39 protein-coding genes and 1 tRNA gene (2 of these 40 only partly in view) are annotated in these 57,671 nt (G+C 60.1%); 22 read left to right on the forward strand and 18 right to left on the reverse strand.

The window, feature by feature from the left end; all coding sequences use genetic code 11:
- From PW792_05220 to PW792_05245, 6 genes are all read left to right on the forward strand, one after another.
- Positions 1–764 carry the 3' end of a hypothetical protein gene (locus PW792_05220; protein MDE1161332.1) on the forward strand. 826 nt of this gene lie to the left of the window's left edge, so the window shows 764 of its 1,590 coding nt (coding positions 827–1,590); the start codon falls outside the window, past its left edge; the stop codon is at positions 762–764.
- Between the two features lie 53 nt (positions 765–817).
- On the forward strand, positions 818–2,458 hold the full coding sequence (locus PW792_05225; GenBank protein MDE1161333.1) for a cellulase family glycosylhydrolase: 1,641 nt from the start codon (positions 818–820) through the stop codon (positions 2,456–2,458).
- Positions 2,458–3,906 (forward strand): GH1 family beta-glucosidase, encoded by a 1,449-nt coding sequence (locus PW792_05230; GenBank protein MDE1161334.1) that lies wholly within the window; start codon positions 2,458–2,460, stop codon positions 3,904–3,906. The genes PW792_05225 and PW792_05230 overlap by 1 nt, the downstream gene beginning before the upstream one ends.
- Before the next feature lie 13 nt (positions 3,907–3,919).
- The gene (locus tag PW792_05235) at positions 3,920–5,050 is read left to right on the forward strand and encodes a glycoside hydrolase family 5 protein (GenBank protein MDE1161335.1); all 1,131 of its coding nucleotides are present in this window, start codon (positions 3,920–3,922) and stop codon (positions 5,048–5,050) included.
- A gap of 116 nt (positions 5,051–5,166) precedes the next feature.
- Entirely contained in the window at positions 5,167–6,654 is a 1,488-nt protein-coding gene (locus PW792_05240; GenBank protein ID MDE1161336.1) for a sialate O-acetylesterase, read from the forward strand.
- A 27-nt stretch (positions 6,655–6,681) separates the two neighbouring features.
- On the forward strand, positions 6,682–8,766 hold the full coding sequence (locus PW792_05245) for a polysaccharide deacetylase family protein (protein ID MDE1161337.1): 2,085 nt from the start codon (positions 6,682–6,684) through the stop codon (positions 8,764–8,766).
- On the opposite strand, the gene PW792_05250 is transcribed toward PW792_05245, so the two are convergent.
- Positions 8,763–8,933, reverse strand: a complete 171-nt coding sequence (locus tag PW792_05250; protein MDE1161338.1) for a hypothetical protein — start codon at positions 8,931–8,933, stop codon at positions 8,763–8,765. The two genes, PW792_05245 and PW792_05250, sit on opposite strands and share 4 nt — an antisense overlap.
- A gap of 592 nt (positions 8,934–9,525) precedes the next feature.
- Entirely contained in the window at positions 9,526–11,853 is a 2,328-nt protein-coding gene (locus PW792_05255; GenBank protein MDE1161339.1) for a hypothetical protein, read from the reverse strand.
- A 503-nt stretch (positions 11,854–12,356) separates the two neighbouring features.
- On the opposite strand from PW792_05255, the gene PW792_05260 reads away from it, so the two are divergent.
- Entirely contained in the window at positions 12,357–13,652 is a 1,296-nt protein-coding gene (locus PW792_05260) for a hypothetical protein (protein ID MDE1161340.1), read from the forward strand.
- Between the two features lie 83 nt (positions 13,653–13,735).
- Here the strand turns inward: PW792_05260 and PW792_05265 are convergent, their stop codons facing one another.
- The 5 genes from PW792_05265 to PW792_05285 all read right to left on the reverse strand — a co-directional run bounded on the left by PW792_05265 (position 13,736) and on the right by PW792_05285 (position 23,198).
- Complete coding sequence (locus tag PW792_05265) at positions 13,736–15,178, reverse strand: TolC family protein (protein MDE1161341.1); 1,443 nt, start codon at positions 15,176–15,178, stop codon at positions 13,736–13,738.
- Complete coding sequence (locus tag PW792_05270) at positions 15,178–18,375, reverse strand: efflux RND transporter permease subunit (protein ID MDE1161342.1); 3,198 nt, start codon at positions 18,373–18,375, stop codon at positions 15,178–15,180. Before PW792_05270 ends, PW792_05265 begins: the two co-directional genes overlap by 1 nt.
- A complete protein-coding gene (locus tag PW792_05275) occupies positions 18,376–19,620 on the reverse strand; it encodes an efflux RND transporter periplasmic adaptor subunit (protein ID MDE1161343.1) in 1,245 nt (414 codons plus the stop codon). It abuts the gene before it with no gap.
- A gap of 192 nt (positions 19,621–19,812) precedes the next feature.
- Complete coding sequence (locus tag PW792_05280) at positions 19,813–20,169, reverse strand: hypothetical protein (GenBank protein ID MDE1161344.1); 357 nt, start codon at positions 20,167–20,169, stop codon at positions 19,813–19,815.
- Between the two features lie 101 nt (positions 20,170–20,270).
- Positions 20,271–23,198: an LssY C-terminal domain-containing protein gene (locus PW792_05285; GenBank protein MDE1161345.1), complete on the reverse strand. Its 2,928-nt coding sequence runs from the start codon at positions 23,196–23,198 to the stop codon at positions 20,271–20,273.
- A 340-nt stretch (positions 23,199–23,538) separates the two neighbouring features.
- Between PW792_05285 and PW792_05290 the strand changes: the two genes are divergently transcribed.
- Positions 23,539–25,011 carry a glycoside hydrolase family 28 protein gene (locus PW792_05290; GenBank protein MDE1161346.1) on the forward strand — a complete coding sequence of 491 codons (1,473 nt, stop codon included), beginning with the start codon at positions 23,539–23,541 and terminating at the stop codon, positions 25,009–25,011.
- A 35-nt stretch (positions 25,012–25,046) separates the two neighbouring features.
- The gene (locus PW792_05295) at positions 25,047–26,456 is read left to right on the forward strand and encodes an alpha/beta hydrolase family protein (GenBank protein MDE1161347.1); all 1,410 of its coding nucleotides are present in this window, start codon (positions 25,047–25,049) and stop codon (positions 26,454–26,456) included.
- A gap of 72 nt (positions 26,457–26,528) precedes the next feature.
- Here the strand turns inward: PW792_05295 and PW792_05300 are convergent, their stop codons facing one another.
- Positions 26,529–28,457, reverse strand: coding sequence for a beta-galactosidase (locus PW792_05300; GenBank protein MDE1161348.1), 1,929 nt, complete (start codon positions 28,455–28,457; stop codon positions 26,529–26,531).
- 121 nt (positions 28,458–28,578) lie between these two features.
- Positions 28,579–29,829: a hypothetical protein gene (locus PW792_05305; GenBank protein ID MDE1161349.1), complete on the reverse strand. Its 1,251-nt coding sequence runs from the start codon at positions 29,827–29,829 to the stop codon at positions 28,579–28,581.
- A 190-nt stretch (positions 29,830–30,019) separates the two neighbouring features.
- Between PW792_05305 and PW792_05310 the strand changes: the two genes are divergently transcribed.
- The 3 genes from PW792_05310 to PW792_05320 all read left to right on the forward strand — a co-directional run bounded on the left by PW792_05310 (position 30,020) and on the right by PW792_05320 (position 38,127).
- Complete coding sequence (locus tag PW792_05310) at positions 30,020–31,546, forward strand: glycosyl hydrolase family 79 C-terminal domain-containing protein (GenBank protein MDE1161350.1); 1,527 nt, start codon at positions 30,020–30,022, stop codon at positions 31,544–31,546.
- A gap of 28 nt (positions 31,547–31,574) precedes the next feature.
- Positions 31,575–34,451, forward strand: a complete 2,877-nt coding sequence (locus PW792_05315) for a glycosyl hydrolase family 28-related protein (protein MDE1161351.1) — start codon at positions 31,575–31,577, stop codon at positions 34,449–34,451.
- A gap of 220 nt (positions 34,452–34,671) precedes the next feature.
- Entirely contained in the window at positions 34,672–38,127 is a 3,456-nt protein-coding gene (locus PW792_05320) for a carboxypeptidase regulatory-like domain-containing protein (GenBank protein MDE1161352.1), read from the forward strand.
- Between the two features lie 80 nt (positions 38,128–38,207).
- On the opposite strand, the gene PW792_05325 is transcribed toward PW792_05320, so the two are convergent.
- Genes PW792_05325 through PW792_05340 form a run of 4 tightly spaced genes read right to left on the reverse strand, consistent with a single transcriptional unit; the run spans position 38,208 to position 41,396 of the window.
- Positions 38,208–38,954: a glucose 1-dehydrogenase gene (locus PW792_05325; protein MDE1161353.1), complete on the reverse strand. Its 747-nt coding sequence runs from the start codon at positions 38,952–38,954 to the stop codon at positions 38,208–38,210.
- Positions 38,935–40,086: an alkene reductase gene (locus PW792_05330; protein MDE1161354.1), complete on the reverse strand. Its 1,152-nt coding sequence runs from the start codon at positions 40,084–40,086 to the stop codon at positions 38,935–38,937. The genes PW792_05325 and PW792_05330 overlap by 20 nt, the downstream gene beginning before the upstream one ends.
- Positions 40,083–40,775 (reverse strand): peroxiredoxin-like family protein, encoded by a 693-nt coding sequence (locus tag PW792_05335; GenBank protein ID MDE1161355.1) that lies wholly within the window; start codon positions 40,773–40,775, stop codon positions 40,083–40,085. The genes PW792_05330 and PW792_05335 overlap by 4 nt, the downstream gene beginning before the upstream one ends.
- 54 nt (positions 40,776–40,829) lie before the next feature.
- Positions 40,830–41,396, reverse strand: coding sequence for a carboxymuconolactone decarboxylase family protein (locus PW792_05340; protein MDE1161356.1), 567 nt, complete (start codon positions 41,394–41,396; stop codon positions 40,830–40,832).
- A gap of 112 nt (positions 41,397–41,508) precedes the next feature.
- Between PW792_05340 and PW792_05345 the strand changes: the two genes are divergently transcribed.
- Together PW792_05345 and PW792_05350 are read left to right on the forward strand one after the other, a co-directional pair.
- Positions 41,509–42,426 (forward strand): LysR substrate-binding domain-containing protein, encoded by a 918-nt coding sequence (locus tag PW792_05345; protein MDE1161357.1) that lies wholly within the window; start codon positions 41,509–41,511, stop codon positions 42,424–42,426.
- A 202-nt stretch (positions 42,427–42,628) separates the two neighbouring features.
- Positions 42,629–42,703, forward strand: a tRNA-Gly gene (locus tag PW792_05350).
- 28 nt (positions 42,704–42,731) lie between these two features.
- On the opposite strand, the gene PW792_05355 is transcribed toward PW792_05350, so the two are convergent.
- Both PW792_05355 and PW792_05360 read right to left on the reverse strand, forming a co-directional pair.
- The gene (locus PW792_05355) at positions 42,732–43,808 is read right to left on the reverse strand and encodes a hypothetical protein (GenBank protein ID MDE1161358.1); all 1,077 of its coding nucleotides are present in this window, start codon (positions 43,806–43,808) and stop codon (positions 42,732–42,734) included.
- A 334-nt stretch (positions 43,809–44,142) separates the two neighbouring features.
- Positions 44,143–45,756, reverse strand: a complete 1,614-nt coding sequence (locus PW792_05360) for a S41 family peptidase (GenBank protein MDE1161359.1) — start codon at positions 45,754–45,756, stop codon at positions 44,143–44,145.
- Positions 45,757–45,926: 170 nt separating this feature from the next.
- Between PW792_05360 and PW792_05365 the strand changes: the two genes are divergently transcribed.
- From PW792_05365 to PW792_05390, 6 genes are all read left to right on the forward strand, one after another.
- Entirely contained in the window at positions 45,927–47,918 is a 1,992-nt protein-coding gene (locus tag PW792_05365; protein ID MDE1161360.1) for a peptidylprolyl isomerase, read from the forward strand.
- Positions 47,919–48,082: 164 nt separating this feature from the next.
- Positions 48,083–49,186, forward strand: a complete 1,104-nt coding sequence (locus tag PW792_05370) for an OB-fold nucleic acid binding domain-containing protein (protein MDE1161361.1) — start codon at positions 48,083–48,085, stop codon at positions 49,184–49,186.
- A gap of 79 nt (positions 49,187–49,265) precedes the next feature.
- On the forward strand, positions 49,266–50,447 hold the full coding sequence (gene aroC, locus PW792_05375) for a chorismate synthase (GenBank protein ID MDE1161362.1): 1,182 nt from the start codon (positions 49,266–49,268) through the stop codon (positions 50,445–50,447).
- A 2-nt stretch (positions 50,448–50,449) separates the two neighbouring features.
- Entirely contained in the window at positions 50,450–50,998 is a 549-nt protein-coding gene (def, locus tag PW792_05380; protein ID MDE1161363.1) for a peptide deformylase, read from the forward strand.
- A gap of 12 nt (positions 50,999–51,010) precedes the next feature.
- The gene (gene fmt / locus PW792_05385) at positions 51,011–51,943 is read left to right on the forward strand and encodes a methionyl-tRNA formyltransferase (protein ID MDE1161364.1); all 933 of its coding nucleotides are present in this window, start codon (positions 51,011–51,013) and stop codon (positions 51,941–51,943) included.
- A 46-nt stretch (positions 51,944–51,989) separates the two neighbouring features.
- Positions 51,990–53,189, forward strand: coding sequence for a transcription antitermination factor NusB (locus PW792_05390; GenBank protein ID MDE1161365.1), 1,200 nt, complete (start codon positions 51,990–51,992; stop codon positions 53,187–53,189).
- On the opposite strand, the gene PW792_05395 is transcribed toward PW792_05390, so the two are convergent.
- Positions 53,186–53,794 carry a TetR/AcrR family transcriptional regulator gene (locus PW792_05395; protein ID MDE1161366.1) on the reverse strand — a complete coding sequence of 203 codons (609 nt, stop codon included), beginning with the start codon at positions 53,792–53,794 and terminating at the stop codon, positions 53,186–53,188. The two genes, PW792_05390 and PW792_05395, sit on opposite strands and share 4 nt — an antisense overlap.
- A gap of 62 nt (positions 53,795–53,856) precedes the next feature.
- Here PW792_05395 and PW792_05400 point away from each other — a divergent pair, with 62 nt between their 5' ends.
- Positions 53,857–54,417 carry an isochorismatase family protein gene (locus PW792_05400; protein ID MDE1161367.1) on the forward strand — a complete coding sequence of 187 codons (561 nt, stop codon included), beginning with the start codon at positions 53,857–53,859 and terminating at the stop codon, positions 54,415–54,417.
- On the forward strand, positions 54,401–55,825 hold the full coding sequence (locus PW792_05405; GenBank protein MDE1161368.1) for a DHA2 family efflux MFS transporter permease subunit: 1,425 nt from the start codon (positions 54,401–54,403) through the stop codon (positions 55,823–55,825). The genes PW792_05400 and PW792_05405 overlap by 17 nt, the downstream gene beginning before the upstream one ends.
- Positions 55,826–55,849: 24 nt before the next feature.
- Here PW792_05405 and PW792_05410 read toward each other — a convergent pair whose 3' ends face one another.
- Entirely contained in the window at positions 55,850–56,812 is a 963-nt protein-coding gene (locus PW792_05410) for a PASTA domain-containing protein (protein ID MDE1161369.1), read from the reverse strand.
- A 35-nt stretch (positions 56,813–56,847) separates the two neighbouring features.
- A protein-coding gene (locus PW792_05415) for a cation diffusion facilitator family transporter (protein ID MDE1161370.1) crosses the window boundary here: on the reverse strand, positions 56,848–57,671 show its 3' portion. The gene runs 622 nt beyond the window's last position; the window shows 824 of its 1,446 coding nt (coding positions 623–1,446); the start codon falls outside the window, past its right edge; its stop codon occupies positions 56,848–56,850.

The following is a 57,671-nucleotide window of genomic DNA, read 5'->3' on the forward strand; positions in this document are numbered from 1 at the left end:
CGACGCTGGCGACGCCGACGATCGACAAGTGGGCCGACGGATGGAACGAAGGCGTCCTCAAGGAATCGTGCAAGGCCATCGACTTTGTTTCCTTCGGCTGGCATCCGGGAGCGCTCCGTCCACCCGATTGGAAATCACTCGATGAGCCGAGCGTTGTGAACGCTGTGCAGCGCGAGTACCCGAACATTCTCAAAGAAGCTATCTATCAGGACCATCAGAACTGCCCAGCCGGTAAGGTCCCTCACATCGTCCTCTCGCAGGTCGCGCCACCACTTTGGTTGAAGCCGGACAATCCGGTGGTGAATGCGCTGTTTGCCGCCGATGTCTTTGCGACAACGACAGAGTCGGGATTGATTGCAGAGTGGGCGCAGTTGCGTCCGCAGGGCCTGATGCAGACGAACTATGATCCTCAGCCTGCGTTCTTCGGTCTGCAGATGCTGCATATCGTGGCGTTTCGTCCGGGGGATACGTACGTCGCCGTCAGCGGCGCACCAGAGTCCCTTGCAGTGCATGCGACGCATCGTCAAGACGGGCTTGTCGGAGTGATGCTTGTGAATAAAGACCCGAGCGCACCCCAGACGGTGAAGCTGCAACTGAAGTATGTGCACCTCGCCGAGAAGGGTGTCCGGTTTGAGTATGGCCCTGCGCAAGTGAAAGCCAACCAAGGGCTCGCAAGGTCAGACCTTGCGGGTGTGGCGGACAAGATGACCGTCGTCGTACCGCCGTACAGCATTGTTGATCTGCTCTTGCCGATTGCGAAGTAAAACCTGACCCCGCCGGTCGCGTACAAGCGACAGGCGAGAGAGAAAAGGAAAGCATGACTCGAAAACTTCCAGCGACAGCGGTTCTTTCGTCGCTCTTACTCTTGCCGCTCACACAAAGCGCTCAGTCGCAGGAGATGAAGCCTGCAGTCCCAGCCGCTCGCATCATCAACGCAGATGTCCGTGCAGCGAAGCAGCCCGTCGACCGCTTCTTCGCTCTCTCTGTTGGCTCGGATTATCCGGGCACGCTGCGCCGCGCCGAGGACCAGGAACAGCTGAAGCTCGTGGTGAAGGAGCTCGGCTTCCGTTACCTTCGCTTCCACGACATCTTCGATGACGTCCTCGGTACGGTTCACAAAACAGACCACGGGGTGACGTATGACTGGAAGGGCATTGATGCTCTCTATGATCAGCTTCTCGGCAAGGGAATCAAGCCATTCGTCGAGTTGGGATTCACGCCCTCAGCGTTGAAGACATCGGACCAGACGATCTTCTATTGGAAGGGCAATACCTCGCATCCGCAGCGCGATGGGTGGAACAGTCTCATCACTGCCTTCGTGACGCATCTCGAAGCGCGTTACGGCAAGGCTGAAGTGCGCTCGTGGTTCTTCGAGGTGTGGAATGAACCCAACCTTGCCGGATTCTGGGAGGGTGCGGACCAGGCGGCCTACTTTCAACTCTTCGACGATACGAGCAATGCGATCAAGGCCGTGGACCCTTCGCTACGCGTAGGCGGCCCCGCAACGGCAGGCGGAGCGTGGCCGGATGCGTTTCTCGCTCATGTCAAGAAGAGCGGCGCGAAGGTAGATTTTCTCTCGACCCATACTTATGGCGTGGATGGCGGTTTCCTCGACGAGAACGGTGTTGCGGACACGAAGCTGTCGACATCGCCTGATGCCGTCCTTGGGGATGTCCGCAACACGCGCAAACAGGTCGAAGCGTCCGCTTATCCGGGCCTGCCGATCTACTTCACGGAGTGGAGCACCAGTTACACCGATCGCGATCCGGTCCACGACGCATACGTCAGCGCTCCATACATCCTTACGAAGCTGAAGGGCGCGCAAGGCTACGTGCAGGGCATGAGCTACTGGACCTACACCGACCTTTTCGAAGAGCCAGGGCCGCCGCCATCCTCGTTCCACGGAGGCTTCGGTCTGCTCAATCGTGAGGGGATTCGCAAGCCTGCGTTCTTTGCATACAAGTACCTGAACGCCCTGCAGGGGCTCGCGGTTCCTGTGGCCGATAGCGCCGCAATGATTGCAAAAGAGGGTGACGATGTTCATGCCGTGATCTGGAGCTTTGAGTTGCCTGATCAACATGAGAGTGATCATCCGTACTACACGAGGGTGCATCCTTCGCACGCCGTCGCACCGGTGAGCGTGAACCTCGAGCACATGCAGCCCAAGGAAACGTACAGCGTGGAGATTCATCGCACGGGCTTCCACGCGAACGATGCGTACTCGGCCTACCTGGAAATGGGAGCTCCGAAGGACCTCTCTCCCGCTCAGGTGCAGAAGCTCAACGCGCTCACGGCAGACAAGCCTGAAAGCCGCAAGAGCCTCGTTGCCGACGCCGCAGGCACGCTGCACGTGGACTTCCCGATGAACTCGAACGACGTTGTGCAGCTCATTGTGACGCCGCTGCAGGAGGCATCGGCGAAGAACAAGATCGGCGCGGGAAGGCAGGTGAAGAACTAATGATTACAAGACGAACATTCAATAAGCTCGCGTCCTTCGCCTCTGTGCTCGCTTCGGCGAACCCGGCAAAGGCTCTGCTGACTCCGGAAGATTCGCGCGCCGCCCACGGCGCTTTGTTTCCGAAGGGCTTCTTGTGGGGAACAGCAACGGCCTCCTATCAGGTGGAGGGAGCGGTGAACGAAGATGGGCGCGGACCGTCGATCTGGGACACGTTTTCGCACACACCGGGTAAGGTGCATGGCGGCGATACAGGCGACATTGCGGATGACTTCTTCCATCGCTATGCAAGCGATATCGCGCTGATGCGTGAGCTTGGGCTGAAGACATTTCGCTTCTCGTTGTCGTGGTCGCGCATCTTTCCGACGGGATCTGGCAAGCCCAACCCCAAGGGGCTCGACTTCTACAACAAGTTGATTGATGCCTTGCTCGCGGCTGGCATTCAGCCATACTGCACGCTGTATCACTGGGACCTCCCACAGCCTCTACAGGACGCGGGCGGTTGGGAAAATCGCGACACGGCTCTCCACTTTGCGGACTACGCCAGCTATGTACTGCCGCGTCTCTCGGATCGCGTGAAGAACTTCATGACGATGAATGAGATCCGCACGTTCGTCGAACTCGGTTATGGCATCGGCACACACGCTCCGGGACTCACCGTCGGGAGCAAGCGGCTCGCGCAACTCAATCACCATGCGGTGTTGGGGCATGGCCTTGCCGTGCAGGCTGCCCGTGCCCATGCCAAGCCCGGAACAAAGGTAGGCATTGCCGACAACATCGAAGCTACCTGCCCGATCCTTTCGTCGCCGGAAGAGATCGCTGCTGCACGACGAGCCATGCGCGAGCAGAATGCGAGCTACCTCTCGGTGATTCTCGACGGGCGGTACAGCGATCTCTACCTGTCGAACCTGGGGCCGAACGCTCCGCATTTCACTGACGATGAGCTTCGCATCATCCATTCACCGATGGACTATGTGGGCCTGAATATCTATCAGCCCACCTGGGTGCGGGCCGCTGACAATCGCGCGGGGTATGACAAGGTACCGAACCCTGGCTCTTATCCGCACATGGAGAGCCCGTGGCTCACGTTCGGCCCTGAGGCGATCTATTGGGGGCCAAAGCTTGTGCATGATCTCTGGAAGCCGCGAGAGATGTTCATCACGGAGAACGGTGCATCCTCTGCCGATGTGGTTGCGCCCAACGGCGAAGTCTACGACACCGACCGCGCCATGTATCTCCGCGCTTATCTGCTTCGCCTCCAGCAGGCAATCGCTGAAGGCGTTCCTGTGCGCGGGTACTTCCTTTGGAGTCTGCTCGACAACTTTGAATGGGCCGATGGCTATGACAAGCGATTCGGTGTCACCTACGTCGACTTTGCAACGCAGAAGCGCACACCAAAGTTGAGTTCCAAGTTCTACAAACAGGTCGTCTCGACCAACGCTGTTGTTTGATCGGAGTGAATCGATGAAGAGATATCTCAAGTTCGGACTGGCGTGTGTTGGTCTTGCCGGAAGTCTTGCGGCAGCAGCGCAGACGCCGCAGAATGCGTTGGCGTTCGAGCGTGCCGCGCATCTGAAGCACGGCATCAACACCAGTATCTGGTTCGCACAGTCGCCGAACAACTACAGCGTAGACCGACTCCGCACCTTCACTACGGAGAAGGACCTGCAACTCATCGCGAAGCTGGGTTTCGACCACATTCGTCTCAGCATCGATGCAGTGCCACTGACGGCGTGGCAGCATGATGACCCTGCAGGAAAGGCCTTTGTCGCGGAGTTGGATCGTGTAGTCGATGCTGCGATCGCGGATAAGCTCGCGGTCATCATCGATGTACATCCGGAGGACCCTTACAAACACGATCTTCTGCAAGGCGATGCCTCTATCAAGGCGCTCGATGATCTGTGGCATACGCTTGCGCAGCACTATGCCTCAAAGGGCGCGAGCGAGGTGTACTTCGAGCTGATGAATGAATCGCAGCAGACGGACGGAGTCCGGTGGGGAACTATCCAGGCCGGTCTTGTCGACACTATCCGGAGCGTAGATAAGGTGCACACGATCATCGCGACGGGACCACACTGGTCAGGTCTTGAAGACCTTCTTAGCTCTGAACCACTCAAGGATTCCAATGTCATCTACACCTTTCATGACTACGAGCCCTTCGCGTTTACGCATCAGGGTTCGACCTGGGCGATGTCCGAGCTACCTCCTTTGCGAGCGGTTCCGTACCCTGCAACGTTGAAAGACGTCAGCCCCAATTTGAATCAAGAGCCCTCGCTTCAAGGCAGGCTCTACGTGACAAAGTATGCGCTCGATCACTGGGACGCGAAGCGCATCGACGCCTTGCTCGCGTTTGCCGAAACGTGGTCGAAGGATCATGGCGTGCCTGTGTACTGCGGGGAGTTCGGTGTCTTCCGTCCTTACGCAGAGGCAAAAGATCGTCAGCGGTGGATTCGTGACACACGCACCTCGCTGGAGCGTCACGGCATCGGCTGGGCGATGTGGGATTACCAGACGGATTTCGGCCTTGTGACGAAGAAAGACGGTAAGACCGAAGTCGATAAGGGTGTGCTGAATGCACTCGGCCTCAAGGAATAGCTCCGGATCACTGTGATGGGGCTCACGACAGAGAGATCTGATCGAACTGACTCAACTGCTCTAACTGCTTCGAGATTTGGATGATGGAAAAGAAGAATCGGCTAATAGGAATGGCGATGTTGCTCACCAGCCTCTGCTGTGCGGCGGGTCATGCGAGCGTGCGCTTGCCGCATCTGCTGTCGGATCATGCGGTGTTGCAGCGCGATCGCCCCATCCACGTTTGGGGATGGGCCTCGCCCAACGTGCGTTTAAAAGTGGCATTGCATGGACAGAGTAGTGAGACCCTAGCGAACCCGCTCGGCGAGTGGAGCGTCTATCTCAAACCTGAGAGTGCTGGCGGTCCCTATACGCTCTTGATCACCGGAGACGGTGAAGAGGTGAAGCTACAAGACCTTCTCATTGGTGACGTCTGGCTGGCTTCAGGACAAAGCAACATGCAGTTCCCATTGCAAGGCTTCACGGGCGCTCCCATGAAAGATCAAGCTGCAGAGATTGCAGCTTCGACGCATCCGCGCATTCGTTTGCTGCGCGTGGAGCAGGGAGGCAGCGATACTCCGAAGGCCGATCAGCCGAGTGTCTGGAAAGAGTGCATTCCTGAGAATGCCAAAGATTTCTCTGCTGTCGCTTACTTCTTTGGCAGGGAAATCTCCGGCCTGCAGAACGTTCCCGTGGGATTGATCGACAGCGCCTATGGTGGAACGCCTGCGGACTCCTGGTTGTCACTGCACGCGTATGGCGCGGACGCATCCCTGCAGCCCGCGCTGGCAACGTGGTCACGTTTCGCGGACGAACAAGCGAATCTGAGTGATGTGATCGCGATTGAGCGTGAAGAGGACGCGACCGCGGTGCGTGAGGGCAAGCCTAAGCCGTCGCATCCGTGGCATCCCTTCGCGCAGTCCTGGCAACCGTCCGCTCTCTACAACGCGATGATCGCTCCGTTGACTCCGTATGCGATTCGCGGATTCCTCTGGTATCAGGGCGAGACGAACTCTGCGCCGGATCGCGCACCGCATTATCAGAGCACGCTCAGTGCGTTGATTCGCGACTGGCGCAATCGCTTCGATCAAGGCAATCTTCCGTTTCTCTACGTGCAGATATCCAGCTTCTCATCGCCCAGCGAAGATTGGGCGATGCTGCGCGATCAACAACGACGGGCTCTTGATAACGCGAATACCGCGATGTCTGTCACCATTGACGTCGGCGAAGCTACGAACGTCCATCCTGCGGACAAGCAGACGGTCGGAGCACGTCTTGCTTTAGCCGCGAGGCATCTCGTGTATGGCGAGAACCTCGTATCGAGCGGTCCGCTCTTTCGACAGGCGACGGCGGAGATGAACGCCGACGGCTCGAAGAGCATGCGTGTCTGGTTCGATGATGCCCACAGCCTTTCCTCGCGTGGCGCGCCTCTGAGTTCGTTTGAAGTGGCAGGCGCAGATCACAAGTTCGTTCCCGCAGAAGCGGCGATCGAAGGCGATACGGTTCTGGTGAAAGCTGCCGCTGTTCAGGACCCTCGCTTCGTCCGTTTCGGCTGGAGCAGTGTGGTTGAGAGCAATCTCTACAACGAGGCCGGGCTTCCCGCCTCCACCTTCACCTCTGAGCCGTAAGTGAAGCAAGAAGGATCAGCATTCGAGATGAAAGGCACCATTATGGATTCACTACTTCGTTTCGTCAGCCCTCGCCACTCCATGAGGCTGGGGCTACTTGTGACTATGCTCTGCGGCGTGATGGCGACGCATATCTCGCTCTCCGCGCAGACTGCTCCCAGCGCATCTGCAGCACCGCTAGTGGAGAGGGCTGAGATACCAACCGGACTGACGCCAATCTCCGTGCACAGCGTGGGCCGCACGAAGCTGGCAAGCGATGGTATGTACACCTATCAGTGGCCGGGAACGTACTTCCTTTTCGCCTACGAAGGGTCGGCTGTCTACTTCAAGGTGCAAGGCAAGCAGGACCTGCACATCTTTGTGGATGGACACAACACGGCACTTACAACCGACGGGCAGTCGTCGACCTATCGCATCTCGACCCCGACCGGGGGAGCGCATGTCGTGCGCATCGACTCTGTGAACGAAAGTTCATGGGCACCGGAGCAGCTTGGTGGCTTCGCCGTTCCCGCAGGTGGCAAGGGAATCGACTTCCCGGTGAGCAAGCGGCAGATGGAGTTCATCGGGGACTCGCACACGGTTGGCTATGGCAATATGTCCCCCTCAAGAGAATGCACTGCAGACGAGTTGTTTGCTCGCACCGACACAACGCACTCGATCGGCGCGGATACAGCGCTGCATTACGGAGCGAACTATCAGATCAACGCCATCTCCGGTCACGGCGTGGTGAGGAACTACGATGGCGGAGCTGGTGATCCGGTGCCTGTCGCTTATCCGTTCCTGCTGCTGGACAAGAAGGAGAAGTACGACGATCCGAGCTGGAACCCGCAGGTCATCGTGATTGCGCTTGGTACCAACGATTTCTCCAATCCGCTTCACCCGAATGAGCCGTGGAAGAGCAGGGACGAGCTTCACGCAGCCTACGAGAAGACCTATGTTCAGTTCGTCGAGCAGGTGCGCAAGCGCAATCCCAAGGCGTTGATCGTCCTGTGGTCTACGAGCTACTCCAATGGAGAGATTGCTTCGGAGGTGCAAAAGGTACTCAGCACGTTGCATGCCGCGGGAGACAAGCGTGTGGACTTCGTTCAGATCGGTGATCTGTCGATGTCGGCATGTCACTACCATCCGTCTGCGTCGGATGATCTGCTCATCAGCGGCAAGCTGATTCAGGATATTGATTCTCACCCGGATGTGTGGCCGGATGGTCATGCTCCGATCAAGGCACCGAAGCAGACCCAGACCGTATCGAAAGTGGAAGTCCCTGCAGGAAAGGCACCTCTTGCGATCACGTGGGATGATCTTCCTGCTCATGGCGAGCTGCCGAAGGGACTCACGCGGCTGGAGCTCACGAACGAGATCATCAAGGCTTTGCGCGACGAGCATGTACCTCCCGTCTACGGCTTTGTGAACGGAAGTATCACTGCATGGGAGCCGCAAAGCGAAGCTGTCTTTCGTGCTTGGACGGAAGCAGGAAACCTGCTCGGGAATCACACGTGGTCGCATATGAATCCAGGCGACCACACCACCGCGGAGTACAAAGCCGACATCGACAAGAACGAACCTCTGCTCAATCACTGGATGGAGAACAAAGACTGGCATTGGTTCCGCTACCCATTCCTTGCGGAAGGCAAAACGCCGGAGCAGCAGAAAGAGATTCGGTCTTACCTTTCAGAGAAAGGCTACAAGATCGCTGCTGTGACGCTTAGCTTTCCCGATTACAACTGGGATGCACCCTATGTTCGCTGTCTTGCGAAGAATGACACCGCGCAGGTTGCGAAGTTGGAAGACGAGTATCTGAAGGCCGCGCGTGATGCGGCGCTCTACTCTCGGAAGCTCTCTTCCACTCTCTACGGGAAGGACATCCCCTATGTTCTTCTGCTGCATGTGGGGCCGCTCGACGCGAAGCTTCTTCCTCGAACTCTTGCTCAGTTTCGAGAGATGGGTTTCAGTTTCGTTCCCTTGGACCAAGCTGAGTCGGATCCGTTTTACGAAGCAGACACGAACCCGCAGATGCCCGGCAATTCATCCTCTCTCGTGGGAGAAGCCTACAAGCGAGGATCCGCGTTGCCGCCTGCACCGACGTTCCCGGATTTGGAAAAGGTCTGCCGCTAGCGGGCGAGGCGTGTCAATGTTGATCCAGCATAACCTGCTGCCTTCACAGGCGGCAGGCCATTGCCTTCGACGCCACGTTTGAGCAACCGCTCAGCGAGTGTTGAGAGCTTCTCCGGATCATTGTGTTGACTATGGACGATCTGCATCTGGCGCACCGTGAAGCGCACCGAAACGCAGCGTCCACGTTTGACCAGCGTCAGTGCGTCGCCAGCCAGACGAGGTGACTTAAGAGTGCCAGGAGCCCCCCGGCCCCGCCTTGCGGGAGGGTTGGTTAGGGACGTTATGAAGGGGACCCGGCTATGTTGAGAATCTCCAATTGAGGTCAAAATGCACTTCGCCGACCCAGTAATTGACCGCACATTGGCGACACTCGCGCCGCAGTTGGCTACAAACCAACGTGGGTCAAACTTGGGTCAGATTTGGGACGGTTATGTGTTCTCTCGCGTTCAGCTAGGTTCGTTGTGTATCGAAAAATGCCCGTAACTGATTGAAGATTGCCCGGTCAGCATTTTCGCAACGAGGAGGTCAGCGGTTCGATCCCGCTCAGCTCCACCAACAACATCAAGCGTTCGCTTGATGTTCCACGAAGAAAATCATTCGCCTAATTCATCGTTATTCTCCAGTGGTTGCGTATTTTCGGCGCAGAGATTACGCCGTATGCCCGGCTGTGGCCGATGTATTCACGCTATGAAGCTTCTGCGAAAAAAGAGGCCCATGCTGCATGCATGGGCCTCTCTTTGTACGGGGTTTGCTATGAGGTTAGGGCTTCATCCCGAGAGTGCCGTTCGCGGCGCCAACGGAGAGTGGTGTGACCAGCGGAACGCCTGCACCAACGAGTTCCAGAATGCCGGTGCCGGTGCTGCTGTTTTGCCCGATCCAGACATTGCCAGTCGGGTCCACCGCGAGGCCGCGAACTCCCAGGGGCAGCAACGTAGCTGGCTTCTGGAAGCCGCCTGTCGAGACCCCGTAGCCGCCAGTGCCAGAGGCTGAAGTGGGTGAGAGTGCATCCCCTGCGGCGCTGACCTCGCTCACCGAGAAGAGCCCGCTTGTGGTGGCACCGCTGACCCAGTTGCCGGTGGCTGCGGTGGTATTGCCTTCCCACTGATTGCCCGCTCCGTCGACGGCTACGCCGCGTGTCGAGAGGATGCCGCCGAACCCGACGGCGCTCACTGACGCGGTTGCCTGTCCAGGCGTCGCGGCGGTGGGGGTGACTGTGCTCCAGCGGTAGCTGTTACCTGCGCTCCCGGACCCCGCGCCATTGGCCGAGTAGATGATGCCGTTCGGGCCAACGGCCACACCGTAGGGGTTGTAGATCGTGGGTGTGGAGCCGGTGAGGTTTGCCGAGAGGGTCGCGATGTTGGACGTTTCGAAGCCGGCGTGCGTGCCGTCGCTTGTTCCGGAGGCGTAGGTTGCGGCGGTGGTGTCGTTGCTTGGGTAGATCTGAAAGAACCCTTCGGCTGACGGGGTCCCGACGTGGACGATTGCAACCCAGAGGTTGTCGGAGCTGTCGACGGCCATGAAAGTGGGCAGGGAGAAGACGGTTGCGATCTGTTGCGTAGAGATATTGGTGGGGGTAGAGCCTGCGACGCCTGCACCGGCTAACTCATTCACTGAGCCAGCGGTGGTACTGAAGGTTGTGGGCGAGGTGGAGGCAGAGTAGAAAATGTTTCCGTGTCCGTCCGCCACAATGGCCTGTGGTGCCGCCGTGGAAGAGGTTATCCAGGTGGAGTCAAGTGTGCTTGCCGTCGGGCTCCACTTCAAGAGGTTGTAGTTGGAGTCGACCTTGGACCCGGAGGCGACCCAGACGTAGCCTGCGGGGTCGATGGTGAGGCCAGTGGCGATGGGCGCGGCTCCACCGAGGCCGCAGGTGAGTGGCGTTCCCGTGGAGGAGATTTCGAAGAGGTTGCCAGCGGTGGCGATGTTAGCTCCCCACACGTTTCCATTGGCATCAATGGTCGGGTTGTTGACCCCGTTGAGGAACTTCGCCGTGCTGGTGGTACCGGCACCGGACTTGAGCGTGCAGGTGTTGGTGCTGCTGTAGAAGACGCCGACAGTCCAATCAGTGGGAGCCGTACTGTACGTGGGCTGGAATGGAGCAACTCCCGTGGGCAGGTCGAAGAGCGCGTTCATGTTTGTGGCGCTCTGGCCGCTTGAGGGGTTCGTCAGCATGAAGTAGAGTGCCTGAACCGTATCTTCGTTCTCTGCGGTAATGGTGGAGAAATCCTGCATCGGCTGGCTGGTAAACGAGGCTACAGGTGGCACCGCGCTTGCGAAGAGCGTGGTGCAGGCGCTGGCGGCGTTGCTGGTGTTGTTCACACAGGCAGCGAGAATGTTTGCCAGCAGATTGACCTTTGTCGTTTCAGGCGTGATGGTGACGGTAATGTTGCTGGAAGAGCCGTCAGGAGTGGCCGTGCTGGTGTTGCTGGTGACGGCGGCGCCTGTAGCGATGTTGGCAAGGTTGCTGATCGCGGCAACGCCGTTTGCAAAGCCAGTCGCTGCCTGCGCCGTATTGGGATAGCCGAAGGATTCTGTAGCGGGGTTGAAGTACTGTTGCAGCCCGGCCATGGTAGCGACGGAGGTGACTTCATTCATGTTCACCAGAAGCGAAGCGACGGTGCTGCACTTGCCAAGCGCAATCACGAACGCAGCAGCAGAGTTTGTGCCATTGCCCACGCCCTGGGTTTCGCCACCACGTGCGACGAGGTACATCTGCGGATCGGAGTCGGCTGTGTTGCCGGTCGGGCAGGTGTAGCTGGAGGTCAGCGGTGTAACTGGACCGGAAGTTGGCGAAGAGCCTGGCGTGAGCTGGGTAAACGCAAAGTTACCCGAAGGTGCAGCGGAGGTGGTAACGGCATAGGCCGTGGCTGTGGAGCCGTAGCCTGAGGTGCCAGCGGCGTAGAGGGTGACCGTTGCGCCGATGATGGGCTGATTGCCGCCATGTACGTTGCCGCTCATGGCTCCCCCTTGAACAAAGGAGTTGCCGCCCGAGACGGTGGGGCTAAGGCCGGTGCTGCAGCCAGCAAGCAGAGAGAGTGTCAGAGCGGTGGCCGGGACGAGAAGGCGACCGAAGAGCGAGAAGCTGGGCATCAGAGATCTCCTGGAAACAGGACGCACAGGAAGAAAGTCACAGTGGGTCACGAGGAGCGTAGCTCTGGATCTGCAGCGGAGGTACGAGAATCACAGTGGCAACACGGGGAGCTTGTGGCCGCACTTTTCGGACGAAGCGGCAGAACTGAATTGACGGTGCGCATGCGTGTCATGGAGCGAAGCGTTCATCCTCTCGTCATAGAGTTGCGTTGAAAGAATCTCGAACTGCGATGATGTTGAGCCATCATTCTTTGTTTTGTCATGAAGCTGTAACTCTTGGCAGGGTGTGCTGGCATATTCACCATGAGTTCATGGTGGAAGGGGGTGAGCTGTCTTAGCCTTGAGAGCACGCAAGAGATTTTTTTACGCCGGAATTGTCTTTGGGAAATGAAGGATTAGTCCTTACTTTTCGCGCTTTCTCACGGGTGAAGAGCGGCGTCGGAAAGAAAATTCCGCAGGTGCGGTAAGCGGACGAGTTATATATCGCAAGAAGGAACGGAAAGATGTCCAGCGAGCTAGGGGAGATCGAAGTTTCAACGGCCGAGACTGTAGAGAACGGACTTGAAGCGATGAAGCGTGTGCTCGCAAGCAGAAGCTTTGCGCGTGCACCAAGGCTTTGTTCGTTCCTGCAATACATCGTGGAGAAGTCAGCCGAAGGTGATGTCGAGAGCTTGACCGAGCAGCAGATTGGAATTTATATCTTCCAGCGGCGGCCTGGCTATAACTCAAACGATGACAACATCGTGCGCGGAACGGCGAGAGCGCTACGGCAACGGTTGGCAACGTACTACCTCACCGAGGGCGCAGGGGACTCGCTGCGGATCGAGATTCCAAAGGGCGCGTACGTGGCGCATTTTGTCGAGCTGCCGATTGAGCAAGAGGCGGTTCCCTCCGAAATCCTGCAGGCCGTAGAGCCTCCTCCTCCGCCTGTTCTGGAAGAGGTCGCCGTCGTACCTGCAACTCGGCGTCGTCTGGCATGGTTCGGGTGGGCTGTAGCGTTGGCGTGCGCGGCTGTAGCGGTGTGGCCATATGCGCATGAGCGTTGGGTGGAGGCGCATGACCCGGGCCACTTATTGTGGCGAACGTTGTTCTCTCTGGAACGGCCAACGTATCTGGTCGCCGGCGATGCAGGCTTGAATATGTACGAGACGCTGGGTGGTCGAACGGTCGCACTCCCTGAGTACTCTCAGCAGTTTTATGCGGACAGTCTGAAGCCCGACGCGACACTCGTGGACAAGCTTGGAACTCGGTTTTACACGCCGATGTCAGATTTACAGTTGGTGTCGAACCTGGTCCGTTTGCCGGAGGCTGCTCGGAACCATGTAAATGTACGGTTCGCACGCGACCTCGCGGCAAGCGACATCAAGGACGCGAACCTGGTGTTGATGGGCACGCGAAGCTACAACCCATGGACGGAGTTATACAAGTCGCAGCTAAGTCTGCAGATGAACTGGGATGGCGCGGAAGATACGTTCACTGTGATAAACCGCATGCCGCTGCCAGGCGAGGAGTCCTCTTACGAGTGGAGCGTGCGACGGGGCGCGAAAGGCGCGTTGACGTTGATTTCTTTGACTCACAATCCGCAGGGAAGCGGGCGCGTCCTACTGGCGGAAGGAACAACGATGGCCGCGATGTTTGCAGCGACAGACTTCCTCTCCAACAAGCAGTTGCGCGATCCAATCTTGCTGCGGGCAAAGCACTCCGACGGCACATTGGGGGACTTTGATGTGTTGCTGCAGAGCGACTTCATTCGAGAAGGTGTGAGCAACTTGAAAGTGCTGGCCGTACACATCCGGTAGGTCTCTCGATACAAGCGTGAAGCAGAAAAGAAGCGGCCGAGGCACGCGTTGAACGCATATCCCTCGGCCGTTAGTCCTTGCAGCTACTGTCCGGTCTGGTAGCGGATAGCGGCCAGCGATCCCTGGTACGAGTAGCGAGCGCTGGTGAGCTGTATCTGCGCTTGCGTATCGAGCAACTGGGCCTGCGAGAGTTCCACTATGGAGCTTAGCCCCAGATCGTAGCGTGTCTTCGCCAGCTTCAACGCCGTGGACGACTGCTGAGCAAGTTGCTCCGCAACGGCTATACGGTTGAAGTTTGACTGCGCCTGTAGAACAGTCGTTGTCACGTCGCGAGCGATGGTGTCGTGTGCCTGCCGAACGTGCTCATCCGCGGCCTTCGCTTGGAGCTTGGCTTCGTTGTAGCGTGCGCTATATAGGAAGCCGTTGAAGACCGGCACGGAGAGGTTAACCCCGACGGCGCCGTAGACATTTTGCGTGATCTGCCCGTCATGTGTGGGTGCTGTACCGACGGCACCGAGTGCGCTGATCGAAGGAAGGGAAAGGTTGTGTTCAGCCTTTGCAAAGTTATGCTCGGCCTGTGCTGTCTGGTTCAGACTTCGGAGATCCGGGCGTGACTTGAACGCAAGTGTGACGAGCGGTGCGGCTTCCGCTGGAGGAAAGGCTGGATGGTTGGGTGTCTCGTCGACGAGACGGTAGACGGTGGAGTTTTCATCGCCGAGCAGCGCTGAAAGTGCTGCCTGGGCTTCGACCGAGTTATTGCGTGCATCGAGCAGTTGAAGCTGGGCCTGTGCGAGGTCTGCGTTGGCAAAGCTCAGGTCGAGTGTGGAGCGAAGACGAGCCTTGGTAAGTGCGCCGATCTGATTTGCTGTTGCACGACGTGTGCGAACGTTCTGCTGTGCGACTCCGATAAGCGCCTGGGCCCCGAGTGCACGGTAGAAGGTAGTTTCAACCGCAAAGAGAATGTCGTCGTGTGTGGCGGCGAGTGTGCTATCTGCCGCCTTGGCTCGCAGACTTGCCGATGCGACGAGGTTGCGTGTCCGTCCGAAATCTGTGAGCAGTTGGTTGAGCGTAGCGCCGAAGGCGGCGCGTGTGTAGAGCACAGGGTTGTTGAGCGCGCCGGCGGTGAGTCGGCCTCCGTTATCGGCCTGCACGGCGGTGGCAGCCGCACTGAGCGTCGGCATGTAGGCGGCGCGGTTCTCCCGCGTAACTTCACCTTGCGCGAGAGCGGTAAGGCGAGCGATGTTGATACGCGGGTTGTGCGCCAACGCAAGCTGTTCGGCCTGCGCAAGCGTGAGAGTGGGGGCGTCGGCCGGGACGACTGGTGTATTCGATTGGTCGAAGCTGTCCGGCAGTTCGTGAATGCGCGGCTCAACGCCCGGTGGCGTTGGCTGCTGCGATGCAGGTTGTTGCTGAGGCTGTGCTGCAGGCGCACCGTTATCGGTGGTGACAGGAGTGGTGGTCACCTGCGCCGAAGCGAAAGTGACCAAAGCGAAGGGGAGAAGCAGCCGCGTCGAGAAGATAGACATTAGACCGCCTCCGCGAGTGTTTCGCCGTGCGGTTGCAGCGGCCGGTTGCGATGGATGAGAAGGTACGCCGCGGGCACGATGAAGATGGTCGCCAGCACCGAGAAGGAGAGTCCGCCAATGATGGCGCGTGCCAGCGGAGCATACTGCTCAGAGCCTGCTTCGAGAGCAAGCGCCATGGGGATCATGCCGAGGATGGTGGCGAGGGAGGTCATCATGATGGGACGCAGACGAACGCGGCACGCAGTGGCAGCTGCCTCTTCGATAGGCATGCCCTCCAGGCGTAGCGCTCGTGTGAACTCTACGATGAGGATGGAGTTGGAGACGACGATGCCGGTCATCATCACAACGCCCATCAGGCTCATGACGTTGAGCGTCGTGTGCGTGAGGAGCAGGAACAGCACCACACCCGCGAGCCCAGGAGGGATCGCCAGCAGGATGATGAGCGGGTCAAGGAACGAGGAGAACTGCGCCATCAGCACGAGATACACGAGGATGACCGCGAGGATGAGTCCAACGCCGAAGCTTGTGAAGGACTTGTGCATCCCATCGACCGCGCCGCGTGTGGTGACGATGAGGCCATGTGGGATGGGGGTTGCGTCAACAACCTTCTGCACGCGTTTCGCCGTGCCGGCAAGGTCTTCGGTGGAGGGTGAAACGTAGAGGTCGATAACGCGGCGGATCTGGTAGTGGTCCACTTCTGTCGGTGTCGTGACCTCTGTGATCGTCGTTGCTGCTCCAAGGTTGGTGTCAGACTTTGACCCGCGTGCCGGGGTTGCCATGAATGGGTTGGAGGTTGCCGCACCGAGGTTCCGTGCCGTGAGAGGAATCTGCTGGAAGTCGGTGAGAGACTTCACCGCACTTTCGGGATACTGCACGGTGAGCAGATAGTTGTTGCCACTCTTGGGATCGACCCAGTACGTTGGCGCGATCATGCCGTTGGAACTGAGCGCGGTGATGACGTTGTCGATAACTTCCTTCGAGTCGAGCCCGAGACGTGCGGCGATCTCGCGGTTCACATCGAGACGAAGGCCCGGGTAGTTGACGTCCTGCGGGATCAGAACGTCGGAGACGCCCTTGACGTTACGCAACTTCGCCGCAAGCGTTGCTGCCGTAGCGTAAGCCTGCTGCAGGTCCTTGCCGCCGACCTGAATGTCGATCGGTGCAGGCATACCCATATTCACAACCGAATCGACGAGGCCGCCGGTCTGGAAGTAGGTGCTGAGTTCAGGCAGATCGTCGCGAAGCTTGGCGCGTACCTTGTCGATGTAATAGAAGCTCGACTTGGAATGCTCTTCCTTGAGCGAGACCTGCACGAACGCCGTGCTCATCGTGGAGTTCGGTGTGTAGATCGCTGAGAAGTCCGGCGTGATGCCGATGTTGGAGACGATCATGTTGAGGTCCTTGGCCGGGACCACGGAGCGGATGTCGCTTTCAACGCGTGCGATGTACTTATCCGTCAGTTCGATGCGCGTGCCAGCCGGAGCTTTCACGTTGATGACAAACTGTCCGGGATCCGTACGCGGGAAGAACGACATACCGAGGAATGGGAAAAGCGACAGCACACACGCAATGACGATGCCTGAGATCGCGAGTACACGCTTCGGATGTTTGAGCGCGCGTCGGATGGCGCGGTCGTAGTGCATGAGGCAACGGTCGTACGCCTGGTTGAAGCGACGTACGAATCGTTGGAAGAGGCTGATGCCGTCGTGGTGTCCAATCTCATGATGCACGTTCTTGATGAACTTCGCGCAGAAGAGCGGAACGACTGTCATGGCCGAGGTATAGCTGGCAAGGATGGAGAGCACAACGGCCAGCGCCAGAGCGACGAAGAGGAAGCGGCTGACGCCGTAGAGGAAGATGACAGGAAAGAAGACGATAGCTGTTGTGAACGTAGCGGCGAGCACAGGCAGCGTAACTTCGCGACCGCCGATCTCTGCGGCCTCGCGTGCTGGTTTCCCCATCTCCATGTGACGGAAGATGTTTTCGAGCACGACCACGGAGTCGTCGATGAGTCGTGAGAACGCAAGTGCCAGTCCGCCAAGCACCATCGAGTTGATCGTCATGCCGAGCATGTTGAGCACGATGAACGCAGCGAGTGCTGACAGCGGAATGGAGAGCATCACTGCGATCGTCGCCTTGCCGTTACCAAGGAAGATGAGAATCATCGACGCGATCAGCACCAGGCCGATAAGACCTTCAGAACCCAAATTCTTGATCGCGGTTTTGACGAAGACAGACTGGTCGAAGACCACCTTCGCTTTCAGCGTGGAGGGAATGTCGAGCAGGTGTTTGAGTGCTTCTCGAATACCGTTGACGACGGAGATGGTGTTGGAGCCGCCACCTTGTTTCAGGATCGGCAGGTACACCGACTTCTGCCCATCAATGCGGACAATGTTTGTCTGGATTGCGCTGGCGTCCTTGGCATAGCCAATGTCGGAGATGAGCAACTGTCCGTTGCCGACAGTGCGCAGCGGAAGACGATCGATCTCCTGCGTCGTCGGCAGCTGCGAGTTGGTGTAGATGTTGTAATCCTTGGGTCCGATGCGGACGTCACCAGCAGGAAGGATAGCGTTTGCAGAGTTCAGTGAACGTACGACATCCATCGGCGAGAGCTGATGCGCTTCAAGCTTGATGGGGTCGACGTAGACCTGAATCTGGCGATACTTGCCACCGAAGGGCTGAGGCACAGAGGCACCGGGAACATTGGCGATCTGGTTGCGAACGGTATATTGGCCAAGATCGTGAAGCTGGGTCTCATTCAGCCCCGCGCCCTTGAGCGTGATGAGGCAAACGGGCAGCGAACTGGCGTCGAACTTCAACACCACGGGAGGAAGTGTGCCGGGTGGCAATCTTCTCAACTGCGCCATGGCCAGGTTGGAGATCGTGCCAACGGCTGCGTCGGCGCTGGTGCCGGGCTGGAAGTAAACCTTGATGAGCGAGACGCCGGTGAGCGAGCGCGACTCGATATGGTCAATGCCTGAGCCGAGTGTGAAGAAGCGTTCGAAGGGGTTGGTGATCGTGGCTTCAACCTGCTCGGGCGGCATACCGTTGTAAAAGGTGGCCACGACGACGACAGGAATGTCGATCTGCGGGAAGAGGTCGACGGGCATGCGTGCGATCGTGGTGGACCCGACAACGGCCACGACCAGGCACATCATGATGATGAAGAAGGGGTACTTGATGGAGAAGCCTGACATTTATTTGCCCTCCGCATCTGCGATTGCCGATGGCTTGGGAGTCACTGTCTGGCCTTCGGTGTAAGCGCCAAGGTTGGTCGCGATGATGCGGTCACCTGCGTTGAGACCGGAGACGATCTCGATGCGGTTTGCGGTGGAGATGCCCGTCTGCACATCGCGCTTGACGATATGGTTCCCGCTGTCGATGAGCATGACAAAGGCATGTTGGTTGCTGGTGTCGACAGCGGTAATCGGTACCGCGAGAGCATTGCCTGCACGATGAATGTCGAGCATTACCTGCGCGTACATGCCAGGCGTGATGGAGTGGTCTTTGTTCGGTACATCCACTTCGACCTGCATGGTGCGCGTGCTGGGATCGAGTGCTCCTGTGGAGCGTGTGACTGTGCCCTGGAAGCTGCGATGCAGCGCGCCGACGTTGATGTTGGCGATATCTCCATCGTGGACGAAGCTGGCGAGCGACTCAGGCACCGGCAGGCGAAGTCGTAGCACATCAACCGAGGCGACCTTCACGACAGGCGCTGCGGTTGCGTTAGATGTCCCTGCCTGGATCAGGGCGCCGGGGTCTGCATAGCGTGCGGTGATGATGCCGCTGAAGGGCACGGTGATGCGCGAGTAATCCGCCATCGACGAGACCTGCGTACGTTGCGCCTGCGAAACATTCAGCGCCTGTTGCGAGGCTGCGAGGCTGGCCTTGGCCGCTTCAACGGCCGACTCTGAAGCGCGATCACGGGCGCGGGCGTTGTCGAGTTCCTGCTCGGCAATAATGCCGGGCTGCATCTTCGAGGCATCCGCGAGACGTTGCGCGGCAGAGTGCAGCGCGACGTGGTCCGCCTCCGCGCGTGCGAGTTCGCCGCGAGCATGAGCAATGCCTTCTCGCGACTGCGCAACGCCTGCGGTTGCGCCAACCACCTGCGCGTTCAACTCGGGCACATCCAGTGTGGCAACCACCTGGCCCTGCTTTACGCGGTCGCCGATGTCGATCGTGATGGAGCGGATGTAGCCCGCGACCTTGGCATGCAGTTCGACCTCTTCCCACGGAAGAAACTGTCCGGCGACGGTCAGTTTGTTGGCGAGTGCGGTCCGCTTTGCCGTGACGACGGGAGCGACGGGAGCGGTTTCCTGCGAAGGCTGGTCGCCTTCTTGCGAGTGGCAACCGGCAAGGGTAAGTGCGGCAATAGCGATAGCCGTGAAAGCAGCGGCTGCAGCAAGAGGACGGTCAGCGATGGACAGACGGAAAGTAGGCATGAGTTTTTGGGCGCTCTTGGGCAAAGTAGGGAACAACGTACTCGCGATTGAGACACCGAAACGGTGCCTGCTTATCGCGCAGAGATGCGAGTGGAATGCCTGCAGTACCGCACAGAGATCAGCAACGCAGAAGGCGCAGAACAGCGTTCCAAAGCGAACGCTGAACAGAGCGCACAGCGGTGGCTGAGCGGTTTACAGGCGTGACGAAGCTGGAGGGGGCCTTGCGAGTTGCCGCTTGCGATATCCTTCACGCGCCACAGCGACCACAGGGCGGGGTTCGCTGACGACGAGCACCGCCACCGCAGCTACGAACGCTGCAAAGGCCGTGGCAAACGCCGTGGTGAGATCAATGGCAGGTAAGGCAAAATCCAGCGTCGCAAACTCGGCACGCGCAGCTTTCATGCTGGCGATCGGGTGCTGTCGCTGAGGATGTGGCTTGTACCAGGAGGTCTTGGCGATCAGCGCAAAAGCGACCACAAGCAGACAAAGCAGCGCGCCAGAGAAAAGGCGGCGGTTCGTCCTGCGATCGGCGGATGCGATAGGTCGCACGGGAGAAGTGTAGCACGCATATCGCGAGGCGACTGAAGTGAACGTGAAACGCCCCGCAGACTATCTTGCTGAGTCTGCGGGGCGTTGGGTTTTCTCGAAAGTTAGAAGGTGAAGGCAATGCCCATCGTGGCGCGCTGCTGGAAGAACTTCTTGTCCGGGCTTTCATGGAAGATGAGGGCGTCGTAGTCGCCCTGGAGGTCATCCGGAATCGCTTCCTCGTAAGAGTCGCGGATGATCTGCGGGTTCTTCGACCAGGTCTCTCGCCAATCCATGCGCACCATGATGCGCGGCGTCACGCGGTACTTGATGCCTGCACCGTACTCGAGTCCGGGTTGGAAGATGCCACCGCCATCGAGCGGCGGCGTGTTGCCGAAGTCAAACGCTGCTTTGAAGAGGCCGATGTTCTTCAACCCGAGCGTGTACACGCCGGCGGGCTTCTTCAGCGGCGCGTCCGAGAGTGCGATCAACTGCAGCACCGGACCCGCAGCGATGTACGGACGCCAGCGTGAGGTCGGCGGACGGAAGTGAATGAGTGTGTTGTATTCGAACTGCCGTGTCACAAGGCCAACCGTCTCAGACGCTTCGTCAATCACCGCGTCGTCGACGTTCGTATCATTGCCCGGCACAGCGATGCTAATGCCGTTGAGCCTGTACTTGCCCTGCTGGCGGAAGTAGCCGAACTCGTTCGACACCCACTTCCAGCTGTTCAGCGTGACGGTGAAGCCTGCGGTCCATCCATCGCCCACTTCATCGCCAAAGCCTGCAACATAGGTTGGGTTCGCGGGGTCATCTGGAACCAGCGCAATGAGATCGCTCTCTAGCGAAGCATTGCGGAAGCGGATGTAGCCACCGTGCAAGGCAATTTCGTAATGCGGCGGAGCCCAACGCTGGGCAGCGGTCATAGTTGTTTCGCGCTGCAGCACTTCCTTGGCCTCGCGGTGATCCTGCGGTTCGCCGTAGGCCAGCGAAGGATCCGCTTCGGAGGCTTCCGTGCGATACCAGGAGCCAAGGCTTCGTGGAGCATCCTTTTCATGCAGAAAGCCACGCACCTTGATGCCGCCATCGACGCCCTGGTAGACCACGTTGCCGCGGTAGATGTCGTTGCGCAGCGTCAGCATGGTGTTGCGGATGCTGCGTTCGAAGAGGTTCGGGCGAACGGCTGGTGTCGGGAAGGTGATGTGCGGCTGTTCGCAGCCGTTCATCTGCAGCACGGCGGTTTCTCCGTCGGTGCGCAGGCGATCGCCGGTGGAGTTATACGCGTCGAGCGGAACCCACGGACGCTCGACCATCTGCAGACCATCGACACAGTGTGTGAAGACGAGGTCATTCACCACCTTGCTGCGTTCGTTGTCGATGTAGTGATCGATGACATGGATGAGCGTCCTCTTCTTTCGCGAGAACGCGATGCCTGTGTCCTGCGTGCTCGAGGCCGTCAGCACAGGGACGCCTTCATAGCGAAGGCCCGTGTCGAAGATGCGAAGATGATGCCGCGAGTTGAAGGTGTTGGTCGTCTTCGTAAAGGTGTAGAGCGGTTCTTTGCCGTTGAGCAACAGCATAGACATCGGCGCTTCGCGATAGACCTCTGTGCCCGAGACCGAGCGCATCGTGGAGAAGGTCGACGCGGCTGTCAGCGTGTCGGCTTTGACCCATCCCGCAGAGGTGAACGCGCGCGCGACCTCAGCAGGTGTACCGAGGAAGACGAGGTTCGTCAGATCCGAAGGATGATTGCCCGTCTGCGTCGCCGTGCGGTAGGGAAGCGACTTTACCATCGCGGCAAGCCCTGCCTGATCCGCAGAGACGGTGAGTGGAATGGAGGGCGTGAAGGTCGTTTCCGTAATGACCGGCGCGGCGAAGCGCATGATCATCTCCGTCCCGGCAGGGTAGAGAATTTCAGACTCCGCAAAGCCGAGCACCGCTGTACCGGAGGCCTGCAGCGCGATGTACGCGATGGGGTCGACCTGCGCGAGGGCAACGATCTTTCCTTCAGCCGAGTGGCCCAGAGTTCCCGTGGCGCGCACGCCGTGGATCACGCCTTTGCTGTCCACGCTCTCGTTCGCATTGTCCACAGCCACGATGTACGCGTCGATGGGCATGGAGGCTGCTGCCGGAGGCTTCGCTGTGGTGAAGTGCAGAGCTAGTGCGGCACGCTCGTGACCCATGCCATAGTGAACGCCATGGGCTTCCACGATCGTTCCGTCGATGGTGGTGCCCTGCGGCAGATACAGCTTGCCGCCGATCATCGCGGGCGTAATCAATACAGCTTGAATGCTCTGGCCTACCTTGGCCGTGCGCGAGTTCAGCGGAGCGAGCAGGCGAACGGTCAGCCGTGTGTCAGCAGGAATGCCTTCGGTTGTTTGCAGGGAGGCGCGAGAGATCGTTTCTGTCTTCTCGCCTTCGTGCAGCACAACATTCTCGCTATCCAGCGTCCATGTCACCTTCGTGGCCTCGGTGCTTACCGGCTGCAGGTACGCTGTGCCGGTGGGCAGCAGTTGCAGCGTTCGCGGGCCAACCTTATAGATGCGGTTCAGTAGTGGTGCCCCGGTCACTTCTGCCAGCGTATACGTCTGCTCGCTTCCGTTGCTGTTACGGACATGAAGCGTCTGGCCGTCCACCGTAGGATTGCTGGCACCCGTCAGCACAGCGCGAATCGCCTGCGCGTCGGCGATGTAAATCGTCGGCTTGCCATCCTGCTCACCTGTAAGGAAAAAGACGGGGAGTCCATGCTCATCATGGGCTTCTTTGAAGGCTGGCGCCATCATTGGAAGCGCCCCAAGCGTGTGTCGCTCGCCTGTGTCGATGTCATACAGGCGAAGCTGAGGGCCTTGCTCGCCCTTGCTTCCCGCAGGTGTCACAACAAGCGCGCTCTCACCGGCTTCCGCGAGCCAGCCCAACCGGCCGTGCGCGGTAACGGTATGGGGTTTGCCGTCCACCGTTGCAACAACCTTGCCGTCGCTGTGCCCAGGGGCAATCGCGACAGTGAGGGAAGTGGCCTTCGGCGGAGCCGTTTGGGCCTGCAGATTCAGTGACATCACGAAAAGAGCCGCAGCTCCGCATTGATAGGCAATTTTCCGTTGCATCGTCTTGCTCAACCTTATCCAGTGGGGTTCTTTTTTACCCTACGCCAACTTTGTCGCAAGACGAACCCCACCAAGGTGTCAGTGGCAAAGTTGTACTTCGTTTATCGACCAATTCGCAGACTTGTTGCGTTTTCCATGTCGAAGGCCACGAGAGCGGGACATGGGGGAGGCTCGCTGTCCGGGTAGATCGTCGTAGGGCGGACATGCTATTTTTCATGCGTCGGAAAAATCCCAGTGGACGCGCGCGGAACGGATAACGCTGTCCATTTCGTCGGCCCATAAAGGACACGCCATGAACGCAGAACAGAACTCCCGCAGAAGATTCCTCAAGGGCGCATCCGCGCTGTCGCTGGTAGCCATGCCCGGCGTGTTGACTGCAAAGACGCTCTCTACGTCATCTGCGCCAGAGACCGCAACGCCTGGCGGTCAGCGTGCACAGATAAACGTGCGCGACCTGGGCGCGACCGGGGACGGGAAGACCAAAGATACGTTGGCGTTGCAGCAGGCGCTGGATCGTTGCAATCTGCTTGGTGGCGGCGAGGTCCTCGTTCCGCCGGGTGAGTATCTGACCGGTGCGCTCTTCCTACGCTCGAACACCACCCTGCATCTGCAGGAGGGAGCAAGCCTGCTCGGCTCGCCCGACATCAACGACTATCCCTTGACGCAGGTGCGCTGGGAAGGCCGTTTTATCAAGGGCTACGGCGCGTTCATCAACGCGAACTCTGCGGAGAACGTAACGATCACAGGGAAAGGCCGCATCCTTGCCAGTCCAGCTATTCCTGGTCGCGTTCGCAATGCAGACGGCTCCGAGATCGTGCGACCACCTGCGGGAACACCTCACGGCCCCACCTCCAGCAACAGGGTTGCGCGCCGCGACATTATTCGCAACCCCGCGCTGATGGAGTTCACACGCGTCCGCAACCTGCTCGTCGAAAACATCTACACACAGGGCAACGATATGTGGTCGACGCACCCACTGTTCTGCGAGAACGTCACCTTCCGCAACCTCACCATCATCAGCGGTGCAGACGGCATCGATGTGGACTCGTGCAAGCATGTGCGCATCGACAACTGCACCTTCGAGACGAAGGATGACTGCATCTCGCTGAAGAGCGGGCGCGGCATGGAAGGCAACGTGATCGGCGTTCCCTGCGAAGACGTCCACGTCTCGAACTGCACCTTCAACGACTCTGGCTTCGCCTGCATCGGCATCGGTAGTGAGGCCTCAGGCGGCGTTCGCAATCTGCTCGTCGAGCACTGCAAGTTCACCGGCGCGCGCAGCTATGCCATCTATATCAAGAGCCGCATTGGCCGTGGAGCCTTCATCGAAGACCTCACATTCAATGATCTCGACGTTTCAAATACAAGGCAGGGCTTCCTTCGCTTCAACCAGACGGGCAGCGGGTTGCAGGACCCCGCACCTGTGGCCGGGATGGACGGCGTTCCTCACTTTGCACGCTTCAAGTTCACCAACATTCGCGTGACGGACGTTCCCGTTCTCGTACAGGCGGATGAGATTGACGGTGACAAGCCTCTGGATGGTCTTCTGCTGAAGAACATCAGCGGTACGTGCGCAAAGGGAATGTTGTTGGCAAACATCAAGAACGCTGACCTGAGCGAGATCCACGTCACCGGCTTCACCGGCCCGTTGCTGAGCACGTACAACGTCACCGGCAAGGGCCTGGCGAACGCCGCAACGCTTGAAGCACCAAAGCCAACACCACCGACTCCGCCGCTGCAACCGCCCTATGTGCTCGGACAATAACTGTCGGCAAAAGGCGAAGAACACGAGAGGCATGGATGAACCGCAAAAAACTACTGGCCGCTATCACCGTACTCTCCACCGCATCGCTCGCTGCACAGACCGCGAGCAGCGTTCCTTCGCGGCCCGACCCGAAGGAGATTCCGGTACCTGCCATCAAGACAGGCATGAAGCCCATGCCCGGCCCGGATGCTCTTCCCACGCGCACGGCTATGCCTGATCCGTTGGTGATGAACAACGGTCAGCGTGTGCGGACCATGAAGCAGTGGCAGCAGCGTCGGCAGCAGATACGCGCGACGCTCGAGTACTACGCCGTTGGTCAGGCGCCTCCGCCTCCCGGCAACGTGAAGGGCCGCATCCTGCACGAAGAAGTGGTGGCTGCCGGCAAGGTGCGCTACCAGTTAGTGCATCTCAGCTTCGGTCCGCAGCAAAGCCTTGGCCTCGACATCGGCATCTTCACTCCCATCGGTGTGCCTGCTGCGCCGGCCATCATCTCGCCTTCGGGCACGCCGCCCGGAGCGACACAGCTTCCTCGCCTGGCGCAGGGAGCGAACCAGGGCAAAAATCAGGACGTGCTTCTCGTCACCGGCCCGATGACCTCGGCTCCAGTCGCCGCAGCCCCCGGAGCGCGTGAAGGGCAGGCTCTTCGCGCAGGCCAGCATGCACGCACGGCAGAAGAGATCGCCACCACGAATCCCGCCATTCTTCACGGCTATGCGTTCGTCACCTTCAACTACAACGACTGCGGCGAAGACACCACGTTGCGCCTCCCCGACGGTAGCTGGGCGTATCGCACAACGCGCTTCTTCCCCGCGTATCCGCAGTACGACTGGGGTCTTCTGCGAGCGTGGGCCTGGGGTGTCTCGCGCATCGTCGACTATCTGGAGACCGATGCCGCCGTGGACAAGACGAAGCTCATCGTCACCGGCGTCTCACGCACCGGCAAGTCCGCGCTCATCGCCGGTGCCTTCGATGAACGCATCGCGATGATTGCACCCGTCGCAAGCTCCGGCGGAGGCACCCCTGCCTACCGCTACAGCGGCCACGGTCGCGGAGGCAAAGAGGGCCTCGACGAGATGGTGCGCAAGTATCCAAACTGGTTTTCCGACCACCTGCACCAGTTCTGGGGGCAGCAGGACAAACTGCCCTTCGACGAACACTGGTTCCTTGCGCTCTGCGCTCCGCGTCCCACCATCTCGCTCGAAGGCACGCACGACCAGAACGTCAACATCAACGGCGTATATCAGAGCTTCCTCGCCGCTCGCCCCGTCTTTGCCTTCCTTCATGCGGAGGACAAACTCGGTGTCAGCTTCGCCAATCGTCCGCACGGCCTGGTGCAGGGAGACTGGGACGCGATGCTCGCGTTCTCTGATAAGTTCCTTCTCCACAAGCCCGTCGACCGCGACTTTTCTACGTTTCCGCCTGAATTGCTAAAGCCTGAACAGTAGAAACGCTGCTCTCGCAAATGGCAGCCCGTCGCGATAGCGTCTGGCTGCCTTTTGCTTTGTGTCGCTTGCCTTCTACGGCTTTGGAGCATCGGCAGGCGCTGCAAGCTTTGAGCCGAACTCTGCCGTTGGATCGTCTTTCTTCCGCCGCTCCGGATCGTCCGCATAACCAGGTGTGGGAGCATCGAGAATCGGCTTGTCTAGTCCGCTCAGCGACACCGTCTGGTGCTTCTCGTCCAGCTCGAAGACGAGAACGCTATTGCGTCCTTTATGAAGCCATGCTCCTGGAAGATATAGCGTGCCCTGCGGACCGATGTTCCAGAACCGGCCAAGCGCTCGGCCGTTGATCCATAGAACTCCCTTGCCCAGCCCACGTACATCAAGGAAGCTGTCTCCCACCGTCTGCAACTCAAACGAGCCCGCACTCATGTGCGGCGCTTGCATCTCTGCAGGCTCTTGCTTGCCCGAAGCGAACGTCATCGGGTCATTCATCGGCAGCGGATAGATCTCCCAGCCTGTCAGCGGCTCTCCATCGAGCGTTGCACCGCGAAGCCCTTTGCGTTCATCACGCATGGCCCGCGTCGAGTTCAGGCGCCCAGTGTTTTCGACCAGGATATCCAGCCGGCTTGCTCCCGTTGTCGTCAGGCTCAGCGAGTGCTGCGCGTAATGCCGATCAAGCGTTCCCACCAGCTTTCCGTCGACGAAGACCTGCGCATAGTCATACAGGTGGTCCAGCACGAGCATCTTCGCGTGAACCGCATGAGGAAGCTCTGTGCGATACAGGATGTAGCCATAAGATTGACCAACCTCTTCCATCGTCAGCGGCAATTTGCTTTTGATCGGAGCTGGCAAATGCTCCCACAGCGAAGCTATGGGACGAACCTCAAACGGCGGAATCGTGATGACGGCTGGAACGGCTGGCAGCGGTAACGGCTTCTCGCCGGTATGCTTCAGAATCTCGTCACGATAGGCAAAGAACTTCGCCGTGGGATGCCCTGCTTCATCAAGTGGAGCGTCGTAGTCGTAACTCGTCACGTTTCCTCGATAACTTCCCGTGCTTCGGCTTGCCCCGGCCATCATCCCGAAGTTCGTGCCTCCGTGGAACATGTAGAGGTTGAACGAAGCATGGTGGCTCAGCATGTACTCCAGGTCGGCAATCTGTGGCGCAAGCGGTCGCGTTTCGTGCGGATGCCCCCACAGGTCGAACCATCCGGGCCAGTACTCTGTCGCAAAAAGCGGCTGTCCCGGACGCGCTTCGGCCAACGTAGTTAGGGCTGCGGGGGCTCTCCCTGTCCCAAAGTTGACGCCGGAGTAGACGCCATCCAGCCCTCCACTGACGAGCGCCTTCGACGGATTCACCGTGTAGAGCAGCGAGCGATTGAAACCCGCTGCGACAAGAATCTCGTAGATGCGTTTGAGATAAGCCTTGTCGTTGGAGAAGTTCCCATACTCGTTCTCCACCTGCGTGGCGAGGATGGGCCCGCCATTCTCTATCTGGTACTTCGCGACCTCCTGCCCAAGACGGTTCAGCCACCTCGTCGTCGGCACCAGAAACGCCGGGTCGTTCGCTCTCAGCGCATGGCTCATCGCCGGGTCTTTCAGCAGCCAGGCAGGGAAGCCACCGAACTCCCACTCCGCGCAGGAGTAAGGACCTGCTCGCAGCAGAACGTACAGATGCTCTTCCTGCGCAAGCCTTATGAAGGCGGCAAGGTCGGCCTGCCCTTTGAAATCGAAGACGCCGGGACTAGGCTCATGCACGTTCCAGAAGACGTACGTCGCGACTGTGTTCAGCCCCATGGCCCGCGCCATCTGCAGGCGTTGCCGCCAGTACTGACGCGGTATGCGCGCGTAGTGCAGCTCTCCGGCAATCACTTCGAAGGGCTTACCGTCCAGCTCGAAGTGATCCCCGACTACGCGGAAAGAGTGCTTAGTCTTTGTCGTTTGCGCCTGTGTGCAAACGAACGAAATCATCAGCAGCAAACAGGCGACAATCCGAACTCTCATTCATTCCCCGGCTACAAAATGTACGCCCAAACCTCTATCGTTGGCGCGACATAATTTGCCTCATATGAGTCAGGAAGGGATGTTGCTGAACGTAGTCCGTTTCGGTGTTGGTGTTACGGCATCACCACGTCTTGAATGCGATCACGTGAGGAGGACCTGCCTTGCCATCTACCGCTTCTGTCTCAACGATGGCTTCGAAGTTCTCTGCATTTTTCAAATCACGCAGTGCGCCCTTGAACGCCTGCGGCGAGGTCAGCAACTCGCCCGCTGCCTGCGTTCCCTGCGAGGAAATTCCCGCAATGATGACAGACGGTTCGCCCGAGAGCGGGCTATGAAACTTCGCCACAATCCCATAGTCTTTTGCGATCCGCTGGTGCGGCGTCGTAATGTCGACGGCCCACTGCGTCTTGCCATCCTTGGCCACAATCCGTCCCGTGCGGCCATCGGGCGACTCTTCAAAGTGGAACGGAAGATCTTTGGTCAGTCGCAGCGTCCACGCATTGTCTAGCGCGCCGATGAAGATCGCCGGTCCGGTCCGCAGCTCGGAGAAACTGATCTCGGACGAAGACGCCAGCCAGTACTTAAGGTTCTCGCGTTCCAACCGCCCAGCCACACGCGCCGCGATCGTCGTGTCTTCAATTGACAGGTTTGGCGCTACCGAAACATCACTCGGTCGCTCCGGTGAATCAGGAGCAGGAACGTGCCGGATCACCGGCATCACAATGATGGCGCTGTCAGAACTACCCAGGAACGCCGCCCAGAACGCGCCCACCTGCGTCGGCTGGTTGCGTTTCAGCAGAGGGATGTAGCCCGCCAGTGCCGCCACCAGCAGGAGTACCAGAGCACAGGCCACCACCCTCCAGAGCTTTGAAGAGGACTTTGCTTCCAGCGTCGCCTGCGTCTGTTCTTCTACGGCAGCATGTGCCGAAGCCATAGCTTCTTCGGCCGCAGCCGTCTCCTGCACCGTCGCTACTTCGAGCGCAGGGGGCTCAACCACCACAACCGCCTCAGCGGGGCGGCGATAGAGCGGCAGGTACGTGCCCGAAGGCAACTCAATATGGATACCGTCATCGCGGCCATCGGTGTAGTAGTACTGCGCCAGCTTTTTGCGCAGCTCGGTCGCGGTCACCCGGACAATCGGGTCGGCGTTAGTGTCATAGTCCGGCTTGCGGCCGAAGACCTCCACACCCAGCGTGCGCTCTTTCAGCGGAGCCGCTTCGCCGTGCGCCAAAGACTCGTGGACCACAAATTGGAGGAACGCCGGAAGACGGCGACTATGGCGGAAGAGAGTATGCGACAGCAGCCGTTCGAGCTCCTGATCGATCTCGCGCCGCTCATCCCCAGTCATCTTGTCAAGAGAAACTACCCGCATCCACACCACCACCGACGTTGAAAACACCCGGCATAGCTATCGTTGACCTGCGGGATGAGCCGTATGATACATGCCGCTGCATACGGTCAGGAAGCGCAGCACACCGTATCTTGCGGTAAGGCCCGGTGCCGAGCACCTGCTTCAACCCCTATCTTGGAAGCCTGATATTGGTTCGAGGAGAGCACGCATCGTGAATCGCCCCACACACCCAGAAATGGGTACGCCGTCCGAAGTTTCAGCAGCTTTGCCCACCCGTCGCCAGGTACTTCGCGGAGGGCTCGCCGCTGCCGGCGTTCTCGCCTCTGCCCGGCTCTCTGCTTTTGCTCAGGCTCCGGTCAGCCCGGTCGCTGGGTCCGTCGTCGTCTCTGCGACCGCCGGAAAGCACATCGCCGCCGACTACACCGGGCTCAGCTACGAGACCACCCAACTCGCTCACCCGCAGTTCTTCTCCGGCGACTCCGCCGCACTCGCCCGCTACTTCCGCCTGCTCGGCCATGACGGCGTGCTCCGCATCGGCGGTAACATGAGCGAGTTCAGCTTCTGGGATCCCAAGGCCCCTGTGACGGAAACCCCCGACGGCGTCGAAGGCCCGGACCCCGGCCACGGCTCGCCCCGCACCTACAAAATCCCCGCTGTCGCCATCGACAATCTGGCGAAGTTCCTCAAGCTCACCGGCTGGAAGCTGATCTACGGCCTCAACCTTGCCGCCGGAACCCCGGAAACGGCTGCGGACGAAGCCGAATACGTCGCAAAAGCCATCGGGACGAACCTCGTCGCGCTGCAGTTCGGCAACGAACCCGACCTCTTCAAGCACAACAAGGACCCCAAGCAGCACTGGACATACGACGAGTTCATCACCAAGTGGCAGCTCTTTTACGACGCCGTCCACCCCCGCGTGCCGCACGTCATGATCGCAGGCCCCGACACCTCCTACGAACCTGTCTGGATGAAGAAGTTCTGCGAGCAGGAGAAGGGCAAGATCGGCCTGCTCACCGGCCACTACTACGCCGGTGGCCCGCCGACTGATCCGAAGATGACGACCGGCTTCCTGCTGGAGCCCAACGCTCGCCTGAAAGATCACGTCCTCCGGGCCATCGAAATCGGCAACGCCAACGGCGTACCGTACCGTATGTCGGAAGGTAACACCTGCTACGGAGCAGGAAAGAAAGGCGTTAGCGACACCTTTGCCTCCGCGCTGTGGGCGGTTGACTTCTGGCTTCAGCTTGCGGAGCAGGGTTCGACCGGCGTTAACCTGCACGGCGGCGGCAACGGCTACTACACCCCCATCGCCGGTTCCCCGGCAAAGGGCCTCGTCGCACGTCCCATCTTCTATGGTCTCCAGATGGCGGGCGCCTTCGCCGGAGCGCAGCTTCACGCCTGCGAGGTCAACGCTGGCGGCAAGAACGTAGTCGCCTACGCTGGAACGAAGGCAAAGGGCGCGGCCCTCGCCATCGTCAACCGTGATGCCGTTCCTGTACGCCTTGAAGTCGATCTCCCCGCCAGCCTCGAGGGCGCGTCCGCCGCTGAGTTCTCTGGCTGGAGACTGCAGGCCCCCTCGCTCGAAAGCACCTCCGGTGTCACCTTCGCCGGCGCGGAAGTCACGACGGACGGCCACTGGATGCCGAAGAAAACAGAGAAGATCGCCGTCCGCAAGGGCAAGGCTGTGGTGGAGCTTGCTCCCTACAGCGCCATCCTTTTGTGCACTGCGGGCTTCTAAGCTGATTGTTGTTGAGGTGATACGGCACGTGCTGAGTTGGAGTTTCCCCATCGTTCGACGTGTCGGCACGCTCTGCCTTCTGCTTGTGTGTGTCTTCGCTGCAAGGGCGGAAGCAACACTCCAGCAGGCGCTGGACGCCTCAACCTTTCCTCTTCGTCCTCAGGATCCCGCCGCTGCGACCTTCACCGGTCGCAGCGGCGAAGATGTCTCAGCGGAACTGCAAGCCACGATCGACAAGCTGCAGGAAACCCGCCACCAGGGCGTGATCTTCATCCCCGAAGGTCGCTACCGCCTCACCCGCACCATTTACGTCTGGACCGGCATCCGCCTGATCGGCTTCGGCGCAAAGCGCCCCGTCTTTCTCCTTCCAGACAACACTTCCGGCTTCTCCGGGGACACTCCAGTCGCGCTCTTCCACTTCGCCCACCAGCGTCCCCGGGCGGGGCAGCCGATTCAGGACGGTACCTCCGACACCTTCTACAGCGGCCTCTTCAACATCGACATTCAGGTCGGGAAGGGCAATCCCGCCGCCTCTGCCGTGCGCTTTCATGTCGCCCAGCACGGCATCCTCTCGCACCTGCGCATCGAGATGCGCTCCGGCCACGCCGCCATCTGGGACGCCGGAAACATCGCCGAAGACCTGCATCTGATCGGAGGTGACTACGCCATCGACACCGGCGTGACCGCCCCCGCATGGCCGTGGGTGCTCATGGACTCCGTGCTCGAAGACCAGCAGAAAGCCGCCGTCCGCACGCACGACGCCGGAACCACGCTGGTGCGCGTGCAGATCCTCCACACGCCCATCGCTGTCGAAATCCCCGCAGGTAAAATCGAACATCTTTACCTCGCCGACACCACGCTGCAAGCGATCAGCGGCGTTGCCATCCAGCCCGGTGACGCGGCCAACGAGCGTTCGCAGATCGCTGCCGACAACCTCCGCTGCATCGGCGTTCCGCACTTTTTGCCCGGCACCAGCCTCTCCGCCGCTCTCCCCGGCCTGCCCGGCTCTTTTACGGAGGAGCGTCTCCGCCTCGGCACCATCGCGGATGCGAACGGCCGCCGTTCCCAGCAACATCTCCAGCACGCCGAGCATCCCGGCGTCAGCGACAAACTGCCCGCCACCGACGTCTCCCCGCTTCCCGCGCCCGATACCTGGGCCAACGTCCACGAACTCGGCGTCGTCGGCGACGGTCTGCACGACGATACGGCTGCGCTTCAGCATGCGGTCGACACCCACGCCTCACTCTTCTTTCCTGCGGGCAGATACCGCCTCACCGGCACGCTGCATCTTCGGCTTGAAACCGCTTTGATCGGTCTACATCCGTTTGCGACGCAGATCATTCTCGCGGACAACACCCCGGCCTTTCAGGGCGCAGGCGCACCGGTCCCCGTGCTGGAAACTCAGCCCGAAAGCCGCAATATCATCAGCGGCATCGGCCTCTCGACCGGCGCGTTCAATCCCCGGGCCAACGCTCTACTCTGGCGTTCGGGCGCCGCGTCGCTTCTGGAAGACGTCAAGTTCTTCGGCGGCCGCGGCACGCTCGACGAAGCCAACCACCCGATCCACATCTATCCCGCTCCCACGCCAGAACCCCCTGTTTCGCAGGGCTGGAGCACGCAGGCCCCCAGTCTTATCGTCCGTGGCGGCGGTGGAGTCTTCCGTGCCATTTGGAGCGCAAGCTCCTTCGCCCAGGCTGGGATTCAGGTCGAATCATCCGCAATCCCCGGCGCGGTCTATCAGTTCTCCTGCGAGCATCACCTGCACCACGAAGTCATGCTCGACGGCGTCAGCCACTGGAGATTCTTCGCGCTGCAAACAGAAGAGGAAGCCCAGCAGGGCAAGGACGCCGTTGCGCTGACGCTCCACAACGTCAACGATCTCCGCATCGCCAACCTCTTCGACTACCGCGTCACCCGCAGCCTCGGCCCAGCCGACCACGCCATCGAAATCACCGGCCACAACTCCGGCGAACTCGTCGATCTCCACGTCTTCGGCGGTGGCCGCTACGCCTTCGACAATAGCGTCTTCGACCAGCGTAGTAGCGTCCGCTCGCGGCTACGGGAACTCGCGCTCCTTAATCTCTCGCTCCTTAATACAGACACGCCGCTCGTGCCGTCCACTCTGCTGCAGAGTCCAATGCTCTTCGTCCCCGGTTCGCTGCATCTCGTGGCGCATGGCTTCGCCGATCTCACCGGGCTAACGTCTCTCCCGGATGGCGATTTACTCTTCACCGACGCCTCTTCCCACAAACTCCTGCGGCTTCACGCCAGCAGCGGGCAGGTGGAAGAACTAAAGCTGCCAGAGGACGTAAAGCCCGTCGTGATCGCCACCATCACACCTGCCGGTGCAGTCGTTCTGGACGCCGCCGGCAAGGCCTACCGCATCAGCCTCACGGAGCCGCTCACTGCAACGGCTCTTGCTCCCACCGCAGCAGGCGATGCGCGCTGGCTCCCAACGGGCGGTCATAGCGGATGGAAAGCTCTACTGGCCTCGGTTCACGCCGAGCAGGGATTCCCGACGGCAGAAACAAGCACCGTTCCCACCCCCAAAGACATGCGACCGCTGCTCTACGGTACGCAGTACAGCCTCTATCGCAAGGGAACGCGCACGCTTCTGGTCTCGGAAGAGGACGCCCAGGTGGCTCGACTTCCTATCGGCGGCGAAACTCCGGAGACCATCGCTCCCATTGCAGGCACCTCTGTGCTTGAACTCGGCTGTGGGCGTCTGCTCGTTGCTGGCGATCAGCTTCATCTGCTCTCCAGCGAGGGTCGGCTGCTCGGCACCACCGAACTTCCGTCGCGCCCGACGTCACTTTTGCTCGCCGACGATCAAAAGACGGTCTGGATCGGCGCTCGTGGAGATCTCTACTCCGCTCTCCTGGCACCCTGTCCTGCGGTGCGGTAGAAAAACCGCATCTCGGACGTATCATACGTCCGCAGAACACACCTGGAACTCCATCGCAAATACATGTAAATAAATGACTTTATCCTTTTATCGGCTGTTTGCCGTCAGGTTAACGGTAAAGTCCTAACCGACCGTAATCTGCGTTCAATAGATTCCTCGGGTTGCATCAAGACAGGGGCTCAACGTTCTATATAGACGGCGAGCTTCCCAAGGGAGAGCCATGAAGGAAGTCGGATCATTGAACAAGAAAGCTGGAAAGCCAGCAGAGATCGCACGAGGGATTCGTAATCTCGGCGCTGCTGTTTCCTTTGCGTCAGTCACCATGTTGGGCGTCGGAGTTGTCGGGACCGCATGTATCGCTCCTGCCGCCTACGCGCAGGGAACCAACGCTACGGTTCGCGGAACCGTAACCGATGCCACCGGAGCTCTGGTTGCCGGAGCGTCCGTATCGTTGAAGAGCCAGGAAACGAAGGTCGTCGTCTACACAGGCAAGACGCTGGAGAACGGTTCGTTCGTCGCCCCGCAGATTCCTCCGGGCGAGTACTCGCTGACGGTCACCTCGCCCGGCATGAGCAAGAAGACGCTCAACAACATTACGGTCTCGGTCTCGCAGACCACCTCGCTGGACGTTGCGCTCGCCGTCGGCAGTGCGAACGAGCAGGTGGACGTACAGGCCACCAGCACCCAGCAGCTTGATCGTGAAAGCTCGAACATCAGCACGCTGATCTCTCCGGCCGAAGTCCAGAACCTGCCGCTGCAGTCGCGCGACGCCTACAACCTGCTGGCAATCGTTCCGGGCATCGCTCACGGCGGTTCGGCAACGGCCGTCAACTCGCAGCAGATCTCCATCAACGGCAGCCGTTCGCTCAACACCGAACTGCTCCTCGACGGCGTCTCACTGGTCGTTCCTTCCACCGGCTTCACCGCGGCCCTGCCCTCACCGGACGGCATCACCGAGTTCCGGGTGCTTGCGCTCAACGCTCCGGCAGAGTTCGGCCGAACCTCCGGCGGCGTCATCACCGTCAGCACCAAGTACGGCACCAGCGACTTCCACGGCAACCTCTACACTCTGGTGCGTAATGAGGCGTTGAACGCCAACAGCTACGCCAATCGCCTGAAGAACCCTGTCCTGGCCCGCCCCCGCGATCGCTACTACCAGTTCGGTGGCAGCATCGGTGGGCCATTGTTCATCCCGAAGCTCTACGGTCGCAACCATCAGACCTTCTTCTTCATCAACTACGACCGCACGCAGCGGATCGTCCCCACGACCTCGACGTCTACCGTACCTTCCGCCGACTGGCGTACAGGAAACTTCAGCACAGCTACCACCACCATCGTGGATCCTGTGACCAAGCTTCCGCTGGCAAACAACCAGGTCACGGCGATTGATCCAGCCGCCGCCGCAATCATTGCGCGTATTCCCCAGGCCAACACGACAGGTACGTTCGACGCCACTAACAACCGCTACACCAACAACTACACCTACCAGACCACGACCAAGCCGGTCACGCAAAGAGTGGACGCCCGCCTGGATCAGCAGATCCGTCAAAGCGACCGTATCTTTGCCTCCGTCTACCGCTTCACCGACATGTCGCCACAGGTTCCCACCTTCAACGACCTGCTGCTGAACACTGGTTATGACTGCGCCTGCTCGGAAGGCTGGATGGGATCAATCGGCGAAACGCACATCTTCTCCCCAACGCTCGTCAGCGAAATCCACATGGGCTTCTTCCGTTATGCGGCGTACCGCAACCCGACCGGCGGGAACGCAAACGTGGCAACCACGTTCAAAATTCCCTCCACGCCGCTCGACCAGCTCCCCTACACCAGCATTACCGGCGAGTCCTCGTTTGGCGCCACCAGCAACACCACCCAGTTCAACGCGACGAACACCTACTCGCCCTTTGGCTCGGTCACCAAAACCTGGGGACCGCACACGTTCAAGGCTGGCTTCAGCCTGCGCAAGAACGAGTTCAACTCCTACAACCCGGCTTCGTACATCAACGGCTCGCTCAACTTCACGGGTGAAATTACCAGTCCGACAGCCAACAGCGGAAACCCTGCAAACGCCATGGCAGACTTCCTCTACGGCAAGATCAAGACAGGGAACTACGAGCTGCCGCAGCCTCCCACCGGCCGCCGCAACTACAACTACGGCATCTACCTGCAGGACGACTATCGCATCACCCCGACGCTGGTCGTAAACGCTGGCGTACGCTACGAGTACGAAAGCCCGCAAACCGTCTCCAACAATATCTACTCTCGCTTTGAAGACAGCACCGGCTCGCTGCTCGTCGCTGGCAAGAACGCAACCAACTCACTCAACATCACCACGCCCAAGCTCGACTTCTCGCCGCGCGTTGGCTTCTCGTGGAGCGCTCACCCTTCTACCGTCGTTCGTGGCGGCTTCGGCATGTTCTACGGCCTGGTGCTCTCGAACCTCGGCGGCCAGATCGCCTATCCCGGCTACGACGTCACCTCGTCGTACAACAACCAGGGCTCCGGTGTCGCGCAGCCGTTCACCCTCTCGCAGGGTCTTCCGCTCAACGGCGTTCGCGACCTCAACAACCCCGGCGCTGTACTCGTGGGCACCTCCGCATCGAATCCGCTAACGGTCTCCGGCGTGCAATTCGGCAAGCTCGATCCGCTCTCGCTCGTACAGCAGTACAACCTCGGCATCGAGCAGCAGCTTCCGTTCGCCATGCTCTTTGAGCTGAACTATGTGGGCAACCACTCCGTGCATCTTCCGCTGAACATCCCCATCAACACGGTGGACATCACAAAGTGGGACGCCGTTGCCTTTGCGAACACGACCACCGCAACGCAGAACGCAAAGCCGTTCTCCAACCTCGGCACCTGGACCTCGGTCTACACCGGCGGCACCGCACGGTATGACTCCATGCAGGCTTCGCTGCGCCGCCAGTTCAGCACGAACCTCGCGTTCATCATGAACTACACCTGGGCGAAGAACCGCGATAGCGATTCGAGCGTCTTCGGTAACGGCGTACCCACAAGTGCTTCAGCACACGCCCAGTACATGGGTAACTCGAAGCTGCGTGCGCTGGATTACGCCGCTTCCTCGTTCGACATTCGCAACACGTTGAACATCGCCGTACAGTACACCACCACTGGCCCAGCCTGGCTGCGCGGATTCAAGATCGCCCCGATCTTCATCATGCGTTCCGGCGCACCGCTCAACATCACGCAAACCAACAACATTCCAAACGCGACAGCACAGCGTCCGAATGGAAGCAGCAACTCGCTCAAGATCACACCGTACCGCACCGGAAGTGCGATCCAGTACTTCATGCCGACGACCGACTCGCGCTTTCCTCTGACGCCCAGTGGGCCGCTTTTCACGGGCACGGGTTCCGCACGTACGGAAGTGCTCCATGCTGCTCTAGGAACGCTGGGACGCAACAGCATCGTCGGCCCCGGTGAAGTGAATCTTGACCTGTCCGTTTCGCGAATCATCCCGATCTACCGGAAGGTGAACTTCCAGATCCGTATGGATGCGTTCAACGTCCTCAACCACGTCAATCTGTCGTTCCCGTCGACAACGCTCACCACGGTCGTCAACGGAAGCACACCGGGCTTCAATAGCTCGAGCTTCGGACAGATCACATCCGCGCAGCCGATGCGTACGATGCAGATCGTCGGTCGCATCAACTTCTAACCCATCCATGCAGAAGCGGCCGCACCGGAGTACTCCGGTGCGGCCGCTTCTTGTTTTGTACTTTGGAAAATCCCTGCTTCTTACTGCAGACCTCCGCTTACGCGAATCGTCTCGCCGGTGATCCATGCGGAATCTTCAGACGCAAGGTACACGGCTGCCTTCGCGATATCTTCAGGCTCTCCAAGTCGGCCAAGAGGTGTGTTCGCTGCGAGTTGCTTGCCGACCGTCTCCTCAAAGCCTTCGATGCTCTGTATGCCAGGCGTGCGTGTAACACCGGGAAGGATGGAGTTTACGCGAATCTTGCGGGCGCCAAGCTCCTTCGCTGCTACCTTGGTGATGACATCGACCGCAGCCTTGCTGGCCGAGTAAATCGCCGAGGCCGGTCCGGGGTTCGACGCGTAGACCGAACTGATATTGAGAATGCTTCCGCCTTCTTCCATCTGCTTGATCGCATGTTGGATGGCAAGCACAGGCCCGAGAACGTTTGTGTTGAACTCGCGATGAAACTCCTGCTCCTGCACAGCTTCAATTGGATCGAACTGGAAGACACCCGCGTTATTTACAAGAATATCCAGACGACCGTACTCGCTCTGCGTTGCGGCAAAGAGCTTTGCCACATCGGCAGTCTTCGACATATCGGCCTGCACGGCGATAGCTTTGCCGCCTGCGCTTACGATGCTCTGCACCACGTGCTCGGCAGCGTCACGGCTGCTCGCATAGTTGACGACGACAGAGGCTCCTGCAGCACCGAACGCTGTGGCGATAGCGGCCCCGATGCCTTTGGAAGCACCTGTAACGATTGCGACCTTACTGTTCAACTTCGACATACTCGTTCTCTCTTTCTGTGTGCTCTTGACGAGCTGCTTCTGCTTGTTCGAGCGTGAGATAGTCGGTATAGCCTTCTGTTCCACGCGTGTAAAAGGTGCTGCGGTCATAGCTGTTGAGCTCTGCGTCGAGCTCAATGCGATGGGGCAGATCTGGGTTTGCGATAAAGAGACGACCGAAGGCGATAGCGTCCGCATCGCCACGCTGCAGCAGCGCTTCTGCGTCAGCAGGCTTGTAGCCTCCTGCTGCGAGCAGACGTGTGTTGCCGGTCACCAGCGGGCGAAAGCGATCGGGCCCGAGATCAAGCTGCGGCTGCACATCGAGGTTTCCGGAGACGCGCGGGCTCACCAGGTGAATGTACGCAGGCCTGCGCTTGTTCACTTCTGCCACGGCGTAGCTGTAGGTCTCCCAGCGATTGTTATCGCTGATGTCGCCGTGCTCGTTGGTAGGTGAAAGGCGTACGCCGACGCGATCCGCTCCCCAGACGTTGATGACGGCGTCAGTAACAGCCAGCAGAAAGCGTGCCCTGTTTTCGACCGAGCCGCCCCACTCATCGGTGCGATGGTTCGAACTGCTATTCAGGAACTGGTCCGGCAGATAACCGTTGGCCCCGTGAACTTCGACGCCGTCGAAACCTGCTTCGAGTGCAAGTTGCGCACTGCGGCGAAACTCTTCGATAACACCGGGAATCTCGGCAGCCTCAAGTGCTCGCGGCACAGGGCGAGCCTTAGGGCCGTCCCAGGTCAGGGCTTCGCCCGAGGAGCGAATCGCTGACGGAGCAACAGGAAGCACGCCGCCTGGCTGGAGGTCCTGATGCGAGAGCCTACCAACGTGCCAGATCTGTTGGAAGATCGTGCCGCCAAGCTCATGCACGGCCTGCGTAATGGGCCGCCAGCCATCGCGCTGCGCTTCCGTATGGATGCCTGGTGTGCCACGATATCCATGGCCAAACGGCGATACGGGCGTGCCTTCGGTGATGATCAGGCCGGCTGAAGCGCGCTGCCGGTAGTACTCGAGCGCCATCGCACTGGGCACGTTGCCTTCATCCGCGCGGGTGCGGGTCAACGGTGCCATAACGACGCGGTTGCGAAGGGTATAAGGCCCAAGCGAGAGGGGTGAGAGTAGCTTCTTCACTGTTTGCCTCCTTGATCTGTGGCGCTCAGTTGGCGGAGTGTGTCGAGCACGATCTCCGGATCGAGCCTGCGTGTGTAGTCTTCATCCACGTAGGCGAGTTTGATGATGCCGCTGCGGTCGAGCACAAACGTGGCCGGGATCGGCAACTCCGTTGCGCCGGTCTCTCCGTTCATCATCGCCAGACCATGCTGAAACTGGTTGTAGGTCTCCAGAAGGTCATTGGGCAGTGTGAAGACGATGCCGAAGCGCCGTGCCACTTTGTTACCTACATCGCTAAGCACGGGAAACTGCAGGCCGTTCTTCTCCTCGGTTGATAAGGAGTTGTCCGGGAGCTGCGGTGAGATCGCAACCAGCGAAGCGCCGAGCTTCTGAATCTCCGGCAGTGCTCGCTGCAGGCCGCGAAGTTCGATGTTGCAGTACGGGCACCATCCTCCGCGATAAAACGCGATCACTACTGGGCCGGCCGACAGCAACTGCTGCAGGCGAACCGGTGTGCCGTGCGCGTCCATGAGAATGAAGTCCTGCGCACGGTTGCCTTCGCTGAGAGAAGACTCGCGGAGAGCGCTACGGATCAGTTCTTCCGTCGCAGCATCCATGATCTTCAGCTTGTCAGCCGGGATCACTTCATTGCGATAGTGATCGCGGGCTGCGTCGAGTTCGTTTGTTGTTTGCAATACCTGCGTCGCCATCAGCGTCTCTCCTTGAGAAAGGTTTGTAGTGTGTTCCGCCTGGGGCGGAAGCTCTTACCGAGCTTCCGCTGCAAAGGCCTGGTCGATCGTTGCCGGGGAGAGATGGTCAAGGTAGTTCGAGACCGTCTTCAGCGCGACGCCAAGCAGCAGTTCCATCACCTGCGGCTTCTGGTAGCCCGCTTCGAGGAATGCCTCCACAGTTGCAGGCGAAGCAAAGCCGCGCTCACGCACAATCTCGCGAACCAGATTCACCAACGCGTTCTGCTTCTTGTCTGCCACGGGCTTGCCATCGCGAACGGCAGCGATCGTCTCAGCAGGTGCGTGGAGGAAAGCCTTGGCAATGGTGGAGTGTGCGGCTGCGCAGTAGTTGCATTTGTTCTCTTCGCTCGCAGCGAGCAGGATCAGCTGACGCTCGATGGGCGAGAACGTGCCCTTCTCAAAAACGCCATCCATGGCAAGGTAACCCTGCAGTACGGTGGGGCTGTTGGCGAACGTGGCCATCAGGTTCGGGATAAAGCCAAAGCCCTTCTGAATGTTCTCGAGAATCGGCTTGGAAGCCTCAGGTGCGGTGGCAACGGTGAGCGGCTGGAACAGGGTTTCGGTAGCGGTAGCGTTCGACATTTTCTTTCTCCTTAGCTCGGTTCATAACCGTCAGCTACTGGAGTAGACACTTTGGCGAGTTGATATGATTCCTAAGAAGATCCGATCAACTTGATAAGAAAAGGCGTTCACCTTGGAGCTAAGACATCTTCGTTATTTCACTGCAGTGGTTCAGTGGAACGGCTACCGCGAGGCCGCAAGGCAGCGGAATATCGCGCAGCCTGCGCTGAGCCAGGCCGTGTCTGAGCTGGAGGAAGAGCTTGGGCTGAAGCTGTTCAATCGCGAGAAGCGGCGCGCCCGTCTCACACCCGAAGGCGAGGTGTTTTACGTTGAGGCCGTGCGTGTTCTGGAGCAGGCTCAGCACGCGATAGATGCAGCCCGCCGAGCCGCACGTGGTGAGATCGGAACGCTGCGCATTGGCTTCCTGGGGTCAGCAACGTCGTCGTTCCTTCCCGATCTGATTCGCTTGTATCGGCAGCGCTACCCTGGGGTGAAGCTTGTGCTGGAAGAACTGACGCCACTGCAGCAGGACGAAGCGTTCGCTCGTGGGGAGCTGGACGTGGGTTTCACGCGCCCACTCACCCGCGATCAGGCAGCACTGTTCAACACGCGCTCTATTTACAAGGAACCTCTGCTGGTCGCGATGCCCGATCACTGCGCGCCAAAAGGGAAGAGCGTGGCGCTGAATACGTTTGAAGGCAAGCCTTTGATCCTCTTCCATCGTCGTGGCGCACCGGGCTTATACGACAGCATCACGGCTTTGTGTAAGGAAGCAGGCTTTGTTCCGCGCGTGGAGTACGAGCCGAACATGATGCAGACCGTGCTCTCGCTTGTGGCTTCCGAAGCTGGAGCCGCGATCGTCCCTGCCTGCGTAAGCAATCTCCGCGCAGATGGCGTGAAGTTTCTGCGTCTTACTCCCGATGAGGCTCGCGTCGAGTTGATCGCAACCTGGCTGAAGGGCGTGCCATCCGTGGTCCTGCAGTCATTCCTCGATCTGCTGGAAACGGAGTCCCTCACCATTTTGGCTAAGGTAAAAAACCATGTGCCATGAAGACCGCAGTCATAACTGCTGCCGTGTTCCCACGCATAGAAGGTGATAGAAGCAGCAGCCTGCTGCCTGACGGGAACTCTCTTCAGGCAGTAACACTCCTCGAACGGATGAAAACTTCGGCATATAATTACGCTGTAAGCGGGAGTAGTTCCGTGGCAGAACGTCAGCCATTCCCAAGCTGGTAATCTGGTCGTCCTCCCGAGCGGGAGTAGCTCAATGGTAGAGTAGCGGCTTCCCAAGCCGTTGGTTGCGGGTTCGATCCCCGTCTCCCGCTCCAAGTTCCATAGGCATACTCTCTAGTCGCATCAGTAAGCCGGTTCACCGACCCATCGACCATCTTTGCACTCCGAATATCCCGCAGACAGGCGAAGTAGTTCGTCATTCCCGTACATCGCTATGTAGTCGTCGATTACCCAGTGACCGTTCTCTAGAATTGCCGTTACATTACCCTCCGAATCGCCCCAATCTTCTTTGAACGCGAGCAGAGCATCAACTCGGTTCTCGCCGACTGCCCGGCTGCTGACGATCCGAAAGGAAGGTGGCGTCGCCGCATCGTTAGGCCCGGTGAAGAGACCTTCTTCTAACCAAGGCGTCGCGGGCTTTGACGTTTCGGCGAGAAGAATCTTGCCATAGCGCCGGTAGTAGCCTCGGTCGCAAGCCGCTAGCCCATCGATCTCTTGAACAAGCCGCTTGCTGAGAAGCGGCCAAAGCACCGTCTTTGCTTTTCCGGATGGAATTCCCAACGGCCTATATTTGGTGATGGCAGCGTAGAACTTCCGAATGGTTTCAATCGCCGCTTCGGGAGAATTGGGATGAACGGTAAGATCCTGCACGATGCACGCTTCGATACAAAACTTCAGCTTCGAAGACGGGAATGTCCCAACTGCTGGTTTTGCTTGGCCGGAAAATCGAGCAAAGCTCTCTGGCGGTCCCATCGAGAACTCAGCGAGAAGCGTGTACTCGCCTGGTTTGTCGAATGCAAATCCCGTGCCATCCTTGAGCGAGATGGCTCTGGTCGTAGAGATCGCCTGATACTGTTTGAGTACTGTGAGATCGGCTGCAGCATTCACTTTGGGGTCGGCCTGCGTTTTTCCTTGCCAGCGCATTGCGGTGCCGTCCGGCCCCGTGACTTTGAAATGCACAAAGTCGTTACCTTGCAGGCTGGCCAGTATCGGTTGCTCTGAGCGGCTATAAAGCTGAAAACCGAATGTCACAGGTTCGCCCATCGAGAAGAGCTGAGTTGTCGGGCGGATGAAGAAGTAAAGTTCTGGAGTTTTAACGACTGCCGTTGTCGCTCGATCCTGCTCACGGTGAGAGCATCCCAGGAAAAGTGGGATTACGAAAAACGACGATACCGTTACCCACCGACTCAACTTGCGCATAGTGAATTAGACACCGGCTAACGACGCTTTGCTCCTGGGGTTTTCGCGAGTCGGAGCTTACTGTCCATACTGTTCATTCTTGGGCGAACCGCAGGACACAGTATGCCGAGAGTGCAAGGAACGCGCAGAATGCAAATGGGTAGATACTTGTGAATCAGTCTTTTGCAGTAAACACATGATGAGGCTAGGTGGGCCTTGAAGAAACAAAGGTAACGTCAGCTTCCCAAGCTCAATGTCGCCGGTTCGATCCCGGTCTCCCGCTCCAAAAGATTTGTAAGCAGCAAGTAAGAAGGGCCGCTCATCAGAGCGGCCCTTCTTATTTGCTGCAGCCACATTAGCGGCTTGCGGTTTGTTGTGCGCCGCCATGCTCTGAAGGCAGTTTGTGCAGGTACAGAGCTTCCGCTTCGGGGAAGTACGTGATCGCCTTGGCGATCTGCGGGTCCCATGCCGCGCGAACCATCATGCCCTGGGTCTGACCAAACTGAGCGGTGAAAAGCTCGGCCTTGATGCTGGTCTTGATCCATTCGATGTTCGTCTGCAAATCGGCATCGGTGTACTCGATCTTGTTCTCTTTCAGGAAGCTCTTGAAGTCGTTCATCACCGCATCGTCCACCACGAAGTCGCGGGGAACGCTGCTGTGCGTCGCGAGGTAGTGCTTGCTGAAGTTGAAGAACGCATACTTCATCAACAGGACATCCTGCTGGTGGTTGCTCTTGATCTCTGCAATCTTCTCGTCGGGCGTGATGCCACCGCCACCGTACACCGTACGGCCGGAGTCGGTGAGCTTCACTTCCTTGTTCGTGTTGTTAGCCGGGGCCGCATCGTCACGAACGTAGAAGTAGTCGAAGCGCGATTCGCCCGAGTAGTCGCGCTGGATCAAGCGACCCGACGGGGTGAAGTAGTGGTACGTGGTCAGCGCAAGCCCGGTGTTCTCGCTGATCGGGAAGACCGTTTGCACAAGGCCCTTACCGAAGGTGGTTTCGCCCACGATCAGTGCGCGGTCATGGTCCTGAAGCGCGCCGGAGAGGATCTCCGCTGCCGATGCCGTGTTGCGGTTCACCAGCACGATGATCGGGTACTTGGCGTCCGAACCATGCGGCGAGCGATAGACCTGGTCAGGGAAGGCACGGCCACGCTGCGACACCACGATCTGTCCCTTCTGCAGGAACTTGTCGCTGACGTCGACAGCCATATTAAGCAGACCACCGGGGTTACCGCGGAGGTCGATCAGCAGACCTTGCAGGCCGGGACCAAACTTGTCCAGCGCGTCCTGCAACTCTTTTGCCGTCGTCTCCGAACCGAAGCTGGCAATGTGGACGTAGCCGATATGCGGCTTAAGTTCAAACGCGAGATCGACGGTAAGGTGCGGGATCTCGTCGCGGATCAGGTCAAAGGTCAGCGGCTTCGGCGAGCCTTCGCGAGCCATCACAACGATGACGTGCGTGCCACGCGGTCCCTTCAGCACAGACGCGACGTCCGAGGAGTCCATCTTTTCCGTGCTCTTGCCGTCAACAGAGAGAATCACGTCGCCCGGACGAATGCCGGCGCGATAGCTCGGCGTTCCTTCAAACGGTGCGACGACGACGATCTTCGTGCCCTGCGGCTGAATCGTCATGCCCACGCCGAAGTACTTGCCCTGCTGGTCTTCGCGCATCTTGGCGAAAGCCTTTGGATCGAAGAAGTTCGAGTGGGGATCAAGCGTATCGAGCATGCCTGGGATCGCGCCATCATAGATCGCCTTGTCCACCTGGTCGGTGTTCAGCTTGTCGGCGTAGTTGGCTTCCACAATAGAGTAGGCGTCGGTAAAGTTCTTCATCGAGTCGCGCAACGTGGACTCATCCGTTGCCGATTGTGCCGCCACACGGCCGCCGAGCAGGCTTCCGGCAACGGCGCAGGCCGAAAGAAATAAAGTGGAGGTGAACAAAGCGCGGCGAGTGCGGCTGGGCATAGGTGAACAATCCTCGAAAAAGGGGCAGAGCGGAAAGCTTCCCCGTTTGGACGTAAGTATATGCGTTTGGATAGGTGCGCGTCGCAAGCGGATGAGCGGCTTTCTCCTCTACAATGGAAAAGCTGGTGACGTAGCGCCCGGAGCGCGGTCGAATACAGCAAAAGGAACGGATGACCGAGAAGCAGATGGGCGTTTCGAAGACTGGCCGAGTTGTGGGTTTGCGGGTAACGGCGACCGCGTTTTTGCTGAGCTGTGTCACAGCCGCTGCCGCAGCGCAGACGGCACAGCCACGTTATCCCGGGCCGGGAACGCAGTTTCCCATGGCTCCGCAGTTGCAACTGCCGAAGATGCCGACTCCCACCGCCATCACGCCGAACGGCGAGGTGGTGGAAGACGTTATCGCGCGTGTGAATGATCGCATCATCACGCGTACGGAGTACCTGCGCTCGCAGCAGAGCCTGTTGCAGGAGGCCCAGCAGCAAAACCTCTCGCCGTCTGATTACTCTGACCGCGAGAAAAATCTGTTGCGCGACATGATCGACCAGCAGCTTTTGATCTCGAAGGCGAAGGAACTCGGCATCACCGGTGATGCTGAGACGCTGCGTCAGCTCGACGAAATTCGTAAGCAGAATCACCTGGATTCGATGGAAGCACTGCAGAAGGCCGCCGAGCAGCAGGGCGTGTCTTTCGAAGATTTCAAGCAGGGAATCAAGGACCGCATCATCACGCAGAGCGTGGTGCGCGAAGAGGTCGGCCGCTCCATCCGCATGACGCATGGGCAGGAAGAGACCTATTACAACGCGCATAAGGAAGACTTCCGCGTTCCTGAGCAGATCCACCTCAGCGAAATCCTGATCCCCACGCCGGATAACGCGACAGACGCTCAGTTGGTTGCGGCAGAGAAGAAGGCTGACGATGCCGCAGCGCAGTTGAAGGCTGGAACAAAGTTTGCAGACCTCGCCAAAAAGGTCTCCGGTGGACCCACAGCTTCGGCTGGCGGCGATCTCGGCGACTTCAAGCGTGGTTCGCTGGGTGACGTGCTGGAAAAGGCTACCTTTAGCCTTCCCGCAGGCGGCACCACCGCACCGATCCGTACCCGCCAGGGCTACGTAATTCTCCACGTTGACTCGCATCAGGAGTCTGGCATTCCTCCGCTCAGTGCCGTGGAGCAGGATGTGCAGAGCGCAATTTACATGAACGCTTTGCAGCCCGCGCTGCGCGCTTATCTGACGAAGGCTCGCGACGAGGCGTACCTCGACATCAAGCCGGGCTTTGTGGATACCGGTTCGGACCGCAAGGAATCGAAGCCCACCTTCACGGCGTACGCTCCTCCCGCGCCGAAGAAGAAGGCGATCGCCAAGCAGCGTCTTGAGCAGAAGAAGCAGGAAGAAGCTGCTGCAGCGCTTGCCGCTTCCCGCGAGAAGGTTCGCGAAAAGCAGGAAATGAAGGCTGCGGAGCAGGCCCGCAAGGCTGGCGCGAAGGATGTCGCCATGCCGGTAAAGCATAAGAAAACGAAGCGTGAGAAGGTGCGTTACGGTCAGGCTCCGCGCAACGCTCTTCCGGCGATGGGCGTGGCAACGATCGAGGAAAATACTCCGTTGACCGGCCAGGCGCCGGGTGTGGCAATGGCTCCGACGCAGGCCACCACCGTGATGACGACCGGAACGGGAACGGACGTCAACGACGATCCGCTCGCGCAGCAGAAAACGACCGACCGCAAGTCGCGCTACTCTGACCGAGAACGTCAGGCAGAGGAAGAGCGCCTGGAGAACAAGGCCAAGCACACGAAGGTTCGTGCGAACAAGCACTCGCAGCAGGCGACCAAGCAGGAAGCTGCCGACGAAACCTACCGCCAGAAGGCCCTCGGCCTGAACGGCGACACCAATAAGAAGAAGCAGAAGCGGAAGAAGGGCGATCCCAAGGAGCGCCTGACTGAAAAGCCAGCGAAGCAGGCCGAAGAGAACAAGCCTGTGGTCGTTGACCAGACGGTAAATCCGACGCTGACCGCTCCGGCTGTGCAGTCCAAGCCGTCGGCAGACAAGACCACCCTGCCGCCGACCTACCAGCCTGCTCCGGGAGCATCGCCTGCCGGTCAGCCGATTCCCAAGACGACCTCGGCTGATCCCAACGCACCTGCTACGACACCTGTTCCCCCGCAGTAAGGGAAGCAGCCCAAGCCAACGAGAACGGCCCGCGCAAGCGGGCCGTTCTCGTTGGCGTATAAGGCCCCGCCACACTCCCGCAAATCCCTTCGCGTCGAAGCTTCTCTCACCCCATACCGCGAACCTCACACCGCACAGCAGCGAGCCGTACAATAAGCCTGCCCATGAAAGAGTTTTACGTCAGCGACGCCGCCCGTTTTGAGAACCAGAGCATCACCACCTACTTCGCCCTCGCCGCGCTAAGCCAGCGTGAGCGCAAGGGAACCGGCGGCACATACCTCGCGCTGACGCTCGCCGACAAAACCGGCTCGCTCGAAGCTCGCATGTGGGACGACTTCGCCGACGCCCTCAACGAGTGTGCCGAGGGCTGCTACGTCAAGGTGCAGGGACAGATCTCGAAGTATCAGGGCAAGTTTCAGATCACGCTCCAGAAGATGCGCTTCGCCGCCGACTCCGAAGTCGACTCCGCAGACTTCGTCCCGACCACTCAGTACGACATCCCCGAGATGGACGCGGAGTTGCGCGGCATCGTCAGCCGCTTCACCAACCCACACCTGCAGCGCCTCGTCCTCAGCTTTCTCAACGATCCCGAGATCGGCCCGAAGTTCGTCGTCGCTCCGGCCGCCAAGCGGCTGCACCACGCCTGGATCGGCGGCCTCCTCGAGCACGTCCTGCACCTTGTCCGCGTCTGCCTCGCCACCGCGCCGTTCTACCCCGAGGTCGACCCCGATCTGCTCGTCACCGGAGCGATCCTCCACGACATGGGCAAGATCCGCGAGCTGAGCTGGAAGTCGAGCTTCGGCTATACGCTCGAAGGCCAGCTCATCGGACACATCTCCATCGGCGTCGGCATGATCGGCGAAAAGATCGCGCAGTTGAACGCAGAGCCCGGTGCGGAGCCCTTCCCGCCACGCCTGCGCGTCGTGCTCGAGCACATGATCCTCGCCCACCACGGCAAGCTTGAGTTCGGCTCTCCCAAGCTGCCCATGACCCCCGAGGCGATGCTTCTCTCCGCGCTCGACGACCTCGAGGCCAAGTTCCAGACCCTGCGCGGCGAGTTCGCCACAGCCCGAACCGCCGGCAAGAAGCCCGACGAAGTCACCGACTGGGTTCGCTCCATGGACCGCGCGCTCTTCGACTCCAGGACCTACCTCGCCGAAGAGAAGCCCGCCCCGCCGGCGCAGACCGTCGAGCTGGACGCAAAGGACGAAGACCCCGCCGCCACCGAAGAAGCCATCTTCGACACCCTTCCGTTCACCTTCGAATAGCGGCTTCCGCGAATCCGCTGCAAGGCTTTGGTCGATCAGCGGAAACTCTGCCCCTCCGCGCCGGTATAATCAACTGGTTATGCTCAGGTTTTCTACAGCAGGGGAAAGTCACGGCGAAGCGCTCGTGGCTCTGGTGAGTGGTCTTCCCGCCGGTGTGCCGGTGGCTCAGGAGTACTTGAATCGCGAACTCTGGCGTCGTCAGCAGGGCTACGGCCGCGGCGGGCGTATGCGCATCGAGAAGGACACCGCGCACATTCTCTCCGGAGTTCGCCACGGCAAGACGATCGGTTCGCCGGTCGCCATGACCCTGGCCAACAACGATTGGAAGAACTGGGAAGAGATTCTGCCGGTCGGCGAAGGCGATGCAGAGAAGCACAAAGCCGTCGCAAGCCCGCGCCCCGGCCACGCCGATCTCGCTGGAGCCCTGAAGTATGACTTCAGGGATGCCCGCTATGTGCTTGAAAGAGCGAGCGCTAGGGAATCTGCCGCACGCGTGGCCTGTGGCGCTCTGGCGCAGATGCTTCTGCTCGAACTCGGCATCGAAGTCGCCTCGCACGTCGTCCGCGTCGGCACGGCCGAGCTTGGACGCGAGGCCAGCTTCGACGAAATCCGCACCATCCGCAGCCGCGAAGACGTGCTCCTCGCCTGCGTTGACCCCGATGCCGAGGCCCGTATGAAGGCCGAGGTGGACTCCGCGCTCCGCACCGGCGACACGATCGGCGGTATCTTCGAAGTCGTCGTGCACGGTCTGCCTCCGGGCGTTGGCACGCACGTCAACTGGGACGAGCGCCTCGACGGCCTGCTCGCGCAGGCGCTGATGAGCCTGCAAGCGGTGAAGGCGGTCGAACTCGGCCGCGGCGTCACCGCCGCCAGCACTCCCGGCTCGCAGGTCCACGACGCAATCGGCTACGCTGCCGAGGGCGAAGGCGACGGTTTCACCAAGTTCACCCGCGAAAAGAACAACGCGGGCGGCATAGAGGGTGGCATCTCGAATGGGCAGGATCTCGTCGTTCGCGGCTACCTGAAGCCCATTTCGACGCTCCGCCGTCCGTTGCCCAGCGTCTCCTTCGAAACCCGCGAGGGTACCAAGGCAGCCTACGAACGGTCCGATGTCTGTGTCGTTCCTGCAGCCGGTGTTGCGGGCGAAGCGATGGTCGCGCTCACGGTGGCGCGCCTGGTGATCGATAAGTTTGGCGGCGACAGCCTGCGCGAGTTGAAGCGCAACTTCGACAGCTACAAAGAACAGATTCGGGCTTACTAGTCATGAGCGAACGCACCCCCCACGTCCCCAAACCGGGCGTGAAGATCCACGAAGTCGTGAAGTATCCGGAACCCGTCCTGATGGCTGAGGCCGAGAAGGTGACGGAGTTTGGGCCGGAGCTTGCTCAGTTCGTCGAAGAGATGTTCGAGAGCATGTATGTGGCTGAAGGCATTGGCCTCGCTGCTCCGCAGATCGCCGTGCCGAAGCAGATTGCGGTCATCGATGTCTCCTTCAAGGAGCGCCCCAAGGACAAGGTGGTTCTCATCAACCCGGAGATCATCGTCCGCGAGGGCAAGACGTACCTCGAAGAAGGCTGCCTGAGCCTGCCGGACATCCACGAGAAGGTGCACCGCGCCGCCCGTGTCGTCGTCCGCGCCCAGGACGTTAAGGGCGAGTTCTTCGAGATCGAGGGAGAAGAACTGCTCTCCCGTGCGCTCCAGCATGAGATTGACCACCTGCACGGCATCCTGTTCATCGACCACATCAGCCGCTTGAAGCGCGACTTGGTGCTGCGCCGTATCCGCAAGCTGCAACGCACCGGCGACTGGTAAGGAGAACGCGGCATGAAGCTCGTATTCTGCGGAACGCCGCACTTTGCTGTCCCCAGCCTGAAGGCTGTGCTCGACGCCGGGCATGAGGTGGCGCTGGTTCTCACCCAGCCCGACCGCCCTGCCGGTCGCGGCATGGAACTGCGCCCGTCCCCGGTAAAGCAGTTTGCCGAGGCCGCCGGTCTGCCCATCCTGCAGCCGGAGAAGATCAAGAACAACCTGGAGCTTCGCGAGCGGCTTGAGGCCATCGCGCCGGACGCGATCTGCGTCGTCGCCTACGGCCGCATCATCCCGTTGTGGATGCTCACGCTGCCACGCTTCGGCAACATCAACGTCCACGGCTCGCTTCTGCCGAAGTACCGCGGCGCGGCCCCCATCCAATGGGCGGTAGCGAACGGCGAGGCCGAAACCGGCGTCACCACCATGCTGCTGAACGAGGGGCTGGACACCGGCGACACGCTGCTCGAGAAGCGTCTGACGATTGCACCGGAAGCGACCTCTGCCGACCTTTTTGCACAGCTTGCCGAGATCGGTGCCGAGGCCCTTGTGGAAACGCTGGCAGGGCTGGAAGACGGCTCGCTGCAGGCCACCCCGCAGGATCACTCTCTGGCTACATTGGCCCCCATCATCTCCCGGGAAGACGGTCGAGTGGATCCACAACAGCAAAGCGCACTGGATATCCACAATCGCTGGCGCGGCTTCCAGCCATGGCCCGGCGTATACGCCTCGCTTCGAGGTAAGCGTTTTATTTTGAACTCGTTGCGGATGGAACCTGAAGTTGAAGTTCCGGCTTCGGAGTTGCTTTTTAGCGGTGGAAAACTTCTACTCGGTACTGTGGATCGCTCTGCGCTGGAGCTGGTTGAAGTGCAGCTTGAAGGTAAGCCCCGCATGCCGGGAGCACAGTTTGCAAAGGACTTCCAGGTGAAGTCGGGTGAACGCATTGGCTGAGCCGCGTCGTTATAAATATCGGAGAATTCCACAGGAAGCCAAGCCCGTGAGCCCGGCCCGTTGGGCAGCGTTTCAGGTGCTCGAAAAGCTCGCCACCTCGGACGCCCACTCGGACGATCTGCTGCACGGGCCGCTCCTTGCCGGGCTCTCGCAGCAGGACACGGCGCTGGCCCACACGCTGGTCATGGGAACGCTGCGCTGGCAGCTCTCGCTCGAAGATCGGCTGCTCACGCTGCTCACGCGGCCCGACTCGCACCTGCCCAGTCAGGTGGAGAACGCTCTCCGGCTGGGAGCGTTTCAGCTCCTGCATCTGGATCGGATTCCGGCCCACGCGGCTCTCAGCGAGAGCGTAGAACTGGTCCGGGCGGCGGGGCATCCCGGCGCCGCGGGGCTGGTGAATGCAATTCTGAGAAAGCTTTCCGTCAATACAAATCCGGCCCGCAAGCCACTGGTGGAGTCCGCCGACGGCCTCGCGAAACGGCTCGGACATCCGCAGTGGCTCGTTCGTCGCTGGGTGAAAGCGTACGGTCAGTCAGCCGCCGAGGCTATCTGCACTTATGATCTGACGGAGCCGACCGGCGGAGAGCTCTTCGCCGATGCCACCGCCTTTCGCATGGACGACGGTTCGCGGCTGGTCGCCGAACTGGCGGCTGCGGCAAAGCCGGACGCCGCCACGGTCTGGGACACCTGCGCCGCTCCCGGCGGAAAGACTTCTGTGCTCGCGGCTCGTTTGCCGGAGGCCAAAGTGCTGGCGACCGACGTCAGCCCGAAGCGTTTGCATCGGATGGCCCAGCGGTTTGAGATGGAACTCCCCGGCCGCATTCGCACCCTCGGCGTGGACGCCGGTAGGCTTTCGGAAGAGGAAGGTCCGTTCGACCTGATTCTGTGCGACGTGCCATGCTCGGGAACGGGGACGATGGCCCGTAACCCGGAGATCAAGGTTCGTCTGGAGCCGGAAGATCTGGAGCGGCAGACGAAGCGCCAGCTCGAAATCGCGCAGGCCGCATTGGCCCGGCTCGCACCCGGGGGCCGACTCGTTTACTCCACCTGCTCGCTGGAGCCCGAAGAGAATGAGGACATTGTGCGCTCTCTAAAGGGTGCCAAGGTCGTTCCTGTGGCTGAAGCGCTGGATCGCCTTCACCTCGCGGACACCGCTCCGCTGGTTCGCGGAGAGTTCCTGCGGACGCTCCCCGGAGTGCAGTTTGCGGGCGACGGCTTCTTCGCCGCGATCCTCGAACGGGCCTAGCGCAGAACGCTTTCGACGTAGTGCGTCAGCAGGTCGCGGTAGGTTTTTGCAACCTGCTCATGGTCTGCCGGAAGCAGTTCGCCGAGCAGGTGCATGAGTCCGCGGAGAAGCTGGATGGTGACATTTCCGGCTAAAAACGCCTCTTGTTCGCTCAGGCTGGGCTTGTGGGAGCGGAACGCTGCGGCGACCGCGTTCCGCAGGCTGCGCCGTGCTTCCGGGGTTCCACGGAAGCGAATCGGACTGCTCACCAGCGTCAGAAATGCAGGGCGCTGGCGCACGAACTCGATTACCGTTTCGATGAAAAACTCAGCAAATTCATGGTTTTTCAGCTTTGGAGCTTGCTCCAGGAGCGGCTGCCACATCTGTTCAAGCTCGGTGCCGTACTGGCTGAGAAGGGCGACGACGACGGAGCGTTTATCCGGAAAGTAGTGATAAAGGCCGCCGATGGAGAGGTCTGCGCGGTACGCAATCTCCGTCATGGTCAGGGCGTCGACGCCGTTTTCAAGAATCAACTTCGCCGAAACCTCGAAAATCGCCTCCAAAGTGCGCTCGGAGCGAGGCTGTTTTGGAGCGCGGCGGACGGGTTTTGACGAAACCGAGGGCATCCTCGTATTCTAGGGATAGATAAACCGAGGGTCTGCTCGGTTTCGTGAATTGGAGCGAAATTATGGTTTTGGATGCGAAGAAAACAGCACTCGTGGCGATTGACCTGCAGAATGGCATCGTTGGGCGGAGTCCGCAGCCTCACCCGGCCGCGGACGTGATGGCGATGACGTCGCAGATTGCTGAGGCGCTGCGCGCCAAGGGCGGGACGGTGGTCTACGTTCGTGTGGACTTCAACGACATGCTGAGCCTGCCGGTGGACACTCCGATGGTGCTGCCTCCTGGGCCGCTGCCCGTGGAGTTGATGGAGTTCGCTCCGGCTTCGGGGTATCAGGAGAGCGATCTGATGGTGACGAAGCGTCACTTCGGAGCGTTTGCGAAGACGGGTCTGGAAGAGATGCTGCGCGAGCGTGGCGTGGAGACGGTGGTGCTGACGGGCATCTCGACGAACATTGGCGTGGAGTCGACGTTACGGCAGGGAACGGGGCTGGGTTTTGGCTTTGTGGTGGTGGAGGATGCGTGCTCGGCGCTGACGGCGGCAGAGCATGAGGCTTCGGTGAAGGGCATCTTTCTTCGTCTGTCGCATGTTCGCTCGACGGATGAGGTCCTTGCGGCTATTGGCTAAGGCTGGCTCCAGTCTGGAAAAGCTGCCACCGGGGATCTGGAAGGTTGCCCTGGTGGCGGTGCTGGGCTCGTTCATGGCGCAGCTTGATGCGACGGTTGTGAACGTCTCGCTGTCGAGTCTGGCGGTGGAGCTGCACAGCGCTCTCGAGCATATTCAGTGGGTGACGAGCGGCTATCTGCTGGCGCTGGCGCTGCTGTTGCCGCTGAGCGGATGGCTGGTCGACCGCTTTGGCGCGAGGGTGGTGTACCTGGGGTGCTTTGTCAGCTTCACCCTTACCTCGGCGATGTGCGGGCTGGCGTGGTCAGCGAACTCGCTGATTGCGTTTCGCGTTCTGCAGGGCATGAGCGGCGGGTTGCTGGCTCCGATGGCACAGCTCACGATGGCGCGGGTGGCGGGCAAGCACATGGCGCGGGTCTTCGGATATGCGGCGCTGCCGGTGCTGCTTGGGCCGGTGGTGGGGCCGGTGCTGGCGGGGGCGATTCTGGCCCATGCGTCATGGCGCTGGCTGTTTCTGGTGAACGTTCCGTTCAGCTTGTTCGCGCTGGTGTGGTCGTGGTTTGTGCTGCCGAAGGACGGACCTGCGGAGCATCGCCGGGAGTTTGATCTGGTGGGTTTTGCGTTGCTGGCCCCGGCGCTGGTGACGTTCCTCTATGGTGCGGACCACTTGCGCGGCGGGTATGGCGGTCTGGTGTTGCTGGGGAGCTTTGTTCTGCTTGCGATCTTTGTGCGGCACGCTCTGAAGCTGGGGGACCATGCCATTGTCGACCTACAGGTGTTTCGCGGGAGCTTTCGCGTTTCGGCACTGACGCAGTTTCTGTCGAACGGCATTGCGTTCGCGGGGCAGTTGCTGGTGCCGTATTACCTGGTGCGGGCGTGTGGCGAGTCGGTGGTGACGACGGGCTGGCTGATGGCTCCGCTGGGTCTGGGAATGATGCTGGTGTACCCGCAGGTGGGTGGCTTTACGGAGCGGTTTGGCGTGCGCCGAACCGCTGTGACGGGTTCGCTGCTGGCGCTATTTGGCTCTATGGTGCTGGTGGGAACGGTGGCGCATGGGCTGAGTCTTCCGGTACTTGAGGTTGCGCTGTTTGTACGCGGCATGGGGATGAGCTGCGTCAGTATTCCATCGCTTTCTTCGGCGTATATCTCGGTGGACCGCCGGACGTTGCCGATGGCGACGACCGCAATGAACATTGTGCAGCGACTGGGTGGGCCAGCGTGGACGACGGTTGTGGCGACGTTCCTGGCGTGGAGGCTCGATGTCTCCGCAGGGAGCCATGCCCCTGCGACGCGCGGGTTTCTGGAGGCGTTTGCCTTCCTTGCCGTGATTCACCTGGCGCAGCTTCTTACCGCGATGCGTCTGCCGATTCTTCTGCACAGCGCGACCGAAGTGGAAGCTGTCGCGAGCTAAGACGTAGAAGCCGTTGCGAGTGAATTAGTGGGTGGCTGGCTTTGCCGGGGCTGCGGGTTTTGCCGGAACGGGGACGGTCACGGTTTTGCCGGTGGCGGGAGCTGCTGCCGTTGCTGCAGGAGTGACGATGACAGGAGCGGCCACGGCTTCGACGACGTGCGCGAAGGTCAGCTTGACGGTGTCTCCGCGGTTGGCGCGATAGCCTGCTGCCGGAGTCTGCACGAGGACAGGCCCTGATGGGCCGGAGGCTTGTGCGGGTTGGCTGACGGCTGCCTGTGCCGGGCGTGCGATCGGCTCGCCGCTGGCGTCGAGGATGGTTCCGTTCGGGCCGGTGTGGGCCCCGGGGGGCAGGGAGCTGGATGCTGAGATGGTGCTGGTGGTCTGGCCGAGCCAGGCGGTCTTGAGGCCGAGCGAGGCTGCCGCCCTGTTGGCCGCGGGGTAGCTCATGCCGAGGAAGCTGGGGAGGACGAAGGCCCCATCGGCTCCTGCGCCGGAGCTGCTGACGAGCAGGGAGACGCGGGGCTGATCGACGCCTGCGTCGGGTGGCGGCGTCTGGGCGACGACGATATCGGGGTCGCCGGGAGCTTCGATGTGGGCGATGGTGCCGAGGTCGAGCGAGGCGCGGCGCAACGTCATGGTCGCGGCGCGCATGGGCTGGGCGCTGACGTCAGGGATAGTGACCTGCTGCGGGCCGAGCGATTCTGTGACGCGAACCTGCCAGCCTTTGCGAACCTGCGCCCCTACAGCTGGCGCCTGCGAGAGGATGCGACCGGCGGGGACGGTGGTGGAGTAGAACTTGTTCTCGATGGTGAGGTCGAGGCCCGCGCGCAGGGCGGCGTCGGCGGCTTCTGAGACGGTGAGGCCGGAGAGGCTGGGGATGAGGGTGTCGCCGGTATGAAGCGCAAGGCGCAGCGTGATGCCGGCGGCGATCATCATGGTCGCCAGCATGGCGATAACGGTAAAGGCGATGCGGAAGAAACGCTTCATCGGACTCCGGTGACAAGGATAACGTGCGGGACGAGTTAGCGTTCGTTGTCGGTGGCAGGTTCGGGGTGGATGAAGACGCTGGTGATCTCGGGGTGGTCGTGGCGGAAGGCGGCTTCGAAGTCGGTGATGATGGCGTGGACGCGGTCCATGGGCATGGCGTCGGGCAAAGTGCAGTGGCAGGAGATCTGCAGGCCGGTGGCGGTGCCGGCGTGAGAGCGCGTGACGAGGATGTCGTGGACGTCGATGATTTCGCGGAACTCACGGGCGACGGTGCGGAGGTTGCGCTCGAGCGCGGCGGCGGGTGGGCTGGCGGCGGCCTGGTCGATCGTCGAAGGCTCACTTTCGATGTGCGTGAGCAGGGTGACGACCTCGGGGAGGTCGCGGCGGATGTTGGCTTCGAGGAGCGAGGCGATGTCGTGCGCTTCGCGCAGGCTCATGTGCTCGGGCACTTCGAGGTGCTGCTCGACGTGGAGGCCGCCGTCGTACTGCTGCACGGTGACGTCGTGAATCGAGAGGTTCGCGCGGGCGGCGACGGCGCGGATGCGATCGAAGACGGACTCCGAGACCGAGGCTGTGGCGAGGGTAGAGATGACGACGTCGGAGTCGGGGAGCAGCTTTTGCACGGTGGCTTCGGCGGCGAGGGTGACCTGCTCGGCGCGCTGGAAGGTGAGGGTGCGGGCGAGGCAGAGGGTGAGGTCGACGAAGTATTTTGGGCCGGAGCGGCGGACGCGGAGGCGGTCGACGGAGAGGACGTCAGGGATAGCCTGCAGGTTCTCGATGAGGTCGCGGTGGGTTTGCTCGCGGACTTCCTGGGGGGTGGCGTCGGTGAGGGAGTCGATGGTGGTGCGGGCGAGGCGGA

The sequence above is a fragment of the Acidobacteriaceae bacterium genome, from assembly GCA_028283655.1.
Lineage (GTDB): Bacteria > Acidobacteriota > Terriglobia > Terriglobales > Acidobacteriaceae > Granulicella.

Coding starts and splice junctions, on each gene's coding strand:
- PW792_05360 (MDE1161359.1), bottom strand. CDS start 45,756: ATGCCCAGCCGCACTCGCCGCGCTTTGTTCACCTCCACTTTATTTCTT.
- PW792_05245 (MDE1161337.1), top strand. CDS start 6,682: ATGAAAGGCACCATTATGGATTCACTACTTCGTTTCGTCAGCCCTCGC.
- PW792_05305 (MDE1161349.1), bottom strand. CDS start 29,829: ATGCGGGTAGTTTCTCTTGACAAGATGACTGGGGATGAGCGGCGCGAG.
- PW792_05270 (MDE1161342.1), bottom strand. CDS start 18,375: ATGTCAGGCTTCTCCATCAAGTACCCCTTCTTCATCATCATGATGTGC.
- PW792_05325 (MDE1161353.1), bottom strand. CDS start 38,954: ATGTCGAAGTTGAACAGTAAGGTCGCAATCGTTACAGGTGCTTCCAAA.
- PW792_05355 (MDE1161358.1), bottom strand. CDS start 43,808: ATGCGCAAGTTGAGTCGGTGGGTAACGGTATCGTCGTTTTTCGTAATC.
- aroC (MDE1161362.1), top strand. CDS start 49,266: ATGCTCAGGTTTTCTACAGCAGGGGAAAGTCACGGCGAAGCGCTCGTG.
- PW792_05320 (MDE1161352.1), top strand. CDS start 34,672: ATGAAGGAAGTCGGATCATTGAACAAGAAAGCTGGAAAGCCAGCAGAG.
- PW792_05265 (MDE1161341.1), bottom strand. CDS start 15,178: ATGTCTATCTTCTCGACGCGGCTGCTTCTCCCCTTCGCTTTGGTCACT.
- PW792_05285 (MDE1161345.1), bottom strand. CDS start 23,198: ATGTCACTGAATCTGCAGGCCCAAACGGCTCCGCCGAAGGCCACTTCC.
- PW792_05370 (MDE1161361.1), top strand. CDS start 48,083: ATGAAAGAGTTTTACGTCAGCGACGCCGCCCGTTTTGAGAACCAGAGC.
- PW792_05335 (MDE1161355.1), bottom strand. CDS start 40,775: ATGGCGACGCAGGTATTGCAAACAACAAACGAACTCGACGCAGCCCGC.
- def (MDE1161363.1), top strand. CDS start 50,450: ATGAGCGAACGCACCCCCCACGTCCCCAAACCGGGCGTGAAGATCCAC.
- PW792_05400 (MDE1161367.1), top strand. CDS start 53,857: ATGGTTTTGGATGCGAAGAAAACAGCACTCGTGGCGATTGACCTGCAG.
- PW792_05240 (MDE1161336.1), top strand. CDS start 5,167: ATGTTGCTCACCAGCCTCTGCTGTGCGGCGGGTCATGCGAGCGTGCGC.
- PW792_05225 (MDE1161333.1), top strand. CDS start 818: ATGACTCGAAAACTTCCAGCGACAGCGGTTCTTTCGTCGCTCTTACTC.
- PW792_05260 (MDE1161340.1), top strand. CDS start 12,357: ATGTCCAGCGAGCTAGGGGAGATCGAAGTTTCAACGGCCGAGACTGTA.
- fmt (MDE1161364.1), top strand. CDS start 51,011: ATGAAGCTCGTATTCTGCGGAACGCCGCACTTTGCTGTCCCCAGCCTG.
- PW792_05410 (MDE1161369.1), bottom strand. CDS start 56,812: ATGAAGCGTTTCTTCCGCATCGCCTTTACCGTTATCGCCATGCTGGCG.
- PW792_05340 (MDE1161356.1), bottom strand. CDS start 41,396: ATGTCGAACGCTACCGCTACCGAAACCCTGTTCCAGCCGCTCACCGTT.
- PW792_05395 (MDE1161366.1), bottom strand. CDS start 53,794: ATGCCCTCGGTTTCGTCAAAACCCGTCCGCCGCGCTCCAAAACAGCCT.
- PW792_05365 (MDE1161360.1), top strand. CDS start 45,927: ATGACCGAGAAGCAGATGGGCGTTTCGAAGACTGGCCGAGTTGTGGGT.
- PW792_05295 (MDE1161347.1), top strand. CDS start 25,047: ATGAACCGCAAAAAACTACTGGCCGCTATCACCGTACTCTCCACCGCA.
- PW792_05300 (MDE1161348.1), bottom strand. CDS start 28,457: ATGAGAGTTCGGATTGTCGCCTGTTTGCTGCTGATGATTTCGTTCGTT.
- PW792_05235 (MDE1161335.1), top strand. CDS start 3,920: ATGAAGAGATATCTCAAGTTCGGACTGGCGTGTGTTGGTCTTGCCGGA.
- PW792_05230 (MDE1161334.1), top strand. CDS start 2,458: ATGATTACAAGACGAACATTCAATAAGCTCGCGTCCTTCGCCTCTGTG.
- PW792_05255 (MDE1161339.1), bottom strand. CDS start 11,853: ATGCCCAGCTTCTCGCTCTTCGGTCGCCTTCTCGTCCCGGCCACCGCT.
- PW792_05290 (MDE1161346.1), top strand. CDS start 23,539: ATGAACGCAGAACAGAACTCCCGCAGAAGATTCCTCAAGGGCGCATCC.
- PW792_05275 (MDE1161343.1), bottom strand. CDS start 19,620: ATGCCTACTTTCCGTCTGTCCATCGCTGACCGTCCTCTTGCTGCAGCC.